General features: G+C 56.5%; 48 protein-coding genes (1 of these 48 cut by a window edge). 32 read left to right on the top strand and 16 right to left on the bottom strand.

Going from position 1 to position 45,011, the window contains the following annotated elements:
• The first annotated feature begins 270 nt into the window (after positions 1-270).
• The 3 genes from AC2FI7_RS14380 (at position 271) to AC2FI7_RS14370 (ending at position 3,931) form a co-directional block, all read left to right on the top strand.
• Positions 271-1,425 carry a phosphoserine transaminase gene (locus AC2FI7_RS14380; RefSeq protein WP_496816230.1) on the top strand — a complete coding sequence of 385 codons (1,155 nt, stop codon included), beginning with the start codon at positions 271-273 and terminating at the stop codon, positions 1,423-1,425.
• 57 nt (positions 1,426-1,482) lie between these two features.
• On the top strand, positions 1,483-3,078 hold the full coding sequence (gene serA, locus AC2FI7_RS14375; protein ID WP_010440643.1) for a phosphoglycerate dehydrogenase: 1,596 nt from the start codon (positions 1,483-1,485) through the stop codon (positions 3,076-3,078).
• Between the two features lie 124 nt (positions 3,079-3,202).
• Entirely contained in the window at positions 3,203-3,931 is a 729-nt protein-coding gene (locus AC2FI7_RS14370; protein WP_029621865.1) for a metallophosphoesterase family protein, read from the top strand.
• A 3-nt stretch (positions 3,932-3,934) separates the two neighbouring features.
• Here AC2FI7_RS14370 and AC2FI7_RS14365 read toward each other — a convergent pair whose 3' ends face one another.
• From AC2FI7_RS14365 to AC2FI7_RS14355, 3 genes are all read right to left on the bottom strand, one after another.
• Positions 3,935-5,452, bottom strand: coding sequence for a malonate--CoA ligase (locus AC2FI7_RS14365; protein ID WP_010440647.1), 1,518 nt, complete (start codon positions 5,450-5,452; stop codon positions 3,935-3,937).
• A 67-nt stretch (positions 5,453-5,519) separates the two neighbouring features.
• Positions 5,520-6,224 carry a histidine utilization transcriptional repressor HutC gene (gene hutC / locus AC2FI7_RS14360; protein WP_010440649.1) on the bottom strand — a complete coding sequence of 235 codons (705 nt, stop codon included), beginning with the start codon at positions 6,222-6,224 and terminating at the stop codon, positions 5,520-5,522.
• Positions 6,225-6,227: 3 nt separating this feature from the next.
• Positions 6,228-7,583 (bottom strand): formimidoylglutamate deiminase, encoded by a 1,356-nt coding sequence (locus AC2FI7_RS14355; RefSeq protein WP_496816227.1) that lies wholly within the window; start codon positions 7,581-7,583, stop codon positions 6,228-6,230.
• An 81-nt stretch (positions 7,584-7,664) separates the two neighbouring features.
• On the opposite strand from AC2FI7_RS14355, the gene hutI reads away from it, so the two are divergent.
• The 5 genes from hutI (at position 7,665) to serB (ending at position 13,821) form a co-directional block, all read left to right on the top strand.
• Positions 7,665-8,870: an imidazolonepropionase gene (gene hutI / locus AC2FI7_RS14350; RefSeq protein WP_496816225.1), complete on the top strand. Its 1,206-nt coding sequence runs from the start codon at positions 7,665-7,667 to the stop codon at positions 8,868-8,870.
• Positions 8,867-10,402: a histidine ammonia-lyase gene (gene hutH, locus AC2FI7_RS14345; protein WP_496816223.1), complete on the top strand. Its 1,536-nt coding sequence runs from the start codon at positions 8,867-8,869 to the stop codon at positions 10,400-10,402. The genes hutI and hutH overlap by 4 nt, the downstream gene beginning before the upstream one ends.
• Positions 10,402-11,193: an N-formylglutamate deformylase gene (gene hutG / locus AC2FI7_RS14340; RefSeq protein WP_010440656.1), complete on the top strand. Its 792-nt coding sequence runs from the start codon at positions 10,402-10,404 to the stop codon at positions 11,191-11,193. The genes hutH and hutG overlap by 1 nt, the downstream gene beginning before the upstream one ends.
• Before the next feature lies 1 nt (position 11,194).
• Positions 11,195-12,877 (top strand): urocanate hydratase, encoded by a 1,683-nt coding sequence (gene hutU / locus AC2FI7_RS14335; RefSeq protein ID WP_010440659.1) that lies wholly within the window; start codon positions 11,195-11,197, stop codon positions 12,875-12,877.
• Positions 12,878-12,945: 68 nt separating this feature from the next.
• Positions 12,946-13,821 carry a phosphoserine phosphatase SerB gene (gene serB, locus AC2FI7_RS14330; protein ID WP_010440661.1) on the top strand — a complete coding sequence of 292 codons (876 nt, stop codon included), beginning with the start codon at positions 12,946-12,948 and terminating at the stop codon, positions 13,819-13,821.
• 30 nt (positions 13,822-13,851) lie between these two features.
• Here serB and AC2FI7_RS14325 read toward each other — a convergent pair whose 3' ends face one another.
• Positions 13,852-14,679, bottom strand: coding sequence for a hypothetical protein (locus AC2FI7_RS14325; RefSeq protein ID WP_496816220.1), 828 nt, complete (start codon positions 14,677-14,679; stop codon positions 13,852-13,854).
• A gap of 136 nt (positions 14,680-14,815) precedes the next feature.
• Between AC2FI7_RS14325 and AC2FI7_RS14320 the strand changes: the two genes are divergently transcribed.
• The 3 genes from AC2FI7_RS14320 to AC2FI7_RS14310 are packed head-to-tail and all read left to right on the top strand — an operon-like array spanning position 14,816 to position 15,904.
• Positions 14,816-15,145, top strand: coding sequence for an ArsR/SmtB family transcription factor (locus AC2FI7_RS14320; protein WP_496816218.1), 330 nt, complete (start codon positions 14,816-14,818; stop codon positions 15,143-15,145).
• Positions 15,133-15,561 (top strand): SRPBCC family protein, encoded by a 429-nt coding sequence (locus tag AC2FI7_RS14315; protein WP_496816216.1) that lies wholly within the window; start codon positions 15,133-15,135, stop codon positions 15,559-15,561. Before AC2FI7_RS14320 ends, AC2FI7_RS14315 begins: the two co-directional genes overlap by 13 nt.
• Before the next feature lie 22 nt (positions 15,562-15,583).
• The gene (locus AC2FI7_RS14310; RefSeq protein WP_170590088.1) at positions 15,584-15,904 is read left to right on the top strand and encodes a YciI family protein; all 321 of its coding nucleotides are present in this window, start codon (positions 15,584-15,586) and stop codon (positions 15,902-15,904) included.
• 3 nt (positions 15,905-15,907) lie between these two features.
• Here AC2FI7_RS14310 and AC2FI7_RS14305 read toward each other — a convergent pair whose 3' ends face one another.
• The gene (locus AC2FI7_RS14305; protein WP_029621866.1) at positions 15,908-16,906 is read right to left on the bottom strand and encodes an asparaginase; all 999 of its coding nucleotides are present in this window, start codon (positions 16,904-16,906) and stop codon (positions 15,908-15,910) included.
• Between the two features lie 179 nt (positions 16,907-17,085).
• Between AC2FI7_RS14305 and AC2FI7_RS14300 the strand changes: the two genes are divergently transcribed.
• From AC2FI7_RS14300 to AC2FI7_RS14280, 5 genes are all read left to right on the top strand, one after another.
• Complete coding sequence (locus AC2FI7_RS14300; RefSeq protein WP_496816213.1) at positions 17,086-17,619, top strand: invasion associated locus B family protein; 534 nt, start codon at positions 17,086-17,088, stop codon at positions 17,617-17,619.
• A 176-nt stretch (positions 17,620-17,795) separates the two neighbouring features.
• Complete coding sequence (locus AC2FI7_RS14295; RefSeq protein WP_496833440.1) at positions 17,796-17,966, top strand: hypothetical protein; 171 nt, start codon at positions 17,796-17,798, stop codon at positions 17,964-17,966.
• Positions 17,967-18,066: 100 nt separating this feature from the next.
• Entirely contained in the window at positions 18,067-18,444 is a 378-nt protein-coding gene (locus AC2FI7_RS14290; protein WP_010440675.1) for a lysozyme inhibitor LprI family protein, read from the top strand.
• 77 nt (positions 18,445-18,521) lie between these two features.
• Positions 18,522-19,709 carry a dual-specificity RNA methyltransferase RlmN gene (rlmN, locus tag AC2FI7_RS14285; protein WP_010440676.1) on the top strand — a complete coding sequence of 396 codons (1,188 nt, stop codon included), beginning with the start codon at positions 18,522-18,524 and terminating at the stop codon, positions 19,707-19,709.
• Between the two features lie 225 nt (positions 19,710-19,934).
• Positions 19,935-20,558 carry a cytochrome P460 family protein gene (locus tag AC2FI7_RS14280; protein ID WP_010440677.1) on the top strand — a complete coding sequence of 208 codons (624 nt, stop codon included), beginning with the start codon at positions 19,935-19,937 and terminating at the stop codon, positions 20,556-20,558.
• Between the two features lie 3 nt (positions 20,559-20,561).
• On the opposite strand, the gene AC2FI7_RS14275 is transcribed toward AC2FI7_RS14280, so the two are convergent.
• From AC2FI7_RS14275 to AC2FI7_RS14265, 3 genes are all read right to left on the bottom strand, one after another.
• The gene (locus tag AC2FI7_RS14275) at positions 20,562-22,214 is read right to left on the bottom strand and encodes a U32 family peptidase (RefSeq protein ID WP_496816210.1); all 1,653 of its coding nucleotides are present in this window, start codon (positions 22,212-22,214) and stop codon (positions 20,562-20,564) included.
• Positions 22,215-22,277: 63 nt separating this feature from the next.
• A complete protein-coding gene (locus tag AC2FI7_RS14270) occupies positions 22,278-22,622 on the bottom strand; it encodes a hypothetical protein (protein ID WP_010440680.1) in 345 nt (114 codons plus the stop codon).
• On the bottom strand, positions 22,619-23,536 hold the full coding sequence (locus tag AC2FI7_RS14265; protein ID WP_010440682.1) for a DnaJ C-terminal domain-containing protein: 918 nt from the start codon (positions 23,534-23,536) through the stop codon (positions 22,619-22,621). Before AC2FI7_RS14265 ends, AC2FI7_RS14270 begins: the two co-directional genes overlap by 4 nt.
• A gap of 161 nt (positions 23,537-23,697) precedes the next feature.
• Here AC2FI7_RS14265 and AC2FI7_RS14260 point away from each other — a divergent pair, with 161 nt between their 5' ends.
• Positions 23,698-24,087, top strand: coding sequence for a hypothetical protein (locus AC2FI7_RS14260; protein ID WP_010440684.1), 390 nt, complete (start codon positions 23,698-23,700; stop codon positions 24,085-24,087).
• Here AC2FI7_RS14260 and AC2FI7_RS14255 read toward each other — a convergent pair.
• Together AC2FI7_RS14255 and AC2FI7_RS14250 are read right to left on the bottom strand one after the other, a co-directional pair.
• Positions 24,082-25,182, bottom strand: coding sequence for a cystathionine gamma-lyase (locus AC2FI7_RS14255; RefSeq protein ID WP_010440686.1), 1,101 nt, complete (start codon positions 25,180-25,182; stop codon positions 24,082-24,084). The genes AC2FI7_RS14260 and AC2FI7_RS14255 overlap by 6 nt on opposite strands.
• Before the next feature lie 3 nt (positions 25,183-25,185).
• Complete coding sequence (locus AC2FI7_RS14250; RefSeq protein ID WP_010440688.1) at positions 25,186-26,028, bottom strand: LOG family protein; 843 nt, start codon at positions 26,026-26,028, stop codon at positions 25,186-25,188.
• Between the two features lie 78 nt (positions 26,029-26,106).
• Between AC2FI7_RS14250 and AC2FI7_RS14245 the strand changes: the two genes are divergently transcribed.
• The 5 genes from AC2FI7_RS14245 (at position 26,107) to dapD (ending at position 30,245) form a co-directional block, all read left to right on the top strand.
• A complete protein-coding gene (locus tag AC2FI7_RS14245; protein WP_010440690.1) occupies positions 26,107-27,018 on the top strand; it encodes a threonine/serine dehydratase in 912 nt (303 codons plus the stop codon).
• Between the two features lie 44 nt (positions 27,019-27,062).
• Complete coding sequence (locus AC2FI7_RS14240; protein ID WP_010440692.1) at positions 27,063-27,662, top strand: GntR family transcriptional regulator; 600 nt, start codon at positions 27,063-27,065, stop codon at positions 27,660-27,662.
• Positions 27,663-27,780: 118 nt separating this feature from the next.
• Positions 27,781-28,368, top strand: a complete 588-nt coding sequence (locus AC2FI7_RS14235; protein WP_010440694.1) for a biotin transporter BioY — start codon at positions 27,781-27,783, stop codon at positions 28,366-28,368.
• Positions 28,361-29,326: a biotin synthase BioB gene (gene bioB / locus AC2FI7_RS14230; RefSeq protein ID WP_010440696.1), complete on the top strand. Its 966-nt coding sequence runs from the start codon at positions 28,361-28,363 to the stop codon at positions 29,324-29,326. Before AC2FI7_RS14235 ends, bioB begins: the two co-directional genes overlap by 8 nt.
• 91 nt (positions 29,327-29,417) lie before the next feature.
• The gene (gene dapD / locus AC2FI7_RS14225; RefSeq protein WP_010440698.1) at positions 29,418-30,245 is read left to right on the top strand and encodes a 2,3,4,5-tetrahydropyridine-2,6-dicarboxylate N-succinyltransferase; all 828 of its coding nucleotides are present in this window, start codon (positions 29,418-29,420) and stop codon (positions 30,243-30,245) included.
• A gap of 55 nt (positions 30,246-30,300) precedes the next feature.
• Here the strand turns inward: dapD and AC2FI7_RS14220 are convergent, their stop codons facing one another.
• Complete coding sequence (locus tag AC2FI7_RS14220; RefSeq protein ID WP_010440699.1) at positions 30,301-31,488, bottom strand: aromatic ring-hydroxylating oxygenase subunit alpha; 1,188 nt, start codon at positions 31,486-31,488, stop codon at positions 30,301-30,303.
• A gap of 140 nt (positions 31,489-31,628) precedes the next feature.
• Here AC2FI7_RS14220 and AC2FI7_RS14215 point away from each other — a divergent pair, with 140 nt between their 5' ends.
• From AC2FI7_RS14215 to AC2FI7_RS14205, 3 genes are read left to right on the top strand one after another with little or no spacing between them, the layout of a single operon-like run.
• Positions 31,629-31,865 (top strand): hypothetical protein, encoded by a 237-nt coding sequence (locus AC2FI7_RS14215; protein WP_010440701.1) that lies wholly within the window; start codon positions 31,629-31,631, stop codon positions 31,863-31,865.
• Between the two features lie 11 nt (positions 31,866-31,876).
• Entirely contained in the window at positions 31,877-32,470 is a 594-nt protein-coding gene (locus AC2FI7_RS14210) for a TetR/AcrR family transcriptional regulator (protein ID WP_010440703.1), read from the top strand.
• Positions 32,471-32,507: 37 nt separating this feature from the next.
• On the top strand, positions 32,508-32,852 hold the full coding sequence (locus AC2FI7_RS14205) for a DUF8846 family protein (protein ID WP_010440705.1): 345 nt from the start codon (positions 32,508-32,510) through the stop codon (positions 32,850-32,852).
• On the opposite strand, the gene AC2FI7_RS14200 is transcribed toward AC2FI7_RS14205, so the two are convergent.
• Positions 32,849-33,907, bottom strand: a complete 1,059-nt coding sequence (locus AC2FI7_RS14200) for a transporter substrate-binding domain-containing protein (protein ID WP_010440707.1) — start codon at positions 33,905-33,907, stop codon at positions 32,849-32,851. The genes AC2FI7_RS14205 and AC2FI7_RS14200 overlap by 4 nt on opposite strands.
• 207 nt (positions 33,908-34,114) lie before the next feature.
• Here AC2FI7_RS14200 and dapE point away from each other — a divergent pair, with 207 nt between their 5' ends.
• Genes dapE through rnr form a run of 3 tightly spaced genes read left to right on the top strand, consistent with a single transcriptional unit; the run spans position 34,115 to position 38,149 of the window.
• Entirely contained in the window at positions 34,115-35,254 is a 1,140-nt protein-coding gene (gene dapE / locus AC2FI7_RS14195) for a succinyl-diaminopimelate desuccinylase (protein WP_010440708.1), read from the top strand.
• Positions 35,255-35,257: 3 nt separating this feature from the next.
• Positions 35,258-35,833 carry a TIGR04282 family arsenosugar biosynthesis glycosyltransferase gene (locus tag AC2FI7_RS14190; protein WP_010440711.1) on the top strand — a complete coding sequence of 192 codons (576 nt, stop codon included), beginning with the start codon at positions 35,258-35,260 and terminating at the stop codon, positions 35,831-35,833.
• Between the two features lie 57 nt (positions 35,834-35,890).
• Entirely contained in the window at positions 35,891-38,149 is a 2,259-nt protein-coding gene (gene rnr, locus AC2FI7_RS14185) for a ribonuclease R (protein WP_010440712.1), read from the top strand.
• Here the strand turns inward: rnr and AC2FI7_RS14180 are convergent.
• The gene (locus tag AC2FI7_RS14180) at positions 38,140-38,526 is read right to left on the bottom strand and encodes a DUF1801 domain-containing protein (protein ID WP_010440713.1); all 387 of its coding nucleotides are present in this window, start codon (positions 38,524-38,526) and stop codon (positions 38,140-38,142) included. The two genes, rnr and AC2FI7_RS14180, sit on opposite strands and share 10 nt — an antisense overlap.
• Positions 38,523-39,281: a glutathione S-transferase family protein gene (locus AC2FI7_RS14175; RefSeq protein WP_238528778.1), complete on the bottom strand. Its 759-nt coding sequence runs from the start codon at positions 39,279-39,281 to the stop codon at positions 38,523-38,525. The genes AC2FI7_RS14180 and AC2FI7_RS14175 overlap by 4 nt, the downstream gene beginning before the upstream one ends.
• Before the next feature lie 22 nt (positions 39,282-39,303).
• Between AC2FI7_RS14175 and AC2FI7_RS14170 the strand changes: the two genes are divergently transcribed.
• Positions 39,304-40,011, top strand: a complete 708-nt coding sequence (locus AC2FI7_RS14170) for a helix-turn-helix transcriptional regulator (RefSeq protein WP_010440716.1) — start codon at positions 39,304-39,306, stop codon at positions 40,009-40,011.
• 70 nt (positions 40,012-40,081) lie between these two features.
• The gene (locus tag AC2FI7_RS14165) at positions 40,082-41,398 is read left to right on the top strand and encodes a lytic murein transglycosylase (protein ID WP_010440718.1); all 1,317 of its coding nucleotides are present in this window, start codon (positions 40,082-40,084) and stop codon (positions 41,396-41,398) included.
• Positions 41,399-41,437: 39 nt separating this feature from the next.
• Here the strand turns inward: AC2FI7_RS14165 and AC2FI7_RS14160 are convergent, their stop codons facing one another.
• Positions 41,438-42,835, bottom strand: coding sequence for an aspartate aminotransferase family protein (locus tag AC2FI7_RS14160; protein ID WP_010440720.1), 1,398 nt, complete (start codon positions 42,833-42,835; stop codon positions 41,438-41,440).
• Between the two features lie 75 nt (positions 42,836-42,910).
• Positions 42,911-43,594 (bottom strand): GntR family transcriptional regulator, encoded by a 684-nt coding sequence (locus AC2FI7_RS14155; RefSeq protein ID WP_010440722.1) that lies wholly within the window; start codon positions 43,592-43,594, stop codon positions 42,911-42,913.
• A gap of 140 nt (positions 43,595-43,734) precedes the next feature.
• Between AC2FI7_RS14155 and AC2FI7_RS14150 the strand changes: the two genes are divergently transcribed.
• Both AC2FI7_RS14150 and AC2FI7_RS14145 read left to right on the top strand, forming a co-directional pair.
• Positions 43,735-44,820, top strand: a complete 1,086-nt coding sequence (locus tag AC2FI7_RS14150; RefSeq protein ID WP_010440724.1) for a polyamine ABC transporter substrate-binding protein — start codon at positions 43,735-43,737, stop codon at positions 44,818-44,820.
• Positions 44,821-44,890: 70 nt separating this feature from the next.
• Positions 44,891-45,011 carry the beginning of an ABC transporter ATP-binding protein gene (locus AC2FI7_RS14145; RefSeq protein WP_029621870.1) on the top strand. It continues 1,007 nt past the right edge of the window, so 121 of the gene's 1,128 nt are visible here — the first part of the coding sequence; its start codon is at positions 44,891-44,893; its stop codon lies off the right edge, out of view.

The raw sequence follows: 45,011 nt of genomic DNA, 5'->3' as shown, positions 1-45,011 counted from the left end.
TCGACAACGCATACGGAGACCGAAACCTCATCTGCACATGCCCTCCAATGTCAGAATACGAAGAAGCCGCAGAGTAAATTCTCAAAACCCCCGCCAAAAAAGCGGGGGTTTCGCCAATCGGAAACCTGTGTTCTGATTTGAGCCTGTTTTAGATGTCGTTTTTACCCAGCGAAGCGTCTTTTCTGCTTGCTGCAGGTGCGAAGGCCCCGTACCTCTGCCCGTGGGACACCCCTCCCCAACGAGGGGCGTGTATCTGGAAGGGTAATACAGATGACAATCGAACAACCGGCGACGCGGCCGGCCAATCCGCGTTTTTCCTCGGGCCCTTGTGCCAAACCCCCCACATTTGATCTGACCAAACTGGCGGATGCTGCCTTGGGTCGTTCGCATCGTGCTGCGGTCGGCAAGGGCAAGCTGAAGGCAGCCATCGAAGGCACGCGCGAGATTTTGGGCATACCTGCTGACTACCGCATCGGTATCGTTCCTGCGTCTGACACTGGCGCGGTTGAAATGGCGTTGTGGTCTCTGCTGGGCGAACGCAAGGTCGAGATGCTAGCCTGGGAAAGCTTTGGTTCTGGTTGGGTCACTGACGTTGTAAAGCAGCTGAAGATCGATGCCGAGGTGAAGACCGCCGATTACGGTCAGATCGTTGATCTGGCATCTATCGATTTCTCCAATGATGTTGTGTTTACCTGGAACGGCACCACCTCGGGTGTGCGGGTGCCGAATGGCGACTGGATTGCCGAGGACCGTAAGGGTCTGACGATTTGTGATGCGACCTCGGCAGCGTTTGCGATGGATCTGCCTTGGGACAAGCTGGATGTGACCACTTTTAGTTGGCAGAAAGTGCTGGGTGGAGAGGCTGCGCATGGGATGCTAATCCTGTCGCCCCGCGCTGTTCAGCGGCTTGAAAATTATACCCCGGCATGGCCATTGCCGAAGATTTTCCAACTTACCAAGGCGGGCAAGCTAATCGAGGGCATTTTCACCGGAGCAACGATCAACACGCCCTCGATGCTGGCGGTCGAAGACTACTTGTTCGCTTTGGACTGGGCGCGCTCGGTTGGTGGCTTGCAAGGCCTGATCGCCCGTGCGGATTCCAATGCGGGTGCGGTGCATGCGTTCTGCGATCAAAACGACTGGATCGGCAATTTGGCCGAGGACGCAGCGACACGTTCGAACACTTCAGTTTGTCTTAAGTTCACCGACGCGCGTATTCAGGATGGTTCGGCTTTTGCCAAGGCCGTGGCCAAACGGCTCGAAGCCGAAAACATCGCACTGGATATCGGTGCCTATCGCGATGCCCCTGCGGGTTTGCGCATCTGGTGCGGTGGCACGGTCGAGACCTCGGATATCGAGGCGATGTTGCCATGGCTCGCATGGGCCTTCGAGACCGAGATCGCGTCGCAGACTGAAGCTGCCTGATGTTATTGCCGGGCCACCCAAGGCCCGGCGCTTCCATACAATTCAAGGACCAAAGATATGGCCCCCAAAGTACTCGTATCTGACAAACTCAGCGAAACCGCCGTACAGATCTTCCGTGATCGCGGCATTGATGTGGATTTCATGCCCGATCTGGGTAAGGACAAAGACAAATTGGCCGAGGTGATCGGTCAGTATGACGGCCTCGCCATCCGTTCGGCCACCAAAGTCACGCCCACCATTCTTGATAAAGCCGACAAGCTGAAGGTCATCGGCCGTGCAGGGATCGGCACCGATAATATCGACAAGGATGCGGCTTCAAAAAAAGGCGTGATCGTGATGAACACGCCGTTTGGAAACATGATCACCACCGCCGAGCACGCCATTGCGATGATGTTCGCGGTCGCACGGCAAATTCCCGAGGCCAGCACCTCGACCCATGCTGGCAAGTGGGAAAAATCCAAGTTCATGGGGATCGAACTGACCAACAAAACACTCGGCGTGATCGGCGCGGGTAATATCGGCGGCATCGTTTGCGAGCGTGCGCTGGGGCTAAAGATGAAGGTTGTCGCCTATGATCCCTATCTGGGCGAAGAGAAAGCCGCCAAGATGGGCGTTGAAAAGGTCGAGCTGGACGAGCTGCTGTCACGTGCTGACTTTATTACTCTGCACGTGCCGCTGACCGACCAGACTCGTAACATTCTGAGCCGCGAGAACCTTGCCAAAACCAAACCCGGTGTGCGCATTGTCAATTGCGCGCGCGGCGGTTTGGTCGACGAAGACGCGCTGGCGGAGGCGTTGCAGTCGGGACATGTCGCTGGGGCGGCTTTTGATGTGTTCAGCGAGGAGCCTGCCAAAGAGAACGCGCTGTTCAATCTGCCCAATGTTGTGTGCACACCTCACCTTGGCGCGGCAACGACCGAAGCGCAGGAGAACGTGGCGTTGCAGGTGGCCGAGCAGATTTCGAACTACCTGCTGACCGGCGCGGTAGAAAACGCGCTGAACATGCCAAGCGTTACGGCAGAAGAGGCCAAGGTCATGGGGCCGTGGATCAAGTTGGCCGGCCATTTGGGCAGTTTCATTGGTCAGATGACGGACGAACCGATTAAGGCGATCAACATCCTTTATGATGGCGTTGCGGCCGAGATGAACCTGGCGGCTCTGAACTGTTCGGTGGTCGCTGGGATCATGAAGAAATTCAACCCCGAAGTGAATATGGTTTCTGCTCCGGTCGTGGCCAAAGAGCGGGGGATTCAAATCTCGACCACCAATCAGGATAAGTCCGGAGCCTTTGAAGGCTATATCAAGGTGACCGTCGTGACCGGGAAACGCGAACGTTCGATCGGGGGAACCGTGTTCAGTGACGGCAAGCCGCGCTTTATTCAGATCAAAGGCATCAATATCGATGCCGAGGTTGGTGCCCACATGCTTTATACCACCAACGAGGATGTGCCGGGTATCATCGGTGCCTTGGGGCAAACTATGGGCACGCATGGTGTGAACATCGCGAACTTTACCCTTGGTCGTGCTGAGGCGGGAGGCGAAGCGATCGCGCTGTTATACGTCGACGAACCAGTTCCGGCTGAAGCGCGCGCGCAGCTGGCGGAAACCGGTCTGTTTACCCAGATCAAGCCACTGGAGTTTGAGGTGGCCTGAGTGTCGCTGTTGAATTTCTGAAACAGATTGATGCCCGGGCTTATGCAAAGCGCGGGCACCGCCTTTTCAAAGAGTCGTATTTGCGTCAGAAGTGCAGCAATCGCAGATGCCCGAGGGGAACCAGATGACCAACCCGATCTACGCAATCGGTGATTTGCACGGGCGCGTGGACGAGTTTGACCGCGCATTGTCGCTGATTGAGCACGATGGTGGTCCGGACGCCGAAATCGTATTTTTGGGTGATTACGTCGATCGAGGCCCAGATAGCAGGGGCGTCATTGACTGTTTGATCGCAGGACGTGATGCGGGCAGGCGCTGGGTCACCCTGCTAGGCAATCATGACCGGATGTTTTCGTGGTTTCTGGAGGATGTGCCACGTCACGATCCGCATATGTTGGTAGGATATCATTGGCTGCACGAGCGGTTGGGTGGTGTCGAAACACTTCAAAGTTATGACGTGTTCTTCGATCAGCAGACGCGCCTAGAGGATCTACATGCCATTGCACGGGGCGCGGTTCCTGTGGCGCATCGGATGTTTCTGCGGGGGCTCGTGGCCATGCATCAAACGCCAGAGATTGCGTTTGTTCACGCAGGCATCCGGCCCGGAATACCGCTGAGCGAACAACGGGAAAATGATCTGGTGTGGATCAGGCAGAGCTTTCACAATCACCGTGGCCCGCATCCGAAGCTTATCGTCCATGGACATACGCCTGTGGATCGGGCGACGCATTATGGTAATCGCATCAATCTGGATAGCGGTGCAGGGTATGGCCGCCCGATAGGCGTTGCGGTGTTTGAAGGTCGGGATTGCTGGTTGCTGACGGATAAAGGCCGCGTTGCGCTTTTGCCCTGACGATCAGGACTCTGTGAACAGGTCTTTGCAGCGGTCACGCAGGATGTTTTTTTGCACCTTGCCCATGGTATTGCGCGGTAGTTCGTTAAGCAGGATCAGTTGGCGGGGATGTTTAAAACGGGCCAAAGCACCCTGTATCGTATCCATGATCGCTTCGATATCAGGCGTCTGACCGGGGGTCGGAACCAGAATGCCAACCGGGGTTTCTCCAAAATCCGGGTGGGGTACGCCGATCACCGCGCTCTCCAGCACGCCGGGTTGTTCATCCAGCAGCAGCTCGATCTCTTTAGGGTAAATGTTGTACCCGCCTGAGATGATCAGGTCCTTCCCGCGTCCGACGATGTGGACATATCCATCCTCGTCGATCCGTCCCAGATCACCGGTGATGAAGAACCCATTTTCGCGCAGTTCGGCGGCGGTTTTCTCGGGCATTTGCCAATAGCCCTGAAACACGTTGGGGCCGCGTACTTCGATGATCCCGATTCCACCACTTGGCAGAGTCTCCCCCGATTCAGGGTCCGTGACCTTCAATTCGACATCTGGCAAGGGAAATCCAACGGTTCCTGCGCGGCGCTCGCCGTCGTATGGGTTTGACGTATTCATGTTGGTTTCGGTCATTCCGTAGCGTTCCAGAATGCGATGGCCGGTCCGGTCTTCGAATTGAACATGCGTGTCTGCCAGCAAAGGTGCCGATCCTGAAATGAACAGCCTCATATCCTGCGTCAGCTCCCGCGTGAACCGGTCGTCGCTTAGCAGCCGGGTGTAGAAGGTAGGCACGCCCATCATCGTTGTCGCCTGCGGCATCAGGCGCACCATGTCGTCCAGATCGAATTTCGGCAGAAAGATCATCGATCCACCCGAGGCGAGCATGACATTGGTCGCAACAAACAGCCCATGCGTGTGAAAAATCGGAAGTGCGTGGAGCAGCACGTCGCTGTTGGTAAACCGCCACTCGTTTACCAGAGTCTCCGCGTTCGATAGCAGATTGGCTTGCGTCAGCATCGCCCCTTTCGAGTGTCCCGTCGTGCCCGACGTATAGAGGAAAGCGGCCAGATCGTCCTCGGTCCGGCGGACCGGTTCAAAGGCAGGAAGCATCCCCAACGCACGCCGTGTCAGGCTGCCCGAACCGTCCGCGTTCAGCGTCTCTAACCGGGCGTTGTTCTTTTGTGCGATATCAGCAAGCCCTGCCGCATTAGCTGCATCGCAGACAACCAGAGATGCGCCGCTGTTTTCGATGAAATAGCTCAGCTCTTGCGTCGTGTAGCCCGTGTTGAGGGGTAGAAAGATCAGCCCCGCCTGGACACAGGCGGCATAAAGCGCCAGTGCTTCGGCGGACTTCTCCACCTGCACTGCGACACGGTCGCCAGGTTCCAGTTCCAGTCCGGTCAGCGCATTGGCCAAACGGGCGGCCATGTCCAGAAACGCGGCATGGGTCAGTGTCTGACCATCGGCGAGATGCAGAAACGGCGTGTCCTTGCCCGCATGAATGCCAAACAAACGATCATAAAGCGGGTTGCCCATCCCGGTTTCCTTTCCATCCGACGCTGGAATTCTGTCTCGTAAATGGCGGGGGGTAAAGCCCGGAAAATCAGAATTCGGTGGACATCCGGTAGCCCGCTGCAAAGTACATTTTGGCGAAGGTCACCGGCTGACCTTGCAGCCATGTGATGCGCTCTGCCGTAAAGACGGGCTCTCCTTCGGACACATCCAAAAACCCGGCCAATGTGGCGTCAGCGCGGCTGGCTAGAAATGTCAGCTCGACATTTGTGAACGGGACGGTTTGCACCAGCCAGTCATTCGGTCCGATACTTGAGAAATCGGCCTGTTCCACTTGCGGTACGCTGTCGATCACGATCCAGCGGTCCTCGAACTGAAAGGGTGTGTTGGTGGAAAAATGCATGCATCGCACATGCATGACTCGCTGATCCACGCGCAGGGCCAGACGAGCCGTCAGCCAATCGGGAGCGGTCTGTGTTTCCTGCGATACCAGAGCATAGCGATAGGTGCCGCCCGCAGCTTCAATCTCATCACGGACCAGAGGAATGGTGAATCGTGCCTGACGCTGCGGAGCGCTGAGAACCCGGGTGCCCGCCTTTCGACGCCTTTCCAGAAACCCTTCATCCGCCAATTCCCGCAGCGCACGGTTGACTGTGGTGCGGGTGCACGAAAATTCCACCGCAAGCTCTTGCTCATTGGGAAGCAGGGCATCCGGTTGCCATTCGCCGGATCGGATGCGTTGCAGGACGGTTTGCTTAATGTCTTTGTAGCTGGTGGTATCGCTTGTCTGGGTCATGATTCAAAGTTCCGCCAGCAGGTCACTCATCGCCGCGCGATAATTGGTCAGGATCGCATCGCGAGCGATGTGCCGCCCGCCGCACACTTGATGTCGCCCGGCAGACCACAAATCGGTCACAGTTCCGTCTGGCGCCGCAAAGCAGAGCCCGTCAAGCAGTTGATCGTCGCGCAGACTGCACAGAGTTGGGTGGCTGCGATCGATTGCGACCAGATCGGCAAGGTGACCCACAGCTATATTTCCAGCCGCGCGCCCAAGGGCTTGCGCTCCACCTCGTGCGGCCCCGGTATATAGAGCCTGACCAATCGATCCTTCGCCGCGCACCAAAACCGTGCGCGCTTTGTCACGCAACCTTTGGGAATATTCCAGCGTCCGCAACTCCTCAGGCAGTGAAATGCGTACATTCGAGTCTGATCCGACACCAAAGGCACCTCCGGCGTCGGTATAGACAGCCCCATTGAAGATGCCATCGCCCAGATTGGCCTCGGTGATCGGGCAGAGACCTGCCACCGCTCCGGATTGGGCGAGGGCGCGGGTTTCATCATCGGTCATGTGGGTGGCGTGGATCAGGCACCAGCGCTCGTTCACGTCCGCGTTGTTCAGCAACCAATCCACCGGACGCTGACCCAGAGCGGTCTCGACATCCGCGACCTCCTTCTCTTGCTCAGAGATGTGGATGTGCACCGGACCGTTAGGAGTTGCCTCGAGCACCTGATGCAGGTCATCCGGTGAGGTTGCGCGCAAGGAATGCGGCGCGATGCCAATCTGACTATCTGCGTGGGGCAGCAGTGGTTGGCACTCTTCAGTAAGCCGCAAAAACCGATCCACATCATTGCTGAAGCGTAACTGACCCCCTGCCAGCGGCTCTTGTTTGACGCCGCCATAGGTGTAGAGCACCGGCAGATGCGTCAGGCCAATCCCGGTTTGGCTTGCTGCCGAAAAGATGCGCTGGCTCAGCTCGGAAAGCTGCGTATAGGGCGCACCGCCGGGTTGGTGGTGGACATAGTGAAATTCCCCGACCGAGGCATACCCGGCCTCCTGCATTTCCATGAAAACCAGTGCAGCGATGGCTTCGATGTGCTCTGGGGTGAGGCGATCCAGAAAGCGGTACATCAGGGTGCGCCAGGTCCAAAAGCTTTCGCGCCCGGCAGCGCGGGTTTCGGTCATACCGGCCATGGCGCGCTGAAAGGCGTGGCTGTGCAGGTTGGCCAAAGCGGGAAGCAGGACATCGACACGGGTGTCGCTTGGATGGGCGTCTTTCCCGTGTTCCAGCTTCGTGATCCGGCCGTGTTCGATTTCAACCCGAAGATCGCTAACCCAGTCAGAGCCTAACAGGGCCGTTTTGGCATGAACCGTCATCGCAATTCCATTTTGTGTAGACTTTATGTATTTACCCGTATACGAAAAAATCAAGCGCAGGGGGAGCCCAAAAGAATCGCCATGACAAAAAAAACCGTTCTTTGCTGTAAACAGGTGGCCACCATGGGGGGCGACCAGCCCTGTGGGATGATTGAGGATGGCGCGATAGCCGTCGAAGGATCACAGATCGTCTGGGTGGGCAGTCAATCTGAAGTTCCAGCAGCTTATGCTAAATGGCAGCGTGTTGATTACGGTGACCGACTGATCACGCCCGGGCTGATTGATGCCCACACCCATGTGGTATTCGGAGGTAACCGCGCGGTTGAGTTCGAGATGCGCCTGAACGGAGCGACCTACGAGGAAATCGCGCGCGCGGGCGGGGGCATCCTGTCGACCGTAAACGGGACGCGAGCTGCCTCGGAAGATGAACTGCTTGCAGGTGCTCTTCCGCGCGTGGATGCGCTGTTGGCCGAAGGTGTATCCTGCATTGAAGTGAAGTCCGGCTATGGGTTGGATACCGAAACCGAGTTGCGCATGCTGCGTGCCGCGCGCCGGATTGCGCAGGAGCGACCCGTTCGGGTTAAGACCAGCTTTCTGGGCGCACATGCCACTCCGCCGGAATATGCGGGCCGCGACGATGCCTATATCGATGAGGTTTGCATTCCGACCCTACGCGCGGCCCATGCCGAAGGACTGGTGGACGCGGTGGATGGGTTCTGCGAAGGCATTGCCTTTGACCCCACACAGATCGAACGGGTTTTTGTTGTCGCGCAAGGGCTTGACTTGCCGGTGAAGCTGCATGCTGAGCAGTTGTCTAACCTCGGCGGGGCAAAGCTGGCGGCAGCCCACGGGGCTCTGTCCGCTGATCATATCGAGTATCTGGACGCCGACGGTGTTGCCGCCATGGCCACCGCCGGAACGGTTGCGGTCCTTCTGCCCGGCGCATTCTACACGCTGCGCGAGGCGCAGATGCCGCCAGTTGAGATGTTGCGCCAGCAGAATGTGCCAATGGCGCTGGCGACCGATTGCAATCCAGGGTCATCACCGCTGACCTCTCTGCTTTTGACGATGAATATGGGATGCACCCTGTTTCGCATGACGCCGGAGGAAGCCCTGGCAGGTGTCACCCGCGTCGCGGCCCGCGCCTTGGGTCTGGAGGATACGGGCATGATCGCACCGGGTTTACGTGCTGATCTCGCTGTTTGGGACATCTCCCATCCGGCCGAACTGTCCTATCGCATCGGTTTCAACCCGTTGCACAAACGTATTTTTGGAGGTGAGGAATGACTCCCCTACCGCTCACTCCGGGCCAGGTGTCGCTGGATCAATTGGCTGAGGTTTATTGGACCGAGGCTGCGATATCGCTGGATGATGCCTGCCGACCAAAGGTAGATGCCGCTGCGGCTCGTATAGCGCAAGCCGCCGAAGGGACTGAGCCCGTCTATGGCGTGAATACCGGCTTCGGTAAGCTGGCGAGCCATAAGATTGCGGCCAAGGACACCTCGACCCTGCAGCGCAATCTGATCCTCAGCCATTGTTGCGGGGTGGGCCCTGCGGTGCCGCGTCGTCTGGCGCGGCTGATGATGTCGCTCAAGCTGCTGTCCTTCGGGCGCGGAGCGTCGGGGGTTCGCTGGGAGCTTGTCGAATTGTTGCAACAAATGCTGGCCCGCGGTGTGACACCTGTGATCCCGGCGCAGGGTTCGGTCGGCGCATCAGGAGATCTTGCGCCGCTGGCCCATATGACCGCAGTTGTGATTGGCGAGGGCGAGGCTGAGGTAAATGGCTCCGTTATGCCGGGTGCGGCGGCCTTGAAAACAGTTGGCTTAGAGGCGATTCAACTTGGCCCAAAGGAAGGTCTCGCGTTCATCAACGGGACGCAATTTTCGACCGCCTTTGCGCTGGCCGGTTTGTTCGAGGGCTGGCGTTCGGCGCAAAACGCACTGGTGATATCGGCGGCCTCGACGGATGCAATCATGGGATCCACCGCCCCTCTGCAGCCCGAAATTCACGCGCTGCGGGGGCATCGCGGCCAGATCGAGGCAGCAGCGGCGATGCGGGCCACACTGGACGGCTCTGAAATCCGCGAAAGCCATCGCGATGGGGATACTCGCGTTCAGGACCCATACTGCATTCGTTGCCAGCCACAGGTGACGGGAGCGGCGATGGACGTAATCCGGCAAGCTGCCGCAACACTGGTGATCGAGGCCAACGCGGCCACCGACAATCCACTGGTTTTGACCGATCCGGATACCATCGTATCGGGCGGGAACTTCCACGCCGAGCCGGTGGGCTTTGCCGCGGATATGATCGCACTGGCCCTGTCTGAAATTGGAGCGATCGCACAGCGTCGGATTGCGCTGATGGTCGATCCTGCGCTCAGCTTTGATCTGCCACCATTCCTGACGCCAGAGCCAGGGCTGAACTCGGGCCTGATGATCGCCGAGGTCACTACGGCCGCTCTGATGAGCGAAAACAAGCACCTGGCCAACCCCTGCGTGACAGACAGCACGCCCACATCGGCCAACCAGGAAGACCACGTCTCGATGGCTGCGCACGGGGCGCGGCGGCTGGGCCGGATGGTGGATAATCTGAACTATATTTTGGGGATCGAACTGCTCTGTGCCGCACAAGGCATCGAGTTCCGTGCGCCTCTGGCTACCAGCAAGTCGCTGATCAGCGTCGTTGGGCGTTTGCGCGAGGATATTCCGTCGCTAGGCGATGATCGCTATCTGGCGCCCGAGTTGGAGTCGGCGAAGTCGTTGGTCGAAAGCGGCGCTGTTCTACAGGCGGCTGCTCTGACTATGCCGGAGCTGTCGTGATGCAGGTTTTCAGCGTTCAGCGTGGCGATGGGCCTATCGTTCTGGGACAGCCGCATGGCGGCACGTTTGTACCTGACGACATTGCCGCGCGATTGAACGCGAACGGGCAAAATCTGGCGGATACGGATTGGCACATCAACAAGCTCTACGATGGGCTGGTGGCCAATGCGACGGTCGTGCAATCCCATATCCACCGTTATGTGATCGACGCCAACCGAGACCCTGCGGGCGCATCATTATATCCGGGGCAGAATACGACAACACTGGTGCCATTGACCGATTTTGACGGTCAGACGATCTGGGCAGAAGGACAGGAGCCCTCAGCCGATGAGATTGAAGCGCGACGCATCGCTTACCACGCGCCCTACCACAACGCGCTTGAGCAAGAGCTTGAAAGGGTGCGCGCAAAACACAGGGTTGCGATCCTGTTTGACTGCCACTCGATCCGCAGCAAGATCCCGTTCCTGTTCGAAGGCACCCTGCCGGATATGAACATCGGCACCGATGGTGGGGTGACCTGCGCATCTGGCATCGAGGCTGCGGCCTACGAATTTTCGCATTCCTCCCCTTACAGCACCGTCCTGAACGGGCGATTCCGAGGGGGCTGGACGACCCGCCACTATGGCCGCCCGAATGAAGGCCTGCACGCGATCCAGATGGAGCTGGCGCAATCCACGTATCTTTCCACCGAAACCCCTCCGTGGGCGTTTGACGAGAAGAAAGCCAGCCGTCTGCGCCGCTGGCTGGTGGATATTCTCGACGCCATCCAAGACACCGCATTGGAGCTTTGACATGACCGATCCTCGCAAGAATACCCGCGATATCTATCCGCCCACCGGCCCTGAACTGAACGCAAAAAGCTGGGTGACCGAAGCACCATTGCGGATGATGATGAACAACCTGCATCCGGACGTGGCCGAAAACCCACATGAGCTGGTGGTTTATGGCGGCATCGGTCGCGCGGCGCGGACATGGAACGATTTCGACCGGATCGTCGCAGGGCTGAAGGATCTCGAAGAGGATGAAACCCTGATTGTCCAGTCGGGCAAACCGGTGGCGATCATCCGTACTCATAAAGATGCACCGCGCGTTCTAATCGCCAACTCGAACATCGTGCCGCATTGGGCCAATTGGGATCATTTTAACGAGCTCGATAAGAAGGGCTTGATGATGTACGGCCAGATGACGGCTGGTTCGTGGATCTATATCGGTACGCAGGGCATCGTTCAGGGCACCTATGAGACCTTTGCCGAGGCAGGTCGTCAGCACTATGGCGGTGACCTTACTGGCAAGTGGATTCTGACCGGTGGTCTGGGCGGCATGGGTGGCGCACAGCCTCTAGCAGCGGTGTTTGCCGGGGCCAGTTGTCTGGCAGTTGAGTGCAATCCGGACTCGATCGATTTCCGCCTGCGAACCAAGTATCTCGACGAAAAAGCCGAAACGCTGGACGAAGCGCTTGAGATGATCGACCGCTGGACAAAGGCGGGCGAGGCGAAATCTGTGGGTCTGCTGGGCAATGCGGCGGAGGTGTTCCCCGAGATTTACGCGCGGATGCAGGCCGGTGGCATGCGCCCCGATATCGTCACTGACCAAACCAGCGCCCATGACCCGATCAATGGGTACCTGCCGATCGGTTGGAGCATGGCACAGTGGAAGGACAAGCGTGAGACTGATCCCAAAGCGGTTGAAAAGGCTGCGCGTGCGTCGATGAAACAGCATGTGGCTGCGATGGTTGATTTCTGGAACGCGGGCGTTCCGACGCTCGACTATGGCAACAACATCCGGCAGGTGGCGCAGGACGAAGGCTTGGAGAATGCCTTTGCGTTCCCCGGCTTTGTCCCTGCCTATATCCGCCCGTTGTTCTGCAAGGGCATCGGCCCTTTCCGCTGGTGCGCCCTGTCTGGTGACCCCGAGGATATCTATAAGACCGACGCCAAGATGAAGGAGCTGTTTCCCGAGAACGAACACCTGCATCGCTGGCTGGACATGGCGCAGGAACGCATCGCGTTTCAGGGTCTGCCCGCACGTATTTGCTGGATCGGCCTCGGCGATCGCCATCGCGCCGGATTGGCCTTCAACGAAATGGTAGCCAATGGCGAGCTGAAAGCGCCAGTTGTCATTGGACGAGACCATCTGGACTCGGGCTCGGTAGCCAGCCCCAACCGCGAGACGGAGGCGATGCTGGACGGATCGGATGCGGTATCGGATTGGCCGCTGCTGAACGCGCTGATCAATACGGCGAGCGGTGCGACATGGGTTTCGTTGCATCATGGCGGCGGCGTTGGCATGGGTTTCAGCCAGCACGCAGGTGTGGTGATCTGTGCAGATGGCACCGAAGATGCCGCACGGCGCCTGGAGCGGGTGTTGTGGAACGATCCCGCCTCGGGCGTGTGGCGCCACGCGGATGCGGGGTACGAGATCGCCAAAGACTGCGCCCGCGAACATGGGCTACGGCTGCCAGGTATTCTGGGCTAGGCCAAACTGCCTCTGGTGAAAATGCTGCACCTGCGATATCTCGCGGGTGCGCAAATCGGAGGCCTGACATGTACGTAGCCACTCTGCTGACCAACCCAGCGACCCCTTCGCTAGAGGCAACGCTGGTCGAGTCGTTGCGGAATGCTTGGGGCGGGGGTGATGCGAACTGGCTGTGTCCCGATGAGGCGGCTGAGTTTTCCTTGCGACATATTCCCGACAATCGCTGGGACGTATGGGCCGACTTGCAGCAGATGGGCGTGGATCTGGTCGTGCAAAAGGCCGAAGGTCGCCGGAAAAAGATGCTGTTGGCCGATATGGACAGCACGATGATCCAGCAGGAATGCATCGACGAACTGGCTGATGAGGCTGGTGTGGGCGATCGGGTCAAGGACATCACCGCACGCGCGATGAATGGCGAGCTGGATTTCGAAGGCGCGCTGACCGAGCGCGTCGGCCTGTTGAAGGGGCTGGATGAAGGCGTGATCGGCAAGGTTCTTGAGGAACGGATCACGCTGATGCCCGGCGGTAAGGCCTTACTTTCCACGATGCGCGCGAATGGTGCCTACGCCGCTTTGGTATCGGGTGGTTTTACCGCTTTTACAGCCAAGGTCGCCGAAGAGCTTGGGTTCGATGAGAACCGGGCGAATACATTGCTGGCTGAGGATGGCAAGCTTACCGGCGACGTGAAGCGGCCCATTCTTGGGCGACAGGCCAAAATTGAGGCATTGGAGCAGATAACGGCCAGCCTTGGCATTTCAGAAAGTGATGCAATCGCCGTTGGTGACGGGGCCAATGATCTGGGAATGTTGGGCCGCGCGGGCACGGGTGTAGCGCTGCACGCCAAGCCCTCGGTCGCTGCCGAATGTGATGTCCGCGTAAATCACGGCGATCTGACTGCTCTGTTATATTTGCAGGGATATGCTAAGGCGTCTCATCGCTACTGATCGTGTATATTCACCTTTCAATTTGGTTGCTCAAAGCCTGCGAGCAGAGTAATTTTGCTGCAATGCTACCGGGTCCCAAAATGCTTCAAGTTCGGTGGTCGAATAACCAAGTTTGATGGCCAAGTTTAGTACCGCGTTCAGAAGCGGCTCTTGAATCTCTCCAATATCTGTTCGCAGGATTCGCTGTACTTTATCTACAGGCGGTGACGAAACGTTGTACTGGGCCGGGCCAGCGAACCTGTTTAGAAATAATTTCAACTTTGGATCGTTAGCTGCGTATAGGTCCTCAAACTTATAAATTCCCGAAAATCCTGGCACATCGTGCTGTTCTAAAGCGAATTGGTTGATCTCAAGCCAATTGAACAAGTTTTTCTCGAATGGCGAGAAGGTCTCAGCATTCTTAGCCACATCCTTGTGATAGACAGTTGGGTCGTTCGGATGAATTGCAGCTATTCTTTCCGTACGCCTACCTCTGGAGACATTTGGAACAAATATCCCATGGGTGGCGTGAGACGCGGCGACACTAAATGGATTTCGAACTAGATGCGCAAATCGCAGAGATTCACCAAAACGCGCCGCAAAATAAGGCAGCCATGCGTAACTTGTCCAACCTACATCGATGTAGTTTTTGTCTTCCGCAAGCAGATCTTCAATCTCGATCAGCTTGCGCTGGATCTGCACATGTTTGCCAAGAACGCCAAAGTAATTCCTTGGGCGACGGAATACCCTTCTGGAATGATAATCCGGGCCGATTCCTTCATGCTCAACGGTAACTTGAGGCAATGAATCTGCCAGTATCGACGCCAGATTTTGTGTCGATGTTCGACCCGTTGAAAGAAGAAATCTGACGGTCGCCATATTGGTTTCTTAACTCCACTCTTTCCTAAGCAATAAGTCGTGGAATCTTCCGGTGCAAGCTAGTGATTTATCAGCGAAACCCAATCGAATAGACCGGCCACTTGATTATTTAACCAAAAAATTAAATAGTAGACTTATGACGCCACTGCTGACCGCATTCTCCGCCTTGTCTGATGCCACTCGGTTCTCGATTGTCGAGCAACTGATGGACGAAGGCGAGCTGCCCGTCGGCGACCTGATTGAAGGCAAGGGCATGTCAGGGGCTGCGATCTCGCGTCACCTGAAGGTCCTGCGCGAGGCTGGGCTGGTGCAACAACGGGTGCGCGGCACGCAGCGGATGTATTCGGTGCAGCCCGAGGGGCTGCGCGCGATTGCCGAGTGGACGAATTCAAAACGACAATTCTGGGAAAGCAGTCTCGACCGTTTGGGCGAACTCATCGAAAGGGAGAAATCATGGCCGACCTGAAACTGGAACGAGATTTTCCCGTCAGCCCCGAGGACCTGTTCGCATGGGTTAGCGATGGCGCAAAGCTGCTGAAGTGGTGGGGGCCTGAGGGTCTGCATGTGCCGGAACATGATCTCGATTTTTCGCGCATTGGTCCGTGGTATTCGGTGATGCAGAATGGCGAGGGCCAGCAATTCAAGGTTTCGGGGCACGTCACCCATATCGATCGGCCAAAATCGGTTGGATTTACATGGGCATGGCACGACGATCAGGATCAGCGCGGTGCCGAAAGCCATGTGACCTTTTCGGTTTCCGCAACCGACAGCGGATCACGGCTGGTGGTCGATCATCGCGAGCTTGTCGATGCCGAGTCGGCCACGAACCACAACGAAGGCTGGACATCTTCGCTGCGCAAGCTCGAAGCACTTTGCACATAGGTTTTCATCAGGGAGGAGCGATATGCCGCAATATTTGTTTGTTTATCACGGGGGCCACACCCCAACCGATCCCGCTGAGGTCGAGGCGACCATGGCCGCTTGGGGTGCCTGGTTTCAGGACATTGGCGGTTCGCTTGAGATTCCCGGAAATCCCGTGGGTCAATCCTATACGGTCAGCAGTGGCGGGGTCGAAGATAATGGCGGCGCCAATCCGGCCTCGGGGTTTACGGTTGTAAAGGCTGATAGCATCGAAGCCGCAACCGCGATGGCCAAGGGCTGCCCGATGGTGGTGAACGGCTCAGGCTCGGTCGAAGTGGCCGAGGTGCACGAGATCGAGATGTAAGTCTTAGCCGGGGAAGTCCGGCGCTGGCTTGATCACACCACATTCCAGCCCGCGACGGCTGTATTGCGTAGCGTTCATGAATTTGCGGGTGGCCGGGTGATCGGCCGCCAGCACGCCCAAGCTTACCAGAATGGCCGCGATGGCGCATTCGCTGGCGCGGGTCGTGCCATCGGTGATTTTCAACGCCACACCCATCCTCTTCTCGGGAATGATGGCGACAAAGACGGCTTCGGCCCCTGTTTTGATTGCCACGCGTCCATTCATCGCGCGCATTAATTCGGTACAGGCGCGGGTTTCTCCGGCGACAAGTTCAGGGTGCTTCACCATCGCCGCCGTAAGCTGCACCGCCGCTTCGCTGGAGCGATCAGAACGGTCTGCGGCAGAGGCAAACCAAGCCATCGATCGTGCAAGCCCTACCAGTGACGTCGCAAAATTTGGGGCCGAGCAACCATCGATCCCATAGGTTGGGCTGGTCTCGCCTGTGGTTTCTTCTATGGCAGACAGACAGGCCTGCTGAACTGGATGGTCGATTTCCAAGTATTCCGGCCCGGCGCCCATATGCTGTGCCAATGTCAGGAACCCGCTATGCTTGCCTGAGCAATTGTTGTGTATCTGGCAGGGCGTATCGTCCGCCAGGATCAGTCCGTCTCGGGCTGCCATGTCAGCGGGTTCCTGCGGACCGCAGCGCAGATCGAGCTCGGACAGGCCGAGGTGATCGAGCCATGCGGACACGCGATCGGTATGGATATGCGCCCCGTTATGCGAGGCACAGGCCAGTGCCAGATGTTCGCTGTTCAAACCGTATTTCGCCGCCGCACCCGAGGTGATCAACGGCAGGGCCTGGATCATTTTGGCCGAGGATCGGGGGTAGATTATCGCGTTCGGATCCCCCCAACTGCGCACGATCTGACCACGATCGTCACAGATCACTGCGTGACCCAGATGCAGGCTCTCTAATAGCGATCCGCGCCAGAGTTCTGTCATCGGTACGGCTTGTGTCATGTCCACCCCATAAATCATGCGCAAAAATCTGCCAATCGCCCTTTCGCCTGTGGCGAAACCTGCGTTAGTGTGTGTATGTCGACAATCATCGGAATACGCAACTGAACAGACGAACCGGCAGGGTTCGCACGCATGTCCGATGGGTATGAGGTATTAGGTCGGGCTAGGAGGCTGGACAGATGGGACTAAAGCTCGTTCGCGTGATCGCGGGCCTGTGTATGGCAGGAATGGCGACAACGGCAATCGCTCAGCAGGCGACTAGTACGAACCGCGTCGCGGCAAAGACCGATTGGAGCGTGTTTGTCGAAGAAGACCCCACCGAATGCTGGAGCGTTTCCGCGCCCAAGGAAACAGTGAACACACGCGGTGGTCGCGTCGTTTCCGTGCGGCGCAGCGATATCCTGCTGTTTGTGTTCTACCGCCCAAATGCTGAGGTCAAAGGGCAAGTGACCTTTACCGGCGGCTATCCGTTTGCCTCTGGATCGACTGTCAATCTACTTGTCGATGGCAGCGAATTCGAACTGTTCACGGATGGCGAATGGGCGTGGCCTGCAACTGCCTCGGACGATGCCAAGATCGTCACGGCTATGAAGCGCGGAAGCGAAGCCGTGCTGACTGCCCGTTCGGAACGTGGAACACAAACCAAAGATACGTTCTCATTGCTGGGTTTCACGGCCGCGATCGAAGACGCTGAAAGGCGCTGCACGAACTAAAGTGCACACAGATATGACCTCGAAACCCCGCTATCCGGCGGGGTTTTCTACGTATGGGTAGATCTTTTGGGTTTATTGGAAATTTATCCAACGTCAGAATGTGTTTTTGATCCGTGTCAAAGCCGACTTCTCAAATTTCTGAACTAATCAGTTTAGACCAATTTGAGGAGTTGGCAATGAATCCAAACAAATATCTGTCCGCGCTTTTGGTGGCGTCTTCGGTGACCCTTGCAGGATGCGAGAAGGAAGCGGAAACTTATCCAATTACGGGTGAGCAATGTGGACCGGAAGATCCCGTAAAAACTCTGGATGCAGAAGATTGTTACATCCCACCTGCAGTAAACTGACAAAAATGGACCGCTGAGGTTTCTGCCTTGGCGGTCCAACTTGATTGGGCGTGGGTTTTGATCTGTAATAGACAGGTGTCTCTGTCAGGAGGATCGAGGTATGCGATGGGCTATTGTTTTTCTGCTGTTTCCCATGTCCGCAGTTGCGGACCCAACACTGGAGTGTATCGACGCCGGATCGCAGGTTGAGATTGGGTCTTGTGTTTCGGACATGGAAACGCGCGTGAATGCCGCGATAGACTCCAGCTATTCCTTGGCACTTGGCGCTGCAAGGGAACTGGATGACGTCACCGGCCGCGCTGTTGCCACGCCCGCGCTGGAGGCATCGCAAAACGCGTGGACAGCTTATCGCGATGCACAGTGCGAAGCGGTGGGTGCGTCGTTTGGTGGTGGATCAGGCACCGGCATTGCCATAACTGCGTGCCGCGTTGATCTTGGGCGGGCACGTGTTGACGAATTGCTGCGCTATGCAAATTGATGCACGATTTCTTTTGATCTTTGTGCGCGTTCCTATATAGAGGCGCATCCCAAGCCAGAATCCATTGAGATAGCCACATGTCGCCCAAAGCGCCGATCACTCAAGATGTCATGACCATCCCCCGCAAATTGCCCGAGGGGAAGGTGAACCTTGTTGGCCTCACCCGTGATCAATTGCGCGATGTGCTGATTGAGCATGGTACACCGGAAAAGCAGGCAAAGATGCGCACCGGCCAGATCTGGCAGTGGATCTATCAATGGGGTGTGCGCGATTTTGGTGAGATGACCAACCTCGCCAAAGCTTATCGGGCACAACTTGCGGAGAATTTCTTAATCGAAATCCCCGAAGTCGTGACACGTCAGGTGTCCGAGGACGGCACACGCAAATACCTGTGTCGCATCGCGGGAGGGCACGAAGTAGAGGTCGTCTACATCCCCGAAGAAGATCGCGGTACGCTGTGCATCTCGTCTCAGGTCGGCTGCACGCTGACCTGCTCATTCTGTCATACGGGTACACAGAAACTGGTGCGCAATCTGACTGCGGCAGAGATCGTCGGGCAGGTCATGATGGCGCGGGACGATCTTGAGGAATGGCCGACACCCGGTGCCCCCAAAGACGAGACACGGCTATTGTCGAATATCGTGCTGATGGGTATGGGCGAGCCGCTCTATAACTTTGAAAATGTCCGTGACGCAATGAAGATTGCCATGGACCCCGAAGGAATTTCTCTGTCGCGCCGACGTATTACCCTGTCGACTTCGGGTGTGGTGCCTGAAATTGAACGTACCGCCAAGGAAATTGGCTGCCTATTGGCGATCTCGTTCCACGCCACAACCGATGAAACCCGCGACGTGCTGGTGCCAATCAACAAGCGCTGGAACATCGAAGAGCTGCTGCAGGCACTGGCCAGCTACCCCAATGCCTCGAACTCCGAGCGAATTACGTTTGAATACGTGATGCTGGATGGCGTGAACGACAGCGATGAGGACGCGCATCGACTGATCGAGCACATCAAGCGCCATAAGATTCCGGCCAAAATCAACTTGATTCCGTTCAACGAATGGCCCGGTGCGCCTTACAAGCGTAGCTCGAACAATCGCATCCGAGCCTTTGCCAATATCATCTATCAGGCGGGTTATGCCTCACCCATCCGCAAAACGCGCGGTGAGGATATCATGGCTGCCTGCGGGCAGTTGAAATCGGCCACCGAACGCGCCCGAAAATCGCGCAAGCAGATTGAGGCCGAGGCTGGCCTGAACCGTTAGATTCCGCAGATTGTCCGCCACTACGATAAACTTAATAAATTGAATGCTGTTTTGGCATTCAGAATTTGCTATGTCTAAGGGGCATCTGCTCTGGTTGGGGGGTCACTAGCAAACACAAAGTGGTGAAGTTGCTGGGGCGGTGCTGGCAACACTATTTAAGGCCGCTATCATTTTTCGAACTTAATGCGGCATTTCGGCGAACTGATCAGTCAGGGAGGCCATAGAATGATTACAAGACACCTGCCGATCGTTAAGATCGTGCTGTTTATTGCGGTATTGGGGCTTATTTCTGTTGCGGGAAATGCACAGAACAACGATCAGGATGCTCATCTGGCCATTGAAAACCCGGCTGATCTGTCCAAGGAAGATGCTCAGGCTCATTACAAATCTCTGTCCCGGCGCATGGAACGAGGCTATGCCGCAGCCCAGTTGGACGTGCTTTTGAACTATCAAGCCTGGCCGCTGTTCAACGATGCGCCGTATATCTCGGCCACCCATGGGCAGCGCTATGTCAACAGCTACGCCAATCGCATGGCGCATAATTACGGAACCTTGCAGGAAGGTGAGCTGTTGCCTGTGGGCTCGGTTCTGGCCAAAGACAGCATGACAGTCACCGACGAGGGTAACGTGCATCCGGGTGCCTTGTTCGTGATGGAAAAACTACCGGCGGGTACCAACCCTGAGACAGCAGATTGGCGATATATCATGGTGATGCCGGATGGTTCACTGTTTGGCGACACGATGGGCTTTCGCGCGTCCGAGGTCGATTACTGCCATGTCTGCCACGAGGCCGTTGCTGACAGGGATTATACGTTTTACGTACCTGAAGAGTATCGCGTCGAGAACTGAACTTCAGCTTGCCGGTAAGCTCAGTTCGGTGGCCTCACGGCGGCTAAGTTGTTCACCCTGCTTGCGTTTGGACAGAACCTCGCGTGCACGCGCGTATTTCTCATCCTGCCAGAAGATCAAACAGCCGTTGCAGCCTTTGCCGCAACACCCTTCGGTTCCGATGCGATTGGTTTTGAAGCGACGTTCGTTGCCGTCTTCTCCGATCTTCTCAATCAGTTCATCGCGGCGGCGCGCATAAGCTTTGGCGTTGTCGCGACCCGTGGTCTCCACCCCTTGCACCAGCTTGTCGAACCGAATGCGGCTCCAGTGTTCGTCCGTCAGGGCGCGTTCCTTGCGCAGGACCGAGTAGACAGGGAAACGCGCGCGTAAATCTTCGATATCCTCGTGATCGAACAGCGTGAATGGCAGGCGGATAATTGTCTTAGTGCTCCCATGCACCACGTCTAGTCTCGCGCCATCTTGGGCGCGTTCAAAGTCATAGACTCGTAACAGAACCGTCTCGCGTGAAATCGGAGAGACGAAGTCCAACACGTCCCCCGGTTCCAGCTTGTTTTTCACCTCAACCAGAAAGGCATCCTGAATCACCTCGGTGACGATCCCCGCATATTCCCACTGCGCGATAGACGCAGTGTGCTCGTAGTCATGGGCGTAGTTTGTCAGTCGGCCTTCGTGGAAGGCCAGCGTGTAGCCTCGGTTCCCGACGGTTTCGAGCTCACGCATGTAAGGTTTCGGGTCCCAGTTCTCGGGGTCGGCGTGATAATCGTCGATAGCCATGCGATAGGCGCGCGCGACGATGGCAGCATAGTATTCCGACTTGCCGCGCCCTTCGACCTTCAGGCTGTCGACGCCGATCTTCAGGTATTCATCCAGTTTCGGCATAATGCACAGATCGCGCGAGTTGAGGATGTAGGACCCCCGGTCATCCTCTTCGATGGGCATTAAATCGCCGGGGCGGCAGCCTTCTTCCAACAAGAACTCGAACAGGTCGGCGTTTTCGTCGGTAATGCGTAGCTCCTGATGCGTGCCATCTTTGAGGCGCAGCTTCAGACCATAATTCCAGCGGCAGGAATTGGCGCAGTTGCCTTGGTTCGCTCCGCGTTCGGCCATGAAGTTCGATAGCAGGCAGCGGCCCGAATAGGTCATGCACATGGCGCCGTGGACGAATGCCTCAAGCTTGATGTCGGGACATTTTTCGCGAATCTCGACCAGTTCGGGGTATGAGACTTCGCGCGCCAGTACTACAAGCTCAGCCCCCTGATCCTGCCAGAACTTCACCGACAGCCACGAACAGATATTGGCTTGCGTCGAGATATGCAGCGGCAGTTCCGGTGCCCGTTCGCGGACGTATTGGAACACTCCGGGGTCGGCGATGATCAGCCCGTCAGGTTTCACCTTGCGGACAGTGTCGATGTATTCGTCCAGCTTCGGAATGTCCTTATTGTGCGAGAACAGGTTCAGCGTCAGGTACGCGCGCCGGCCATGGTTATGGCAGAACTCGACCCCCTCGATTACCTCTTCCAGCGAGAACTCGGATTTCGTGCGCAGCGACATATCCGGTGTGCCCAGATAGACCGCATCCGCGCCATATAGGATGGCGAGTTTTAACTTGCGTAGATTGCCCGCAGGCATCAGCAATTCGGATCTGGACTGGGTCATAGAGATACCGGGCTAAGGATCAAGGGCGTCTTCTACGCCAAAACCCCTGTGCCCAAAACCCCGTTACCTGCGACTGAACCGCGCTGTGCCGATGACCTCGATCAGTTGTTTTCGAACAGGTTCCGGTTGCGCCTCGACCGCGTTCAGCACCTCGCGCAATTCGGCGCGCAGCCCATGCATCTGGTCGATCAGCGAGATCATCATCGACAGTGCGTCGGCCTCCATATCGTATTGGTCATGCAGCTCGCATGCCAGTTCCAGTCGGGCAACGTCAATGCGCTGATATCGCAGCCCTTGCTCCGATTGCTCGGGGATCACGATCTCAGCTGCCAGATATTCGGTTAGGCGATCCGAAGTCAGGCGGGCGATGGTTTCGATCAGTTCGGCTTCGGTCAATGTGCGGCTCATGACGGCATTCCTTTGCGCGGATCATAGCTGTGGGTTTCGCGCCATGTCTCCATGAATTGCTTCAATTCATCGTCTACCATGTCCGGCATTGCGACGGTCAGTTCGATGAACTGATCACCCCTATCGGACGAGCCGCGCTTCTTGACCCCTTTGCCACGCAGGCGCAGGGTTTTGCCGCTGCTGGTCCCTGCAGGGACACTGACATTGACGCCCCCGTCGATGGTGGGCGCTTGGACCTTGCCGCCCAATACCGCCTCGTCAATGGTGATGGGCAACGTAATATGGATGTCATCGCCCTGACGGTCAAACACCGGATGATCCGTGACCGAGATGGTGACCAGCGCATCCCCAGGAGGGCCTTCACCATATCCCGGTGCTCCCTTGCCACGCAGGCGGATGGTTTGACCGGTCGTGATGCCCGCCGGTATCTTCACTTCAATCCGGTTCCCATTCGGTAGGGTCAGCTTTTGGCTGGCGCCGAATACAGCATCCAGAAAACTGATATGCAGTGAGTAATTCAGGTTGTGCCCTGGCGCGTGGAACTCTTGTGTTCGTTGGCCATAACCACCCCGCCCGCGCATGAACTCGGCGAAGATGTCGGACATGTCGTCTTGCTCGGTCGAATACCCGCGATAGGGGTTGCCTGCAGCTTCGGCATAGTCCCGATAATATTGCTGCCGTGGACGTTCCTGACCGGACGCATCGATCTCGCCATTGTCATAGCGTTTGCGTGTTTCGGGATCTTTCAACAGGTCATAAGCAGCGGCAGCGGCTTTGAACTTGGCTTCGGCTTCCGCATCACCCGGCTTAAGGTCCGGGTGACACTCCTTCGCGATCTTCCGGTAGGCTTTCTTGATCTCGGCATCGTTGGCGTCTTTGGCGACGCCAAGAACGGAATAGGGATCGTCGCTCATATTGCCTCTCGTCGATGTAGGTATGGTCTGGCCTTGATGAAGGTATTTTATCATGTGATTTCAACAGGTCAAAAAACCTTCGGAGTCGAATTACCTCGCAAATTCTGGTTGTCCTGCTAATATCTGCATGTTTCGAAGTGTTGATTGTCGGAGATCACCTTATGTCGCGCAGAATAAAATCCGCTCTCGCGTTACTAGTCGGGAATGCCATCGGGTTGTTGCTTGCTTCGCTGCTGCTGGCGGGCTTTGCAATCAAGCCGATCTCGTTCATCGTTGTAGTGATTGTCTTTACGCTGGTTCAAGTCGTAGCCGAACCGTTGATCCTGAAGCTGGGCGAGAAGAAGGCCCCGGCGCTGAAAGGTGGGATCGCACTGATTGTCACATTTGTGGGCTTGCTGGTGACCGATCTGATAACAGCGGGGCTAACAGTTGGAGGTATTTCCAACTTACTGGCAGCGACTTTGCTGGTATGGCTGGGCGCGTTGATCGCCAGCATCGTGCTGCCAATCTACGTGTTCACCGAGCTGCGTGAACCTAAGAAGAAATCATAACGCGTTCAGGCTGGCCTCGATCGCCGGCCACAGTTCTTCTACCGGCTCGCACCCGACAGACAAGCGGATAAAGGCAGGGTCGACCGCATCGCCCCAGCGGGCACGCCGCTCGGCTGAGCTGTGGACACCGCCGAAGGATGTGGCAGGGCGCAGCAGGGGGCAGGCGTTGATGAACTGTTCGGCTTTGGCCTCAGACTCCAGCGTGATTGTCAGCAGAAAACCGAACCGAGCGGTTTGGGCAGCCGCCAATGCGTGCGATGGATCACCGGGCAGGCCGGGATAGCGAATGTGTTTCACGGCCGGGTGCGATGCCAACAGTTCGGCCAGAACTTGCGCCGAGCTACACATGCGATCAAACCGCACATCCAGCGTTTCAAGGCCACGGTGCAACAACCACGCCTCGTGCGGCCCCGGTATCGCACCTGAAACGCGGCGCCAATCCTCTACCCGTTCCATGATTTGCGCATCGCGGCTGGCGACATGGCCCATCAGCAGGTCCGAATGCCCGCCCATCGCCTTCGTATCCGAACTCACCACCACATCGACGCCAAGGTCCAGTGGGCGTTGGCCCAATGGTGTCATGGTTGTGTTGTCGGCAATCGTGATGCCACCAGCCTCGCGCACGGGCCTGGCGATTGCTGGCAGATCAAGCATATCCAGACCGGGGTTCGATGGGCTTTCCAAGAACACGACATCAATTCCATCAAAGCCACCTTCGGCAAAGGCAGTAGTTGGGCGTTCGACGATTGAAACGCCTAGATTCGACAGGAACCGGTCGGCCAGTAGCCGGGTCACATAGTATCCGTCGGATGGGATCAGCAAACGAGACCCTGCTTTGACCGTGGCAAACAGCGCAGCCGAAATCGCCCCCATGCCAGAAGGAAAGCTGAGGCAAGGCGCGTTTTCGAGATGCGACAGGACGTGCTCCAGGTGAACCCAAGTCGGGTTGTCGACTCGGCCATAACTGGCGTGACCGTCTGGATCACCCGGCAAATGAAACATGCTGCTTTGGGTCAATGGCAGGGCCACAGGCTCGCCCTTGTCCAACGCGTTTCCGCGCAGGTGGAGCATCTCGCCGGTCTTGGGTTTAGTCATAGCTCAGCGCCCCGGAATTTGGTCACGCGGGGGAGCAGGTTCCCAGTTCTCGATGATCTCGACCGCCTCTTGCGCGGTGTCGACAAAGCGGAACAGGTCCAGATCTTCGTCCGAGATGGTGCCCGCGTCCGCCAGCGCCTCCCAGTTGATGACTCTCTCCCAGAACTCACGCCCGAACAGCAGGAACGGAACGCGTTCCATCCGTCCTGTCTGGATTAGGGTCAGGGATTCGAACAACTCATCCATGGTGCCGAACCCGCCCGGGAAAATAGTGATGGCGCGGGCGCGCATCAGGAAGTGCATTTTGCGGATAGCAAAATAGTGGAAGTTGAAGCTGAGATCAGGCGTTACATACAGGTTCGGGGCCTGTTCGTGCGGCAGCACGATGTTCAGGCCGATCGAATAGCCACCCGCATCCAGTGCACCGCGATTACCCGCTTCCATTACGCCGGGTCCGCCGCCGGTGACGATCACATTCTCACGGCAACCGGTCTGGTTCGATTTCTCTGTCATCAGGCGCGCAAACTCGCGCGCCTCATCGTAGTATTTTGACAGCCCGGCCAAAGTCTCAGTCCGCGCCGTGTGTTTCTGGGCTGGTTCCGGGATGCGCGCACCGCCAAACATGACGATAGTCGAGGTGATCTCACGCTCGGTCATGATCATCTCGGGCTTGAGCAACTCCAGTTGCAGGCGAACGGGGCGCAGCTCATCCCGGCACAGGAAATCATCATCAGCGAAGGCAAGTCGATAGGCCGATGACCGCGTCTGCGGCGTGTCCGGCACTTCGCTTGCGGTCGAGCGGTCGGTCTGTGCGTCGCGAAAGGGGCTGAGGCGATCTTCTCTCATAAACGGGGTTCCCTGCTTGCGTGTTTCCAAAACAGCTATAGGGTTCGCGGGAAGAGTGCCAGTCACGGAAAGACAAGAATGGATTGGAAAAGTGAAATATTGGCAGCGCGGGATCGCATTGCCGGACATGCACAAATCACACCTGTGATGCAGAGCAATGCGCTGGGTTATCCGCTCGAGTTGAAGCTGGAGCATATGCAACACACTGGCAGCTTCAAAGCGCGCGGCGCGTTCAACACTTTGCTCAGCATGGATGTTCCTTCGGCGGGCGTGGTGGCGGCATCGGGTGGCAACCATGGAGCGGCTGCGGCTTATGCGGCGCATGCGTTAGGTCATCCGGCGAAGATTTTTGTGCCCGAGCTTGCAGGACCGTCGAAGATTTCCCTGATCGAACGGATCGGAGCCGATCTGAGCGTGGTTCCGGGGGAATATGCCAACGCTTTGACCATGGCTCAGGCACATGAGGCTGAATCTGGTGCAATGCAAATCCACGCCTATGACGCGCCCGCAACTGTTGCCGGGCAAGGGACGTGTTTTGCTGAATGGGACGCGCAGGGTTTGCAGGCAGATACAGTTCTGGTTGCTGTCGGTGGCGGCGGCCTGATTGCTGGGGCGCTGGCTTGGTTTCAGGGTGCGCGCAAGGTTGTGGCTGTCGAGCCGGAAACCTCCTGCGCGCTGAATGCTGCCTTGGCTGAAGGTGAGCCGGTTGATGTTTCGGTCTCAGGCATTGCAGCGAATGCGTTAGGCGCACGTCGAATTGGCGATATCTGCTTCGGTCTGGCACAGGGGATGACTTCGGTTTTGGTTCCCGATGAGGCGATAGCGCAGGCCCAGCAGACATTGTGGCAAGCTCATCGAATTTTGGTGGAACCAGCTGGGGCGGCAGCCATGGCTGCGCTGATCTCAGGTGCATATCAGCCCGAACCAGATGAGCGGGTTGCGGTTCTTATCTGCGGTGGGAATATTGCGCCGGACCCCCTGGCTGATTGAATTAACTGCTTGTGGAAACACGTTGTGAATTTTATCTATAATTTATGACTGCGACCATTGCCGACACGATATATCAAGCGCTGAGCCAGAAGATCATAACTGGCGACCTTGCCGCCGGTGAGAAGTTGCGTCAGGACCATATCGCGCGCGACTTTGAAACCAGCCATGTGCCGGTGCGCGAAGCGCTGCTGCGGCTTGAGGCACATGGATTGGCCAAAAGCGAGCCGCGAAAGGGCATGCGTGTCACTGCCTTGGACCCCGCCGAAGTGCGTGAGGTGATCGAAATGCGTGTCGCGCTTGAATCTCTGGCATTGCAGCATTCAGCGCAAAACATGACCCCAACCGCACTGAAAGTAGCTGATCGGGCGCGAAAAGACTGCGATGAGGCTGACAGTATGCCGCAATGGGAAGCGCGGAACAGAATCTTTCACCGAGCTATCCTGACGCCATGCGGCCTACCTCGCCTGTTGCATGCGATTGATGATCTGCATATTGCCAGCGCGCGGCATCTGTTCGCGCACTGGCGACCAAAATGGATGCAGCGGATCGATACGGATCACGCGGCCATAATTCAGGCGTTAAAAAGCAAAGATGTGTCAGCGGCGACATCGATTCTGGTGCGCCATATTCGCCGCGCAAATTGAGTTCTTTCAGGCAGTTAAGTGCTATTTTTTCACCGCTGAAGATTTCACTTGATTTTTAATAGATAAAAATGATGATCATGAGTCAACTGGTAAATAATTATCTATAAAAGGAAGTACAATGAAAGCCATGCTGCGATCCGCCTTGCCGACTACCGGTGCGCTCAGCCCGGCGGGACAGATCATCCGTGTCGTGATGGGCATCCTTCTGCTGACAGCCAGCGCAAAAGTCCAAGTGCCATTTTGGCCGGTGCCGATGACCCTGCAGGTCGCTGCCGTCATGGCGATTTCTGCAGCTTTCGGGATGCGCCTCGGATCCGCAACTGTGATTGGCTACATGGTGGCTGGGGCCGTCGGTCTGCCGGTTTTTGCTGGGACACCCGAAAAAGGCATCGGACTGGCCTATATGATGGGCGGCACTGGTGGCTATCTGCTGGGCTTCGTTTTTGCCTCGGCCATCGTCGGATGGGTGGCGGATAATCTGCGCAAGCTGTTTTTGGTCCCGGCCATGTTAGCTGGACTTGTAGCGATATACGCTCTGGGTCTGGGGTGGCTGGCCCAGTTTGTACCTGCGGACAAAGTGCTGGTTTACGGTTTCAGCCCGTTTATCGTAGGTGATCTCGTAAAGATCGCGTTGGCGGCCGTTATCGTGATTGGCCTGCCAACGGGTTTGATGCAGAAAATCCGCGGGTCGCAAGCGGATGCTTGATACAGGACAGGACATCCGCAGCAACTGGACCGTGGATGAGGTGGAGGCGCTACTGCGCCTCCCGCTGCTGGATCTGGTTGGCCGTGCAAATACCATCCATCGGACGTATCACGACCCGGAAGACATTCAGAAGGCCAGCCTGCTATCGATCAAAACCGGCAGCTGCCCAGAAGATTGTGCCTATTGCCCTCAATCCGCGCATCACCGCGAGGTCGAACTGACCAAAGAGAAATTGATGGACCCCGGGCATGTGGTCTCGCTGGCGAAACAGGCCAGGGAGGCCGGGGCCGAGCGGTTCTGCATGGGGGCCGCGTGGCGCCAAGTGCGGGATGGGGAAGAATTTGACAATGTTCTTGAAATGGTTCGGGGCGTTCGCAATCTGGGGATGGAAGCCTGCGTGACACTGGGCATGTTAAAGCCGCATCAGGCCCAACGACTCGCCGACGCGGGACTAACCGCCTACAATCACAACCTCGACACCTCGCCGGAATTCTATGGTGAGATCATCGGGACGCGCACCTATCAGGATCGGTTGGAAACACTCAGCTATTGCCGTGACGAAGGTATCGATCTGTGTTGTGGAGGTATCATCGGCATGGGTGAAAGTCTGCGGGATCGTGCTTCACTATTGCAGGTTCTAGCGAGTTTTGACCCACATCCCGAAAGCGTTCCGATCAATACTCTGATCCCGATTAAGGGTACTCCGCTGGAGCATCGAGAGAAGGTGAGCATCTTCGATCTGGTGCGCATGGTTGCGACCGCACGTATCACCATGCCAGCAACCCGCGTACGCCTGTCGGCGGGCCGGTCTGACTTTTCGACCGCAGAGCAGGCATTGTGTTTTCTCGCTGGCGCAAACTCGGTTTTCTACGGAGATGTTTTGCTGACCGCACCCAATGCTGGAACACAAAATGACAGGAACATGTTTACACTTCTTGGCGCAATAGCAGAAGATTGACGCATGTAGGGTTGCTTGCGTCGCATTGCGCCATGGTTCCACCTTGCGTATAGGCCACATCAACGTGAACAGATTCTCTAGGGAGACGCCTATGTCAAACGCGCAACTGGAAGCCGCCATCGAAGCCGCCTGGGACATGCGTGATACGATCACACCGGCCACGACGGGCGAGCAGCGTGAGGCCATCGAGGATACTCTGAATGCGTTGGACAGCGGTTCATTGCGCGTTGCCGAAAAGCAGGCAGATGGCAACTGGCACGTAAATCAGTGGGCTAAGAAGGCCGTTCTTCTGGGTTTCCGTATCAAGGATATGGAGATCCAAAATGGCGGCCCGCAAGCCGGTGGCTGGTGGGACAAGGTCGACAGCAAGTTCGCCGGTTGGGATGAGAACCAGTGGCGCGCTGCAGGATTCCGGGCGGTGCCCAACTGCGTCGTGCGCAAGTCAGCCTATATTGCACCCGGTGCGGTGTTGATGCCGTCATTTGTGAACCTGGGTGCTTATGTGGACGAAGGCACCATGGTCGATACCTGGGCAACGGTCGGTTCTTGCGCACAGATCGGAAAGAATGTGCACCTGTCGGGCGGTGTTGGCATCGGCGGAGTGCTGGAGCCAATGCAGGCTGGTCCCACCATCATCGAAGATAACTGCTTTATCGGCGCCCGTTCCGAGGTTGTTGAGGGCTGTATTGTCCGCGAAGGCTCGGTTCTGGGCATGGGCGTATTCATTGGCAAGTCGACCAAGATTGTCGATCGCGAAACCGGTGAGGTTATGTATGGCGAGGTTCCGCCCTATTCGGTGGTTGTTGCAGGCTCGATGCCGTCCAAGAACAACGTCAGCCTGTATTGCGCGGTCATCGTGAAACGCGTTGATGAAAAGACGCGCTCGAAAACCGGGATCAACGATCTGCTGCGCGACTGATCCTGAGCTGTTTATTTAAGATTTGGCCGCAGAGCAGATGTTGCGGCCAAATCTATTATTGCTTGGGCATCAACCCCAGCACTGTCTGTTGAAAGAAATCTATTGCGGCCTCGCCGCCAGCGCCTATGGCGAGAGCGCCCACTTCGAAGCGCGGAGATTGCATGGATTTTTGCATCTTTTCGCAAACCCAGACATCTTCGGTTTGGAAATCGCCCGTTTCCAACGGGTGTTTGGTCCAGTGCGAGGATTTGATCAGCCCTGTTTCGGCATCGTACCCGGGAATGTCAGCCGCGCGGTGCGTGTAAGTAAACCAGCCCTTCGGAGACCAGTTCCGCACCCTTAATCGCATCCTGTTTGCGCTTATGGGTTCCATCGTTGAAATCGAGAATCCCCAGGGATTGGGCGTTAGGATCGTGGTTGGGAAGAGCATGTAGACCCCGCCATACCCCGGAGTTTCAGCATTTTTAACGGTTTTCAAACCTGAACCTTTGGCGGAGTTTTCAACGAATTGCGGAATCCTGTGTTTCACACCTTCGCGCTCGGTCGACCACCAAATCATATTTTGACCAAACACCTCCCACAGGTTTTTGTCATGGGTCGGCCCTCCCAGCGTGTCTTTGTGCAGATAGGCGAGATGATAGCCATCAATTGCGTTCTCGAAGAAGACCTTCCAATTGCACTCGATTTCATAAACCACGTTGTCGGGATTTTCCTGCAGCTCGGTCGAGGTCAGATCATGCGGCCAAGGAACCTGATCCAGCCCGCTCAGCCAGTTGTCAAAATCCGCATCCGGGTCAGGATTAACGAAAACAAGATTGCGAAATACGCCCACAGCCGCCCCAAAAAGAGCATTGGATTTCTTGTCGAGATCAGGAAAGCACTCACGCTGGGCAGGAACTCCGCGCAAAGCACCGTCCAGATTATAGACCCAGTTGTGATAGGGGCAGACAATGGTTTTGCCTGCATTGCCGCATCCTTCCAGAAGTTCTGTACCACGATGGCGGCAAAGATTGTGAAACCCGCGTAACTCACCATCGGCGCCTTTGATGACAATTACGGAATTTGCTCCGGCTTTGATCGTGCGAAAATCTCCGGGTTCAGGAAAATCCATTGTCACACCGGCAAAGGTCCAGCAGCGGCTGAAGATTTGTGATTGCTCAACCTGAAACCAATCCTCTGAAACATAGGCTTCTCGCGGTAGTCGGTTTTTCGGTTTGTCGGGTAGCGATGCCGGGGCTTGCATGTCACTTCCTTAGATTGTCAAAAATGATAATTGTCATTATTGACAATAAAGCGATTTGTCCAGTATCCAATTTCAAGATTTCGACCGAAGGATAAGGCGGGTAGATGAAACCTGGAAAAAGCCTAAGGCATCACAAATGGATGACTATCGCGGCTGTGCTGGTGCTGCTGGCATCAACACTGGCGGGGGTATATGCGATCTGGGGTGTGGTTTTTGTGTACTGGGGCGTTCTGGCAATTCGATCAGGGCAGGCCTTTCTTGTTGAAGCTATTGAGCGCAAAGAGAACCCGGTTTTGTTCTGGGTGCTAACGGCGATGTGGTTCGGCTTCGGAGTACTTTACATCCTGACGGACATTTTCCCCACTCAGACCGCCTGAATGATTGACTCATGCCCAGAACCAGTTTGAAAGATGTCCGTACGAAGGAAATACTGAGCGCATTTACCAGATGTGTCGCGCGGTATGGATTGGATGGCTCAACACTCGCCCGTATCTCCGAAGAAGCGGGGATCGCGCGGCCTCTGCTTCGTCACTACCTTGGCAATCGCGAAGAAATGATCCAGCGCCTGCTGGACCATGTCCTGAGTGATTTTGCTATGCGGACAAAAACCTTCTTCGATATGTTGCCAGCAACAGGGCGCATTGATGCTTTGATCGAAGCGTTGTTTGGACGCGTTGATTATTCTTCTGAAAGCGCCGCCGTTTTTGCGGCTTTGGTAGCGGCCTCGGAGCGACACAAAGAAATTCGCCAACCCCTGTTGCGCTTCGTATACGAGTTTGAAGATCGTATCGCTGCTGAGATCAGTGCTGAGAATACAAGCGCTGATCCGAATCTTGTGGATGTCGCGGCTGCAGGGATCACAGCGATTTACTTCAATACAGATGCTGTAATGCCCTTGGTTCCAAAGGAAGGTTGGCGCGACAGGCAACGGGCAGCCGCATTGGTTTTGCTGGAAGCGGCCTGCCAGAGCGATCGGACCTGAGTTGACCCACACTCTGGCTCAGCGTATTGCGGGCCTTATGCAGAAGCAAAAGAAACCCTCGCGTCAGCAAGTCTATACTCTTCTGGTTCAGATTGGCCGGAAGGATGGAGATGGTTTGCCAAAAGACGCAACCGGAGCCGCGCTGATGTGCTTTGCCAGCGGTGTGGATGAGGCAGAAGCCGTGCGTGAAACGGTGGCGATTTTAAAACAGGCCGATACCGCTCCTCTGGATGTCACCGGCTACGGCACGCTTGCCGAGCGTGAAGCGCAGGGGCACGATATCGATCCGGATGAGCGGGCATTGATGCAGCGGGCGCTGGACGAAAACGCCGTCATAGTTGCGCAGATGACGCCATTCTTTGGAGACGAGAGCCCGGCTTAGTTTCGCGCTCCGAACCATTTGCGGTAGATTTCATCATAGGTACCGTCTTCGCGAAGAGACAGCAGTGCTTGGTTGACGTCTTCAACCAAAGGCGATCCGGTTGGGAAGGCGATGCCATAATTTTCGCGTAGGAAAATCCCGCCGGTCATACTTGCCGTTCTTCGACCCTCATGACTGGCGTAATAGGACAGAATGGGCGCATCGAATACGACTGCATCCAGATCCTTGTCTTTGAACGCAGCCAGCATGTCCTGAAGGTCGGCATAGCCCGTGAACTCGATCTCGCGGCGGTTCAGAAAGTTGGCTGCTGTTGAATCAGAGATGGTTCCGACTTGCTTGCCATAGAGGTCATTAACCGAATTCACGCTGCCGGTTATCGCATCTACAGTCATCACCGATGTGATCCGGGCCGTAAACACCGATACGATGAACAGCGAGGAAACCACCAGCACAACCCCCAGAATGCGCCCAAACGGCGTGCGGGGCATCCGCTCTTCAAACCCGCCATTGACCACGAGGTTGAGCGCCCACCAGAAGGAAGGGAACCAAGCCTCATTCAGTTTCCGGTCAAAATAGGGCTGCGCGCGTTTCTCGAAACTCCACATCAGCATGCCGCCGCCCAGAAGAATGGCAAAGGCCAGACCAATTGCGATGAACAGCTCGCGCGACAGCAGGGCGTGCAGTAAAGACGGTTGGCGCGCTGCCTCGGACGGAACCATGATCTGTAGCCCGGCTTCAAAGATGGGCTGGGTGAAATCCATTCGGGTTTCACGCATGGCGGTGATTGAAATATTCGCAATGGCCAGATCGGCTGACCCGTCTTGAACGGCCCCCAGCATTTCGCCAAAGCTCTCGACCCGGTTGATCGAATACTCCCAGCCCAGCGACTCAGATAACGCCGCCAGCAGGTCCATCGAGAAACCGGTCTGGACCCCGTCCTCGACAAACGAGAACGGAGGGCGGGTCACAGTTGTAACCGTGAGGGTCTGAGCCTGGCTTTGCTGCGCGAGAGTCGCGAAAGTCAGGCAGATCAATGCGAAGAAGACGCGCTTCATTTGGAATCACCTGTTTCGCGGCCCTCTAACCTAGTTCGGGGCAGCGCGGCAAGGCAGCCGCAGGGTCAAGGCTCATGTTTTGTTGGGGTGCTAAAATCGAAGTCTTTGGATTTTGGATTGGAAATCTGACTATTCGGGGTTGGCAAGCCGGGCAATTCGTTGAATCTGTGCACGAACACCGGCATCCATCAGAACAAGAGGCCCGTTATGACCGATCCAGTTGAGCTGACCGCAAATCTGATCCGTTGCCCTTCGGTCACACCCGAAGAGGGCGGCGCGCTGGTTTTACTGCAACGTGAACTTGCGGATGCAGGTTTTGAATGCACCCGTGTGGATCGCGGAGGCGTCAGCAACCTATTTGCGCGTTGGGGCAAGAAAGGACACGCTCGCAGCTTTGGCTTCAACGGCCACACGGATGTTGTTCCCTTGGGTGATGAGGCCGCTTGGACCGCGCCCCCGTTCGGAGCAGAAATTCGTGATGGAGTGATGTATGGCCGTGGTGCGACGGACATGAAATCTGGTGTGGCAGCCTTTGCCGCAGCAGCCATTGATTTTGTGCGCAATACGCCTCCGGATGGTGCGGTGATTCTGACAATTACAGGTGATGAAGAGGGTGATGCGGTCGATGGCACTGTCGCCCTGCTGGATCACATGGATGCGACGGATGAGCGGATGTCGGTCTGTCTAGTAGGGGAACCAACCTGTCCGAATAAGATGGGTGAAATGATGAAGATCGGTCGGCGCGGCTCAATGTCAGCTTGGTTTATCGTGACCGGGGTGCAGGGGCATTCTGCTTATCCGCACCGGGCGAATAACCCATTGCCAGCAATGGCGCGGTTGATGGATCGGCTGGCCAGTCGCGAGCTGGATCAGGGGACCGACCACTTTGATGCCTCAACATTGGCCGTGGTGACGATCGATACGGGCAATCCAGCGACGAACGTCATCCCGGCGCAATGCTCTGGAACAGTGAACATTCGGTTCAATGACCTGCACTCGGGCGTCAGCCTGAGCGACTGGTTGAAATCCGAGGCTGAATCAGTTGCCAAGGCGTTTGGAGTTGAAATCGAAACCAAGATCAAAATCTCAGGTGAGAGCTTTCTGACTCCTCCGGGTCGGCTTTCGGATCTGGTAGCGCGCGCCGTTGAGTCAGAAACCAATATCTGCCCCGAGCTTTCAACCACTGGCGGCACATCGGATGCCCGGTTCATCAAGAACCATTGCCCAGTGGTCGAATTCGGGCTGGTCGGGCGCACGATGCATCAGGTTGATGAGTGCGTTGAGGTGGCACAAATTCATCAGCTCAAGGCAATATACGCGCGTATTCTATCGGATTATTTTGCCTGATTGATGCAAAAGACTTTGGTCATCATGGTGAAAGAGCCACGTCCGGGGCGGGTGAAAACCCGTCTGGGACGCGATATTGGCATGGTCGGTGCGGCTTGGTGGTTTCGACATCAAACGCGGTCACTTGTCCGACGCCTGCGCGATCCGCGCTGGCAGATTGTTCTGGCGGTTACTCCGGATCGGGAGGGGATGAAAAGCCGTGTCTGGCCAGTCGATCTGCCGCGTAAGCCGCAAGGGCGCGGAAATCTCGGTGATCGTATGGGGCGGATGCTGCGCGGTGCCCCCGATGGGCCAGTATGTTTGATCGGTGCAGATATTCCGGGGATTACACGCGGACACATCGCGCGGGCCTTCGACGCATTGGGCCGGGCTGAAATCGTGTTCGGGCCAGCCCCTGACGGGGGCTATTGGTTGGTTGGTGCGCAGCGTTATAGTGCGTTGCCGTCAGGGATGTTCAACAACGTGCGCTGGTCGACTGAGAGTGCTTTGGCCGACACGCTGGCTTCGGTAAATGGACGTCGAGTGACGTTGCTGGATCACCTGCGCGATGTGGATACCGTGGCCGATCTGCACGGCTGACCCGACAGGCCGCTTTTTGGTCATGACGCGGTCGCATGCCCGTGCTAGGCCAAACTCATGACACGCATTCCGACCAAGCAAGAGGTCCTCGACTGGATCTCGGCGAACCCTACCCTGACCTCGAAACGTGATATCGCCAAGGCCTTTGGCATCAAGGGCGCAGATCGGATCGACCTGAAGCGCATCCTGAAAGAGCTTGAGGCCGAAGGGCATTTGGAAAAGCGCAAGCGCAGCTATCGTGATCCTGACCGCCTGCCGCCGGTCAGCGTGTTGCAGGTCAAGGCTCCGAACGCGGATGGCGATCTGTTTGCGCGACCGTTGGAATGGCACGGTGAGGGGATCGAGCCCATTATTCTGCTCATCACCCGCGCCAGCGATCCGGCATTGGGCGAGGGTGACCGCATTCTGGCCCGTCTGATCGTTGTGCACGAGGAAGACCATAATTACGAGGCGCGTCTGATCCGCCGCATCGGAACCAACCCACGCAAGGTCGTTGGCATCTTCCGCAAAGGGGCCGAGGGTGGCCGGATCGTACCTATCGACAAGGCTGGTTCCACCGAATGGCTGGTCGCGGACGGGGCCGTTCTGGGCGCCAAGGACGGGGAGTTGGTCGAGGCCGAGCAGGCCGGACCCAAGAACCGCATGGGCCTGCCACGCGCGCGCATTGTTGAACGGCTTGGCGATCCGACCGAGCCCAAGGCTGTCTCATTGATCGCCATCCACCAACATGGCATTCCTGACGATTTCCCGGACAATGTGATTGAAGAAGCCGACAAGTCCAAACCTGTTGGCCTGAAAGGGCGCGAAGACCTGCGGGATATGCCCTTGCTGACCATCGATCCTGCGGATGCACGGGACCATGACGACGCCTGTTATGCGCACGCAGACGATGATCCGAAGAACAAAGGTGGCCATGTAATCTGGGTCGCCATCGCCGATGTGGCCGCCTATGTGCAGCCCGGTACGGCGCTGGATCGTGAGGCACGCAAACGGGGCAATTCCAGTTACTTCCCCGACCGCGTAGTGCCGATGCTGCCGGATCGCCTGTCCGGTGATCTGTGTTCCCTGCACGAAGGCGTGCCGCGCGCCTGTATCGCGGTTCGGATGCAGATTGATGCCGAGGGTAACAAGATCGGCCACCGCTTTGCACGGGGTCTGATGCGTTCAGCCGCCTCACTGAACTATTCCGAGGTGCAGGAAGCGATCGATGGCAACCCGAACGACCGCACCGAGCCGTTGCTGGAGACCGTTCTAAAACCGCTCTATGCCGCCTATGACGCGTTGAAAAAAGCGCGGGCGGAGCGCCAACCGTTGGAGCTGGACTTGCCTGAACGCAAGATCGTTCTGAGCGATGCTGGCGAGGTGACCAGCGTCGCGTTCCGTGACCGATTGGATGCGCATAAGTTGATTGAGGAGTTCATGATCCTCGCCAATGTCGCTGCCGCCGAGACACTGATTGCCAAACGCCGCCCGCTGTTGTTTCGCGTCCACGAAGAGCCCGCACCTGAGAAGCTGGAAAGCCTGAGAGAGACGGCGCAAGCAGCAGGTTTGAATCTGGCCAAAGGGCAGGTGTTGCAGACCCGCCACCTGAACGCGCTGCTGAATGCTGCCGCGGGTACCGAAGATGCCGAGCTGATCAACCTAACCACTTTACGGTCGATGGCGCAGGCCTATTACAGTCCTGAAAACTTTGGACATTTTGGACTCGCCCTGCGGAATTATGCACATTTCACCTCACCCATCCGCCGCTATGCGGACCTGATCGTGCACCGCGCGCTGATCACGGCCCATGGCTGGGGGAAGGATGGGCTGACCGAGGAGGAAATCGCGCGGCTGGAGGAAACGGCCACCCATATCTCGGACACGGAACGCCGTTCCATGATGGCCGAGCGCGATACGACTGATCGCTATCTGGCGGCCTATCTTAGCGAGCGGGTCGGCAATGAGTTCACAGGCCGGATCAGCGGTATCGCACGTTTCGGGGCCTTCGTGAAGATGGATGAGACCGGAGCGGACGGTCTGGTGCCCGTGCGCTCGCTGGGGCGTGAGTTCTTTCATTTTGACCGTGAAGCCGGGACACTGATGGGTTCGGATACCGGCCTGATTATTGCCATTGGTCAGCGTGTCACCGTGCGGCTGACCGAGGCTACGCCTGTAACCGGCGGATTGGAATTGGAACTGCTCTCCATCGATGATCAAGCCCTGCCACGAGGACGCGGTCCAACCAAACGCGGGTCGCGGCGCAAGGCGGTCAGCACCAAGCGCAAGAAGGACAAAATCAAGCGCAAGGTTGAACGCAAACGCCGTCAGAGATGATAGGTTAACGCGCGCGCAATCAGCCAGCCGTGGCGTGTGGGGTCAATCTGATCGGGCGCATCGAATAGAATGGCGCGATTGCCATCGATCTGATCCTCACCGGGAAAAGCAGAAGTGAAATCCCCCATCAGTCTGCTCTGGCAGTGCACGAACAACGCAAACCGAGCGGCTTTGTGTCCGCCCAGTCGGATCGTTGATCCCTTGGGTGCCAAATAGGCTGGCTGACCCCACCGCAACGCTTCTTCCAGAGGCTGGGCCGGCGGTAGCGAGGCCGCAGTTTCGAAAATCAACTCGCGCAGCATAAGTGCTCCTGCGCGAGTTTCTTCTGGCATCGCCCCGTAAGCTGCGGCGACTTTTGCATCCTCAAAGGGTGTCATGACAGTGGGATCGCCTGTTCCATTCGATCGATATAGCTGCTGAGCAGCTTATCCTGTTTGATCCGGCGGGTCAGGGGGGTGTCGGACGGTGTCGCGCGCATCGCCGCCAGCATTGGACCGACGCTCATGTCCGCCGAGGTCGGTTCCTCTCCCATCAGGTAGGGCGATTGCCAAAGATAGGTTGAGATAGCTTCAAGGTCGCGCTCTAGCCGGTCCTGTCGTTCTGCGGGTGAGAATCGGGAAACACCCTGAAAGGCCAACCCTTTGACAACGGATTTACGGATCGAGTTCGAAACCGGCTTGCGGATCAGTGCTGGAATGACTGTGAAGAACGTATCGCGCAGGATTGGCCAGACCTCATCATTGGCCCAGCGATCCTGGACGACATGGAAGTAAAGATGTTCCTCTGCCATGCGGATTAGAGTACGGGATTGGGCTTTTTGCAGGCCATTCAAACCGGCATCGAAATCTGCACCCTGAGACTCGAGCCACTCGCGGATCAAGTCGCTGTCGGGGATCAGGCGCTCGGGTGTGCGCAGAACCGGCAGTTTCTGATGCGGCATCTTGCGGGGGTCCAAAAGGTCGGACCGCTGCCAGCGCTGTCCTGCCCGTTGAAGCATCAGGGCGGTTTTCACACAGAACGGGCTGGCACTGAACAGGCCGAACGCAGAGGGGAAAGTAAGAAGGGTCAGCATCATCAGCTCCATAATTGGGATGTCCGAGGGATACGCCTGACTAATGACAGTTTCTGACATTAGGTTTAGGTTAGTGTGCAGTATGTCTCGTACCGCTCGCCTGTTTCAGTTGATGCAAGCCCTGCGTTCTGGCCCATCACCCAGAACGTCGGTCCAGCTGGCACAGGATTTGGGCGTTTCACCGCGTACAATACATCGGGACATCGATGCTTTGCGTGCTCTGGGGGCCGTAATAGACGGCGAGGCCGGGTTTGGGTTTACCCTGATCGAAGATGCAACTTTGCCACCACTGGGTTTTACCAATGACGAGCTTGAAGCATTGGTATTAGGTCTACGAGAGGTGCAGTTGATTGGCGATCCGGCGCTGTCTGATGCGGCAAGCGAGGCCTTGCGAAAGCTGCAGGGCCGGTTGCCGCAGCGCCAATCCCACCGACTAAGTCATGCTGTTCTGACTGCCACGCGGTTTGACAGGCCAGCGGTGCCAACAATTGATGTTGCAGTCCTGCGCCAAGCAGCATGGGACGAACGCGCGGTTGAGTTTGCCTATACCGATGCCAAGGGCGTGGGAACCCGGCGTCGGGTCAATCCACTGAGTATCGTCTACATGGATCGCGCCAGCGTTCTGCTCAGCTGGTGTCACTTGCGCGAGGACTTTCGCGTTTTCCGGCTGGACCGTATGCAAGACATGGACGTGTCCGACGAAAGCTTCCGCCCCAAGCGCGTGCCGTTACTGCGAGAGGCGATTGCCCGCATTCGTGCTGAACGCGAGGCACAGGAACAGGAAAGCTAATTTTCTACATTTTGAGAAATACCGATTTTGCGCTATCATTGAACCTGAGCAGTAATCAGGAAAAATCGGAATGCGTAAGTGCGTAGGTGGCGTCATGACCGCCGCATTATGGGCATCCATCGTGCAGGCGGATACAACAGACAAATCGATAAGGCCTCTGGCCCGACCATTGGTCGACAATATTCAACTGGCTTCGGCAGACGTGATGGTTTCGGTAAGACCAGTATTGCGTCCTGAGGTCGAACATTATCGCGTATCTGCCGAAGGGAACGCGCGCTTTCAGGCTTGGCTTGGAGCGTTTCGCGAGCGGGCCCGCGCTCAAGGAATCTCGGCCCGGACGCTGGACAGAGCATTGGCCGGGGTGACCTATGACAGCAACATCATCAAACGAGATCGCAATCAGGCTGAGTTTTCAAAACCGATCTGGGAGTATCTGGATTCGGCAGTTTCAAAAACGCGGATTTCGAATGGACGCGCGGGCTTGGACCGGCATCGGGAAACTCTGACGCGGATAGAGGCGCAATATGGCGTTGAAAAAGAGGTTGTCACCGCTATTTGGGGGCTCGAAACCTCGTTCGGAACCTATCGGGGTGGCAAGCAAACTATCAGATCGCTCGCGACACTGGCCTTTGATGCACGGCGGGCGAGTTTCTTTGAATCCCAGCTTATCGCGGCCCTTCAGATCCTGCAGTCCGGGGACGTGGATGCTGTGAATATGGTCGGCAGTTGGGCCGGAGCGATGGGGCACACGCAGTTCATGCCGACCTCATTTCTGGATCACGCAGTAGATTTCGATGGCGATGGGCGCCGCGATATTTGGTCGGACGATCCAACTGATGCTCTGGCGTCGGCCGCTGCCTATCTGGCAAAGCATGGATGGACCAAAGGCCAACCATGGGGGGTAGAGGTCAAGTTACCATCCGGCTTTGATTATGCAGATGCAAGACGAGACGTTACACTGATGCCGTCAGAATGGGCGGCCCGAGGAGTTCTGGCGCACACAGGCCAGGTGGTGTCCGACTATGGAAAAGCTGCAATTTTGTTGCCAGCGGGTGGCCGTGGTGTTGCTCTGATGATTTTCGATAATTTCAAGGTGATCGAGGCATACAATGGTGCCGATGCTTATGTGATCGGGATCGGGCATCTGTCTGACCGGCTTGCAGGCGGTGCTCCGTTTCAAGCCGAATGGCCACGTGGAGATCGCGTGCTGAGTTTTACCGAAAAGAAAGAGTTGCAGCGTCGGTTGACGCAGGCTGGGTTTGACACTCAAGGGATTGATGGTCGCACCGGTCCGAATACGATCAATGCGGTCCGAGCGTTCCAGGTCGCTCAAGGGCTGGTTCCGGACGGGTACCCGTCGCTCAGTCTGCTGGAGCGGATGCGTTGAAAGTAAGGGCGGACCAAATGGGCCGCCCTTTGATCGTGATTAGGACGCGGATTTCATCAATCCCCTGTTGTTGATTTCTTCCAATGCTTCGTCCAGCGATTTGTTAATACGCACAAACATCTCATCGATGTCCTCAGGCGTCAGGATCAGGGGTGGCGAGATGATCATCCGGTCGCCCACGTGGCGCATGATCAGGTTGTTCGCAAAGCAGCGGTCGCGACAGATATACCCAATCGTGCCGGGTTCAGACGCAAATTTGGCGCGGCTTGATTTATCCGGTGTCAGCGCGATTGACGCCATCATTCCAACGATCTTAGCTTCGCCGACCAATGGGTGATCAACCAGTGCCTCCCATTTCTTCTTCAGATAGGGGGCCGCAACATCGCGGACATGATCCACAATTCCTTCTTCTTCCAGAATGCGCAGGTTTTCCAGCGCAACCGCAGCAGCAACGGGATGGCCGGAATATGTATAACCGTGGTTGAATTCGGTGTTGCCGATAACTTCGGCGATTTCATCATTTACGATAGACCCACCGATAGGCGCGTAGCCCGAGCTGAGGCCTTTGGCGATGGTCATGATGTGTGGTCTGATGCCGACAGTTTGTGACCCGAACCAATTCCCAGTCCGACCAAACCCGCAAATCACCTCATCTGCGATCAACAGGATATCGTATTTGTCGCAAATACGTTGGATTTCCGGCCAGTAAGTGTCTGGCGCAACGATAACACCACCCGCACCCTGCACTGGCTCGGCGATGAAGGCTGCGACTCGGTTTTCACCAAGCTCTAGAATGGCCTCTTCCAATTCGCGTGCGCGGGCGAGGCCAAACTCTTCAGGGGCGAGGTCACCACCTTCGGCCCACCAGTTTGGCTGGTTAACGTGATGAATATTTGGAATCGGAATGCCACCTTGCGCATGCATTCCGGCCATACCACCCAGCGATGCGGATCCAACCGAAGAACCGTGATAGGCATTCTTGCGGCTGATGATGATATTCTTGTCCGGCTGACCTTTCTCAGCCCAATAGGTGCGAACCAGACGGATATTGGTATCATTGGCCTCGGACCCGCCAGCGGCGAAGAACACGTGATTCAGATCACCGGGTGCAAGTTCAGCAAGCTTGGCGGCCAGTGCGATAGCCGGGATGTGGGTCGTTTTGAAGAACGTGTTGTAATACGGCAGTTCGCGCATTTGACGGGCGGCGGCGTCGGCCAGTTCATCGCGGCCATAGCCGATATTGACGCACCAGAGCCCGGCCATGGCATCCAGAATCTCTTCACCTTCGCTGTCGGTCAGATACACGCCGTTGGCGCGGGTGATGACACGTGCGCCTTCCTCACCCAGCGATCCATTTGCCGAGAACGGGTGAATGTGATGCGCCGCATCCAGCGCCTGCAATTCGGCGGTGGGCATGTGATTGGTGATAGTGGACATCGGCGATTCTCCTGCAAGCGTGATTGCAGGATAGAATATGATCAAATTTTACACTGTCAATCGAATCGCTGCATTCTAGGTGCTGGGCAGCGCGTCGCCCATCATTCCCATACCTTGCTCAATGTCCTGTGCCGTTGCCAAAGCAGCCTTCTCCGCATCCTTATTGCGCAGTGCGACGATGATATCCTTATGTCTATCGGGTAGGCTTTGGGTGCCGAATCGACCGCAAACAATCCGCAATGAAGGGCCGAATCTCAACCACAGACGTTCGGCCAGGTCGACCAGAATCGGGGCATCGGCATGCGAATACAGGGCTTGATGAAAGGCGTGGTTCAATCGCAGATATCCGCCAACATCCCCATCTGTAATCATGAGGTCGAGCCGTTGATCCAGCTTCTCCAGATGGTCAATTTCGGTCGACGAAATGTTCCTGGTGGTACGCCTTGAAAGCTCTGTTTCTATTGATATTCTTGCAAAAATCATCTGTTCGATATCATTGGCAGATAATAAGGGTACGCTGACCCGTCGGTTGCCTTGAAAGATCAGGGCGCCGTCAGAAATTAGGCGTCGTATCGCCTCGCGCACCGGGGTCATGCCTACGCCCAACGAATCAGTCAGACCCTGAATCGTTACCGGCTGTCCTGGCACAAGATCACCAAACAGGATCTGCGATTTCAGAGTGCGATAGACCTGTTCATGCGCAGGGCGTTTTTCTTCATCATCCGGCTGTGTGCTCGCCTTATTTTTGATCAAATCCAAATGGTTTACCTCAATCCGCGCGTTTCTATCTTGTCTGAATTTACACCTGTTCCGACCATAGGTGAAACCACTGCAAAACGCAAAACTTGATCAAATCCAAAAAAAAGTGAAAATAGCCGCATAATCGCAGGGAGAAGACTATGAAACTAAAAACGCTGGGGATGACAGCGATCGTCGCATTGGGGACTTCGGCCGCTTTTGCCGAAGAAGTGCGTGTCTATAACTGGTCCGACTATATTGACGAGGAGTTGCTGAGCAAATTCGAAGAAGAGACAGGCCTGACCCTGATCTATGACGTGTTTGATAGCAATGAGGTTCTGGAAACCAAAATGCTGGCCGGTGGGTCAGGTTATGATGTGGTTGTGCCTTCGGGAACGTTTTTGCAACGCCAGATTCAAGCCGGCGCGTTCCAGGAACTCGACGCAGCCAAACTATCGAATGCAGGAAACCTGTGGGATGTGATTCAGGAGCGCACCGCAGGGTATGACCCCAACAATGCTTACTCGATCAACTATATGTGGGGAACCACCGGCATCGGCTTGAATGTCGACAAGGTCAAAGAGGTGCTGGGCGACGATGTTGCGCTCAACAGCATGGATCTGGTGCTGAAGCCTGAAAACATGGAAAAGCTGGCCTCGTGCGGTGTCCATTTCCTGGATGCACCCGCCGAGATCATTCCGATGGTGCTGCAATATATCGGCGAGGACCCGGATAGCCATGACACGGACGTCATTGCGAAGACCGAAGAGGTTCTGACCGGCGTGCGTCCATATGTGCAGAAGTTCCACAGCTCGGAATACATCAATGCGCTTGCCAACGGTGATATCTGTGTGGCCGTCGGTTGGTCAGGGGACATTCTGCAAGCTCGGGATCGTGCCGATGAGGCAGAAAATGGTGTGGTCATCGAATACCATCCATTCGCGGAAGGCTCGCTGATGTGGTTTGACCAGATGGCGATACCTGTTGATGCACCAAATCCGGAAGGCGCACACAAGTTTCTGGACTTTATTCTGGATGCCAACAACATGGCTGCCGCGTCGAACTATGTTTACTACGCCAACGGTAACAAGGCTTCGCAAGAGTTCCTGGAAGAGGACGTAATCGGAGATCCGGCGATCTATCCGGATGATACGACGATGCAGAATCTCTATATCACCACGCCTTATCCGGCAAAAACCCAGCGGGTGGTGACTCGTCTCTGGACCAAAGTGAAATCAGGCACCTGATCTGATTGATGCGCAAGGCAGACAAACTGCCTTGCGCCATATTTATCCTGACCGATTACCGGGGGCCACTTTGAACACTGAAGTCTTTGCGCCGTGGGACGACCCGCAGGCGAAACCCTTGATCCAGTTCCAGAACGTCACCAAACGATTTGGCGCATTCACCGCAATCGATAACCTTTCGCTGGATATCT

The organism is Ruegeria sp. YTSA064 (assembly GCF_059610325.1).
This window is presented reverse-complemented; position numbering and strand designations above follow the sequence as displayed.

Coding starts and splice junctions, on each gene's coding strand:
- AC2FI7_RS14365 (WP_010440647.1), bottom strand. CDS start 5,452: ATGGGCAACCCGCTTTATGATCGTTTGTTTGGCATTCATGCGGGCAAG.
- AC2FI7_RS14370 (WP_029621865.1), top strand. CDS start 3,203: ATGACCAACCCGATCTACGCAATCGGTGATTTGCACGGGCGCGTGGAC.
- AC2FI7_RS14250 (WP_010440688.1), bottom strand. CDS start 26,028: ATGAGAGAAGATCGCCTCAGCCCCTTTCGCGACGCACAGACCGACCGC.
- AC2FI7_RS14290 (WP_010440675.1), top strand. CDS start 18,067: ATGCGATGGGCTATTGTTTTTCTGCTGTTTCCCATGTCCGCAGTTGCG.
- serA (WP_010440643.1), top strand. CDS start 1,483: ATGGCCCCCAAAGTACTCGTATCTGACAAACTCAGCGAAACCGCCGTA.
- AC2FI7_RS14260 (WP_010440684.1), top strand. CDS start 23,698: ATGTCGCGCAGAATAAAATCCGCTCTCGCGTTACTAGTCGGGAATGCC.
- AC2FI7_RS14310 (WP_170590088.1), top strand. CDS start 15,584: ATGCCGCAATATTTGTTTGTTTATCACGGGGGCCACACCCCAACCGAT.
- hutG (WP_010440656.1), top strand. CDS start 10,402: ATGCAGGTTTTCAGCGTTCAGCGTGGCGATGGGCCTATCGTTCTGGGA.
- AC2FI7_RS14320 (WP_496816218.1), top strand. CDS start 14,816: ATGACGCCACTGCTGACCGCATTCTCCGCCTTGTCTGATGCCACTCGG.
- AC2FI7_RS14215 (WP_010440701.1), top strand. CDS start 31,629: ATGACTATCGCGGCTGTGCTGGTGCTGCTGGCATCAACACTGGCGGGG.
- bioB (WP_010440696.1), top strand. CDS start 28,361: ATGCTTGATACAGGACAGGACATCCGCAGCAACTGGACCGTGGATGAG.
- AC2FI7_RS14240 (WP_010440692.1), top strand. CDS start 27,063: ATGACTGCGACCATTGCCGACACGATATATCAAGCGCTGAGCCAGAAG.
- dapD (WP_010440698.1), top strand. CDS start 29,418: ATGTCAAACGCGCAACTGGAAGCCGCCATCGAAGCCGCCTGGGACATG.
- AC2FI7_RS14220 (WP_010440699.1), bottom strand. CDS start 31,488: ATGCAAGCCCCGGCATCGCTACCCGACAAACCGAAAAACCGACTACCG.
- AC2FI7_RS14280 (WP_010440677.1), top strand. CDS start 19,935: ATGATTACAAGACACCTGCCGATCGTTAAGATCGTGCTGTTTATTGCG.
- AC2FI7_RS14270 (WP_010440680.1), bottom strand. CDS start 22,622: ATGAGCCGCACATTGACCGAAGCCGAACTGATCGAAACCATCGCCCGC.
- AC2FI7_RS14380 (WP_496816230.1), top strand. CDS start 271: ATGACAATCGAACAACCGGCGACGCGGCCGGCCAATCCGCGTTTTTCC.
- hutH (WP_496816223.1), top strand. CDS start 8,867: ATGACTCCCCTACCGCTCACTCCGGGCCAGGTGTCGCTGGATCAATTG.
- serB (WP_010440661.1), top strand. CDS start 12,946: ATGTACGTAGCCACTCTGCTGACCAACCCAGCGACCCCTTCGCTAGAG.
- hutC (WP_010440649.1), bottom strand. CDS start 6,224: ATGACCCAGACAAGCGATACCACCAGCTACAAAGACATTAAGCAAACC.
- AC2FI7_RS14245 (WP_010440690.1), top strand. CDS start 26,107: ATGGATTGGAAAAGTGAAATATTGGCAGCGCGGGATCGCATTGCCGGA.
- hutI (WP_496816225.1), top strand. CDS start 7,665: ATGACAAAAAAAACCGTTCTTTGCTGTAAACAGGTGGCCACCATGGGG.
- AC2FI7_RS14300 (WP_496816213.1), top strand. CDS start 17,086: ATGGGACTAAAGCTCGTTCGCGTGATCGCGGGCCTGTGTATGGCAGGA.
- AC2FI7_RS14315 (WP_496816216.1), top strand. CDS start 15,133: ATGGCCGACCTGAAACTGGAACGAGATTTTCCCGTCAGCCCCGAGGAC.
- rlmN (WP_010440676.1), top strand. CDS start 18,522: ATGTCGCCCAAAGCGCCGATCACTCAAGATGTCATGACCATCCCCCGC.
- AC2FI7_RS14190 (WP_010440711.1), top strand. CDS start 35,258: ATGCAAAAGACTTTGGTCATCATGGTGAAAGAGCCACGTCCGGGGCGG.
- AC2FI7_RS14210 (WP_010440703.1), top strand. CDS start 31,877: ATGCCCAGAACCAGTTTGAAAGATGTCCGTACGAAGGAAATACTGAGC.
- dapE (WP_010440708.1), top strand. CDS start 34,115: ATGACCGATCCAGTTGAGCTGACCGCAAATCTGATCCGTTGCCCTTCG.
- AC2FI7_RS14355 (WP_496816227.1), bottom strand. CDS start 7,583: ATGACGGTTCATGCCAAAACGGCCCTGTTAGGCTCTGACTGGGTTAGC.
- AC2FI7_RS14325 (WP_496816220.1), bottom strand. CDS start 14,679: ATGGCGACCGTCAGATTTCTTCTTTCAACGGGTCGAACATCGACACAA.
- rnr (WP_010440712.1), top strand. CDS start 35,891: ATGACACGCATTCCGACCAAGCAAGAGGTCCTCGACTGGATCTCGGCG.
- AC2FI7_RS14265 (WP_010440682.1), bottom strand. CDS start 23,536: ATGAGCGACGATCCCTATTCCGTTCTTGGCGTCGCCAAAGACGCCAAC.
- AC2FI7_RS14165 (WP_010440718.1), top strand. CDS start 40,082: ATGCGTAAGTGCGTAGGTGGCGTCATGACCGCCGCATTATGGGCATCC.
- AC2FI7_RS14305 (WP_029621866.1), bottom strand. CDS start 16,906: ATGACACAAGCCGTACCGATGACAGAACTCTGGCGCGGATCGCTATTA.
- AC2FI7_RS14255 (WP_010440686.1), bottom strand. CDS start 25,182: ATGACTAAACCCAAGACCGGCGAGATGCTCCACCTGCGCGGAAACGCG.
- hutU (WP_010440659.1), top strand. CDS start 11,195: ATGACCGATCCTCGCAAGAATACCCGCGATATCTATCCGCCCACCGGC.
- AC2FI7_RS14170 (WP_010440716.1), top strand. CDS start 39,304: ATGTCTCGTACCGCTCGCCTGTTTCAGTTGATGCAAGCCCTGCGTTCT.
- AC2FI7_RS14205 (WP_010440705.1), top strand. CDS start 32,508: ATGCAGAAGCAAAAGAAACCCTCGCGTCAGCAAGTCTATACTCTTCTG.
- AC2FI7_RS14200 (WP_010440707.1), bottom strand. CDS start 33,907: ATGAAGCGCGTCTTCTTCGCATTGATCTGCCTGACTTTCGCGACTCTC.
- AC2FI7_RS14235 (WP_010440694.1), top strand. CDS start 27,781: ATGAAAGCCATGCTGCGATCCGCCTTGCCGACTACCGGTGCGCTCAGC.
- AC2FI7_RS14180 (WP_010440713.1), bottom strand. CDS start 38,526: ATGACACCCTTTGAGGATGCAAAAGTCGCCGCAGCTTACGGGGCGATG.
- AC2FI7_RS14295 (WP_496833440.1), top strand. CDS start 17,796: ATGAATCCAAACAAATATCTGTCCGCGCTTTTGGTGGCGTCTTCGGTG.
- AC2FI7_RS14275 (WP_496816210.1), bottom strand. CDS start 22,214: ATGACCCAGTCCAGATCCGAATTGCTGATGCCTGCGGGCAATCTACGC.
- AC2FI7_RS14150 (WP_010440724.1), top strand. CDS start 43,735: ATGAAACTAAAAACGCTGGGGATGACAGCGATCGTCGCATTGGGGACT.
- AC2FI7_RS14175 (WP_238528778.1), bottom strand. CDS start 39,281: ATGTCAGAAACTGTCATTAGTCAGGCGTATCCCTCGGACATCCCAATT.
- AC2FI7_RS14160 (WP_010440720.1), bottom strand. CDS start 42,835: ATGTCCACTATCACCAATCACATGCCCACCGCCGAATTGCAGGCGCTG.